Source organism: Paractinoplanes globisporus DSM 43857, assembly GCF_000379645.1.
GTDB classification, from domain to species: domain Bacteria; phylum Actinomycetota; class Actinomycetes; order Mycobacteriales; family Micromonosporaceae; genus Actinoplanes; species Actinoplanes globisporus.
Window position 1 is genome coordinate 1,369,898 of the sequence record NZ_KB903294.1, and the last position, 57,671, is coordinate 1,427,568.

42 protein-coding genes and 1 pseudogene (2 of these 43 running past the window's edge) are annotated in these 57,671 nt (G+C 71.5%); 16 read left to right on the top strand and 27 right to left on the bottom strand.

Annotated elements, in window-relative coordinates; all coding sequences use genetic code 11:
• Positions 1 to 876, bottom strand: partial view of an efflux RND transporter periplasmic adaptor subunit gene (locus A3CQ_RS0106010; RefSeq protein ID WP_157295357.1) — the 5' portion only. The gene continues 150 nt to the left of window position 1, outside the view; the window shows 876 of its 1,026 coding nt (coding positions 1–876); it begins with the start codon at positions 874 to 876; its stop codon lies beyond the left edge, outside the window.
• Between the two features lie 194 nt (positions 877 to 1,070).
• On the opposite strand from A3CQ_RS0106010, the gene A3CQ_RS0106015 reads away from it, so the two are divergent.
• Positions 1,071 to 2,219 carry an NAD(P)/FAD-dependent oxidoreductase gene (locus A3CQ_RS0106015; protein ID WP_026205374.1) on the top strand — a complete coding sequence of 383 codons (1,149 nt, stop codon included), beginning with the start codon at positions 1,071 to 1,073 and terminating at the stop codon, positions 2,217 to 2,219.
• 1 nt (position 2,220) lies between these two features.
• Here A3CQ_RS0106015 and A3CQ_RS0106020 read toward each other — a convergent pair whose 3' ends face one another.
• Complete coding sequence (locus tag A3CQ_RS0106020; protein WP_020510021.1) at positions 2,221 to 3,060, bottom strand: hypothetical protein; 840 nt, start codon at positions 3,058 to 3,060, stop codon at positions 2,221 to 2,223.
• A gap of 91 nt (positions 3,061 to 3,151) precedes the next feature.
• On the opposite strand from A3CQ_RS0106020, the gene A3CQ_RS0106025 reads away from it, so the two are divergent.
• Together A3CQ_RS0106025 and A3CQ_RS58795 are read left to right on the top strand one after the other, a co-directional pair.
• The gene (locus tag A3CQ_RS0106025; protein WP_020510022.1) at positions 3,152 to 5,521 is read left to right on the top strand and encodes an ATP-binding cassette domain-containing protein; all 2,370 of its coding nucleotides are present in this window, start codon (positions 3,152 to 3,154) and stop codon (positions 5,519 to 5,521) included.
• 47 nt (positions 5,522 to 5,568) lie between these two features.
• Positions 5,569 to 5,868 (top strand): type II toxin-antitoxin system HicB family antitoxin, encoded by a 300-nt coding sequence (locus A3CQ_RS58795; RefSeq protein WP_157295359.1) that lies wholly within the window; start codon positions 5,569 to 5,571, stop codon positions 5,866 to 5,868.
• Here A3CQ_RS58795 and A3CQ_RS0106030 read toward each other — a convergent pair.
• The 8 genes from A3CQ_RS0106030 to A3CQ_RS0106070 form a co-directional block, all read right to left on the bottom strand.
• On the bottom strand, positions 5,845 to 6,117 hold the full coding sequence (locus A3CQ_RS0106030; RefSeq protein ID WP_020510023.1) for a hypothetical protein: 273 nt from the start codon (positions 6,115 to 6,117) through the stop codon (positions 5,845 to 5,847). The genes A3CQ_RS58795 and A3CQ_RS0106030 overlap by 24 nt on opposite strands.
• Positions 6,118 to 6,755: 638 nt before the next feature.
• Entirely contained in the window at positions 6,756 to 7,226 is a 471-nt protein-coding gene (locus tag A3CQ_RS0106035; RefSeq protein ID WP_020510024.1) for an SUKH-4 family immunity protein, read from the bottom strand.
• Between the two features lie 9 nt (positions 7,227 to 7,235).
• Positions 7,236 to 13,349: a nucleic acid/nucleotide deaminase domain-containing protein gene (locus A3CQ_RS0106040; RefSeq protein ID WP_020510025.1), complete on the bottom strand. Its 6,114-nt coding sequence runs from the start codon at positions 13,347 to 13,349 to the stop codon at positions 7,236 to 7,238.
• A gap of 656 nt (positions 13,350 to 14,005) precedes the next feature.
• Positions 14,006 to 14,215 (bottom strand): hypothetical protein, encoded by a 210-nt coding sequence (locus A3CQ_RS0106050; RefSeq protein ID WP_020510027.1) that lies wholly within the window; start codon positions 14,213 to 14,215, stop codon positions 14,006 to 14,008.
• Positions 14,191 to 14,478: a hypothetical protein gene (locus A3CQ_RS0106055; protein WP_020510028.1), complete on the bottom strand. Its 288-nt coding sequence runs from the start codon at positions 14,476 to 14,478 to the stop codon at positions 14,191 to 14,193. The genes A3CQ_RS0106050 and A3CQ_RS0106055 overlap by 25 nt, the downstream gene beginning before the upstream one ends.
• 82 nt (positions 14,479 to 14,560) lie before the next feature.
• Complete coding sequence (locus A3CQ_RS0106060; protein WP_020510029.1) at positions 14,561 to 16,720, bottom strand: S8 family peptidase; 2,160 nt, start codon at positions 16,718 to 16,720, stop codon at positions 14,561 to 14,563.
• Between the two features lie 55 nt (positions 16,721 to 16,775).
• The gene (locus A3CQ_RS0106065; RefSeq protein WP_020510030.1) at positions 16,776 to 17,573 is read right to left on the bottom strand and encodes a hypothetical protein; all 798 of its coding nucleotides are present in this window, start codon (positions 17,571 to 17,573) and stop codon (positions 16,776 to 16,778) included.
• Positions 17,574 to 17,749: 176 nt separating this feature from the next.
• Positions 17,750 to 18,124, bottom strand: a complete 375-nt coding sequence (locus tag A3CQ_RS0106070) for a VOC family protein (RefSeq protein WP_026205376.1) — start codon at positions 18,122 to 18,124, stop codon at positions 17,750 to 17,752.
• A gap of 145 nt (positions 18,125 to 18,269) precedes the next feature.
• Here A3CQ_RS0106070 and A3CQ_RS0106075 point away from each other — a divergent pair, with 145 nt between their 5' ends.
• Entirely contained in the window at positions 18,270 to 19,223 is a 954-nt protein-coding gene (locus tag A3CQ_RS0106075) for an SIR2 family NAD-dependent protein deacylase (RefSeq protein ID WP_020510032.1), read from the top strand.
• On the top strand, positions 19,220 to 21,244 hold the full coding sequence (locus tag A3CQ_RS0106080) for an nSTAND1 domain-containing NTPase (RefSeq protein ID WP_026205377.1): 2,025 nt from the start codon (positions 19,220 to 19,222) through the stop codon (positions 21,242 to 21,244). Before A3CQ_RS0106075 ends, A3CQ_RS0106080 begins: the two co-directional genes overlap by 4 nt.
• A 43-nt stretch (positions 21,245 to 21,287) precedes the next feature.
• Here the strand turns inward: A3CQ_RS0106080 and A3CQ_RS0106085 are convergent, their stop codons facing one another.
• Both A3CQ_RS0106085 and A3CQ_RS0106090 read right to left on the bottom strand, forming a co-directional pair.
• Entirely contained in the window at positions 21,288 to 23,621 is a 2,334-nt protein-coding gene (locus A3CQ_RS0106085; RefSeq protein ID WP_084698933.1) for a carboxypeptidase regulatory-like domain-containing protein, read from the bottom strand.
• 56 nt (positions 23,622 to 23,677) lie between these two features.
• Positions 23,678 to 26,302, bottom strand: a complete 2,625-nt coding sequence (locus A3CQ_RS0106090; RefSeq protein ID WP_040431358.1) for an MGH1-like glycoside hydrolase domain-containing protein — start codon at positions 26,300 to 26,302, stop codon at positions 23,678 to 23,680.
• A 91-nt stretch (positions 26,303 to 26,393) separates the two neighbouring features.
• On the opposite strand from A3CQ_RS0106090, the gene A3CQ_RS0106095 reads away from it, so the two are divergent.
• Entirely contained in the window at positions 26,394 to 28,298 is a 1,905-nt protein-coding gene (locus tag A3CQ_RS0106095) for an amylo-alpha-1,6-glucosidase (RefSeq protein WP_020510035.1), read from the top strand.
• On the opposite strand, the gene A3CQ_RS57130 is transcribed toward A3CQ_RS0106095, so the two are convergent.
• From A3CQ_RS57130 to A3CQ_RS0106120, 5 genes are all read right to left on the bottom strand, one after another.
• The gene (locus A3CQ_RS57130; RefSeq protein WP_051115142.1) at positions 28,278 to 31,067 is read right to left on the bottom strand and encodes a hsp70 family protein; all 2,790 of its coding nucleotides are present in this window, start codon (positions 31,065 to 31,067) and stop codon (positions 28,278 to 28,280) included. The two genes, A3CQ_RS0106095 and A3CQ_RS57130, sit on opposite strands and share 21 nt — an antisense overlap.
• Positions 31,068 to 31,107: 40 nt before the next feature.
• The gene (locus A3CQ_RS0106105; protein ID WP_026205380.1) at positions 31,108 to 32,328 is read right to left on the bottom strand and encodes an RNA polymerase sigma factor; all 1,221 of its coding nucleotides are present in this window, start codon (positions 32,326 to 32,328) and stop codon (positions 31,108 to 31,110) included.
• Positions 32,325 to 32,675: a YciI family protein gene (locus A3CQ_RS0106110; RefSeq protein ID WP_020510037.1), complete on the bottom strand. Its 351-nt coding sequence runs from the start codon at positions 32,673 to 32,675 to the stop codon at positions 32,325 to 32,327. Before A3CQ_RS0106110 ends, A3CQ_RS0106105 begins: the two co-directional genes overlap by 4 nt.
• Before the next feature lie 101 nt (positions 32,676 to 32,776).
• The gene (locus tag A3CQ_RS0106115) at positions 32,777 to 33,451 is read right to left on the bottom strand and encodes a response regulator transcription factor (protein ID WP_020510038.1); all 675 of its coding nucleotides are present in this window, start codon (positions 33,449 to 33,451) and stop codon (positions 32,777 to 32,779) included.
• Complete coding sequence (locus A3CQ_RS0106120; protein WP_020510039.1) at positions 33,448 to 34,770, bottom strand: sensor histidine kinase; 1,323 nt, start codon at positions 34,768 to 34,770, stop codon at positions 33,448 to 33,450. The genes A3CQ_RS0106115 and A3CQ_RS0106120 overlap by 4 nt, the downstream gene beginning before the upstream one ends.
• Positions 34,771 to 34,990: 220 nt before the next feature.
• Between A3CQ_RS0106120 and A3CQ_RS0106125 the strand changes: the two genes are divergently transcribed.
• A complete protein-coding gene (locus A3CQ_RS0106125) occupies positions 34,991 to 35,446 on the top strand; it encodes a DUF1707 SHOCT-like domain-containing protein (RefSeq protein WP_020510040.1) in 456 nt (151 codons plus the stop codon).
• 95 nt (positions 35,447 to 35,541) lie between these two features.
• Positions 35,542 to 36,369 carry a metal-dependent hydrolase gene (locus A3CQ_RS0106130; protein WP_020510041.1) on the top strand — a complete coding sequence of 276 codons (828 nt, stop codon included), beginning with the start codon at positions 35,542 to 35,544 and terminating at the stop codon, positions 36,367 to 36,369.
• Positions 36,370 to 36,446: 77 nt separating this feature from the next.
• Here the strand turns inward: A3CQ_RS0106130 and A3CQ_RS0106135 are convergent, their stop codons facing one another.
• Genes A3CQ_RS0106135 through A3CQ_RS0106150 form a run of 4 tightly spaced genes read right to left on the bottom strand, consistent with a single transcriptional unit; the run spans position 36,447 to position 40,198 of the window.
• A complete protein-coding gene (locus tag A3CQ_RS0106135) occupies positions 36,447 to 37,217 on the bottom strand; it encodes an ABC transporter permease (RefSeq protein ID WP_020510042.1) in 771 nt (256 codons plus the stop codon).
• Complete coding sequence (locus tag A3CQ_RS0106140) at positions 37,214 to 38,122, bottom strand: ATP-binding cassette domain-containing protein (protein WP_020510043.1); 909 nt, start codon at positions 38,120 to 38,122, stop codon at positions 37,214 to 37,216. The genes A3CQ_RS0106135 and A3CQ_RS0106140 overlap by 4 nt, the downstream gene beginning before the upstream one ends.
• Before the next feature lie 34 nt (positions 38,123 to 38,156).
• Positions 38,157 to 39,494: a sensor histidine kinase gene (locus A3CQ_RS0106145; protein ID WP_020510044.1), complete on the bottom strand. Its 1,338-nt coding sequence runs from the start codon at positions 39,492 to 39,494 to the stop codon at positions 38,157 to 38,159.
• Positions 39,495 to 39,520: 26 nt separating this feature from the next.
• Entirely contained in the window at positions 39,521 to 40,198 is a 678-nt protein-coding gene (locus tag A3CQ_RS0106150) for a response regulator transcription factor (protein ID WP_020510045.1), read from the bottom strand.
• Between the two features lie 105 nt (positions 40,199 to 40,303).
• Between A3CQ_RS0106150 and A3CQ_RS0106155 the strand changes: the two genes are divergently transcribed.
• Positions 40,304 to 41,977 (top strand): bifunctional 3'-5' exonuclease/DNA polymerase, encoded by a 1,674-nt coding sequence (locus A3CQ_RS0106155; protein WP_020510046.1) that lies wholly within the window; start codon positions 40,304 to 40,306, stop codon positions 41,975 to 41,977.
• Positions 41,978 to 42,095: 118 nt separating this feature from the next.
• Positions 42,096 to 45,731 (top strand): methionine synthase, encoded by a 3,636-nt coding sequence (gene metH / locus A3CQ_RS0106160; RefSeq protein WP_020510047.1) that lies wholly within the window; start codon positions 42,096 to 42,098, stop codon positions 45,729 to 45,731.
• A 32-nt stretch (positions 45,732 to 45,763) separates the two neighbouring features.
• Here metH and A3CQ_RS60555 read toward each other — a convergent pair.
• Both A3CQ_RS60555 and A3CQ_RS0106175 read right to left on the bottom strand, forming a co-directional pair.
• Positions 45,764 to 46,538: pseudogene (locus A3CQ_RS60555) on the bottom strand (IS5 family transposase); the annotation flags it as partial.
• Between the two features lie 38 nt (positions 46,539 to 46,576).
• On the bottom strand, positions 46,577 to 47,107 hold the full coding sequence (locus A3CQ_RS0106175) for an RBBP9/YdeN family alpha/beta hydrolase (RefSeq protein ID WP_020510050.1): 531 nt from the start codon (positions 47,105 to 47,107) through the stop codon (positions 46,577 to 46,579).
• Between the two features lie 120 nt (positions 47,108 to 47,227).
• On the opposite strand from A3CQ_RS0106175, the gene A3CQ_RS51700 reads away from it, so the two are divergent.
• Positions 47,228 to 49,480 (top strand): ATP-binding protein, encoded by a 2,253-nt coding sequence (locus tag A3CQ_RS51700; RefSeq protein ID WP_020510051.1) that lies wholly within the window; start codon positions 47,228 to 47,230, stop codon positions 49,478 to 49,480.
• Between the two features lie 171 nt (positions 49,481 to 49,651).
• On the opposite strand, the gene mgrA is transcribed toward A3CQ_RS51700, so the two are convergent.
• Both mgrA and A3CQ_RS0106190 read right to left on the bottom strand, forming a co-directional pair.
• Entirely contained in the window at positions 49,652 to 50,641 is a 990-nt protein-coding gene (gene mgrA / locus A3CQ_RS0106185) for an L-glyceraldehyde 3-phosphate reductase (RefSeq protein WP_020510052.1), read from the bottom strand.
• A gap of 48 nt (positions 50,642 to 50,689) precedes the next feature.
• A complete protein-coding gene (locus tag A3CQ_RS0106190; RefSeq protein WP_020510053.1) occupies positions 50,690 to 51,535 on the bottom strand; it encodes an aldo/keto reductase in 846 nt (281 codons plus the stop codon).
• A gap of 99 nt (positions 51,536 to 51,634) precedes the next feature.
• On the opposite strand from A3CQ_RS0106190, the gene A3CQ_RS0106195 reads away from it, so the two are divergent.
• Positions 51,635 to 52,525, top strand: a complete 891-nt coding sequence (locus tag A3CQ_RS0106195) for a LysR family transcriptional regulator (protein ID WP_020510054.1) — start codon at positions 51,635 to 51,637, stop codon at positions 52,523 to 52,525.
• Entirely contained in the window at positions 52,522 to 53,388 is an 867-nt protein-coding gene (locus A3CQ_RS0106200) for an NAD(P)-dependent oxidoreductase (RefSeq protein ID WP_020510055.1), read from the top strand. Before A3CQ_RS0106195 ends, A3CQ_RS0106200 begins: the two co-directional genes overlap by 4 nt.
• Here the strand turns inward: A3CQ_RS0106200 and A3CQ_RS0106205 are convergent.
• Both A3CQ_RS0106205 and A3CQ_RS0106210 read right to left on the bottom strand, forming a co-directional pair.
• The gene (locus A3CQ_RS0106205) at positions 53,385 to 54,047 is read right to left on the bottom strand and encodes a response regulator (RefSeq protein ID WP_020510056.1); all 663 of its coding nucleotides are present in this window, start codon (positions 54,045 to 54,047) and stop codon (positions 53,385 to 53,387) included. The two genes, A3CQ_RS0106200 and A3CQ_RS0106205, sit on opposite strands and share 4 nt — an antisense overlap.
• Positions 54,041 to 55,171: a sensor histidine kinase gene (locus A3CQ_RS0106210; protein ID WP_020510057.1), complete on the bottom strand. Its 1,131-nt coding sequence runs from the start codon at positions 55,169 to 55,171 to the stop codon at positions 54,041 to 54,043. The genes A3CQ_RS0106205 and A3CQ_RS0106210 overlap by 7 nt, the downstream gene beginning before the upstream one ends.
• A 118-nt stretch (positions 55,172 to 55,289) precedes the next feature.
• Between A3CQ_RS0106210 and A3CQ_RS0106215 the strand changes: the two genes are divergently transcribed.
• The 3 genes in view from A3CQ_RS0106215 to A3CQ_RS0106225 are tightly spaced (each overlapping or abutting the next) and all read left to right on the top strand, a layout consistent with a single transcriptional unit that may run on beyond the window.
• The gene (locus tag A3CQ_RS0106215; protein WP_020510058.1) at positions 55,290 to 56,210 is read left to right on the top strand and encodes an ABC transporter ATP-binding protein; all 921 of its coding nucleotides are present in this window, start codon (positions 55,290 to 55,292) and stop codon (positions 56,208 to 56,210) included.
• The gene (locus A3CQ_RS0106220) at positions 56,207 to 57,586 is read left to right on the top strand and encodes an ABC transporter permease subunit (protein ID WP_026205386.1); all 1,380 of its coding nucleotides are present in this window, start codon (positions 56,207 to 56,209) and stop codon (positions 57,584 to 57,586) included. Before A3CQ_RS0106215 ends, A3CQ_RS0106220 begins: the two co-directional genes overlap by 4 nt.
• On the top strand, positions 57,583 to 57,671 hold the start of the coding sequence (locus A3CQ_RS0106225; protein ID WP_020510060.1) for a hypothetical protein. The gene runs 697 nt beyond the window's last position; only the first 89 of its 786 coding nucleotides appear in the window; it begins with the start codon at positions 57,583 to 57,585; its stop codon lies beyond the right edge, outside the window. The genes A3CQ_RS0106220 and A3CQ_RS0106225 overlap by 4 nt, the downstream gene beginning before the upstream one ends.

Genomic DNA, 57,671 nt, shown 5'->3' on the forward strand with positions numbered 1-57,671 from the left:
CTTGCGCGTGCGATCCGGTCCGACCACGTCCACCTTGCCGTGCCCCTGCACACCGGCGACCGCCTCGACCGGCAGCACCAGCACGTGCGAGGCCTTGGCCGTGACCACGTCGAGCGTCACCGCGGCGCCGTTGATCAGCTTGATCTCCTCGGGCGGCGTGCACACCAGGCGCATCCCGGTCGCGTCGGAACCCGACGAGCCCGAAGAGTCCGACGAACCGCCGCCGAGCGACGGGTCTTTGACCACGGCTTGAGGCGGCACCGCCCCGGACAGCTGCGGCGTCGGATCGGCCGACGGCGGAGGCGGCTCCGGGATCGTCCCGGCCGGGAGCGCCGCGATCGTGCCGAGCGCCGTGCACGGGAACGGCCCCGGCCCGTTCTTGATCTGCCCGCGGACGGTCTGCACGGAGCCGGAGACCCGGTACGCCTGGGCGCTGTCGATCTCGGCGACGATGCCGTACCCGGAGTGCTTGGCCGAGACCACCGGCATGCCGGCCGTGACGTCCGCCCGGTCCTCCATCAGCCGCCCGGCGAACGTCGAGTCCTTGGGGATCTCCACCCGGCGGGGCACGCCGTCGTTCCACACCGACGCCACCCACATCGGGCGGGTGGCCGGCGTCTTCGACGGTTGCTTGTTCAGGTAGCGGATCTCGCCACCGACGGGGGCCACGATCCCGAACACCGGGTCGATCTCCACCTTGCCGCTGAGGCTGATCTGGTTGGTCAGGTCCTGCCGCGCCGGCTTCACCGTGGTCAGCACGGTGCCGCGCGCCTCGAGCTCCGGGGTCTGCGACTTCTCGGCCGCCGACGTACACCCGCCCACCAGCACCCCGGCCACCGCCACCACGCCCACGCGGGCAAGGCTGCGTCTCTGCAACGGATCCTCCTGGCGTCTCGGGAGCCAGCGATGATCGCCGATCGGCCCCGCGGCCCGAGAGGTTACCTCGATCACGCAAGCCCCGTCGCGCATCCACCGCTGGGTCGAGATGCGGTCACCGTCCGTGTGAGGCGACACCCTCCCTTCCGGCAATCGTTCATCGGCGCAGGCCAGGGCGGGCGTACGCTCCTGCGGTGACGACGCGCGTGGTGGTGCTGGGTGCGGGTTTCGGCGGGCTCGAGCTGGCGACGGAGGTGGCCGGCCGGTGCGGCACCGGCGTCGAGCTGACCCTCATCGACCAGGCCGAGGGCTTCGTCTTCGGGTTCTCGAAACTGGACGTCATGTTCGGCCGGCGACGGCCCGAGCAGGTGCTGCACCGGTACGCGGCGATGGTCAGCCCGAGCGTCCGGTTCATCAACGCAGCCGTCACCTCGATCGACCCGGCGGCCCGGCACGTCGAGACGACCCGCGGCCCGTTCGACGCCGACATCCTCGTGGTGGCGCTCGGCGCCGACCTGCACCCCGAGGCGACGCCCGGCCTGGTCGAGGGCGGCAACGAGTTCTACACCGTCGCCGGCGCGGTCCGGGCCCGTGACGTCCTCGACAAGTTCGAGGGTGGCAAGGTCGTCGTCGCGGTCACCTCGACCCCGTTCAAGTGCCCGCCCGCCCCGAGCGAGACCGCCCTGCTCGTACACGAATTCCTGCTGGATCGCGGCCTGCGCGACCGCTCGGAGATCTCCCTGGTCATGCCCCTCGGCACGCCGATCCCGCCGTCGCCCAAGGCCTCGGAGGCGGTGCTGGCGGCGTTCAAGGAGCGCGGCATCACCTGGCACCCGGAGCGGCTGGTGCGCGAGCTCGACCCCGACCGTCGCGTCGCCCTGCTCGGCGACGGCAGCGAGCTCCCCTACGACCTGTTCCTCGGCGTGCCGCAACACCGGGCCCCGCAAGTGGTCGCCGATTCCGGCCTCGCGGTCGACGGCTGGGTCCCGGTCAACTCCCTGACCCTCGAAACCTCATTCCCCCAGGTGTACGCGGTGGGCGACGTGACCAGCGTCGGGACGCCGAAGGCCGGGGTCTTCGCCGAGGGTCAGGCGGCCGTGGCCGCGGCCCGCATCATCGCCACGATCAAGGGACAGGACCCCGAGGCCCTGTACGACGGCCACGGCATCTGCTATCTGGAGTTCGGCCACGACGAGGTCGCGAGGGTCGGGGTCACGTTCCTCGCCGGCAAGCCCCCGGTCGGCGACCTCGAGGGCCCGTCACCGGAGCTGGCCGCCGACAAGACCGCCTTCGGCATCGACCGGATCCGCCGCTGGTTCGGTCACGAGTGGACGCTGGACTGAGTCACGTGCCTCGGTGGTGCTTCTTGACGTATGTGTAGCCCGGCTCGAGTGACCCGCCGTCGACCTGCTCGTGCAGGGTGACCTGCTTCTCCGAGGCGTGCGCGCCCGGCGGCAGCTTGCGGACGAAGCCGTTGACCAGGTGATCCCGCCGCTCGCCGGACTCCTCGTCGTCGGGGTCGATCCAGTCGATCAGCGGCGCGTAGAACAGCATCTCGCCCGGCTTCTGGCCGTCGACCGCCGGGTACGACGGATAGCCGGTGGAGTCGACGCTGCCGTCGACCCGGGTCAGGTACCCCTCCCGGATCAGCTGGTCGACGGCGTTGCGCAGCAGGAACGCGTTGCGGGCGCCCCGGCCCATCCCGATCCGCGCGGCGAGCCCGGCCTCCGGAAGCACGGCGCTGCCGTCATCGAAGACGCGGCCGAGCCGGCGCACCGCGTGCAGCACCTTTCCGCGGTTCGACGGTCCGGGATCACACTCCCGGGTGACGACCTTCGCGTCGTACTCGTGGAAGTAGTTGATCCCGTCGACGCTGACCGGCTCGTCCAACGCCGTGGTGCGCACGATGATCTCGTCGCGGCCGGCCTGCCAGGCGACCGTGACCAGCGCGCCCGGGCGCAGGTCGGCCGGCCAGACGAGGCCGGTGAACTGCCACTCGACGTCCTCGCGCAGGACGGCCTCGAAGACCTGCCGGGTGGCGGTGACACCGCGCTCCCGATGCTCCAGCACGACCGGAATGCCCTCTTTACCCCGAAGAGCGCCCACGCACTCCTCCGGGGCGGCACAGACCCCGTCGTCCAGATCGGCCCGCCAGAGGGCGAACCGGCGCGTCGCCGTCTTCATGAGGCCCCCTCCGGTCAGCAGGAATGGAGAAGCACCCGACAGACTACGACTGGTTAGGTTAGATCGAGCCGAGCGCCCGACCAGAGGAGAGATGATGCCCAAGGCCGCGCAGCACGCCGCCGACAGCCACGACCTGATCCGCGTGACCGGCGCGCGGGTCAACAACCTCAAGGACGTCAGCGTCGAGATCCCCAAGCGCCGTCTCACGGTGTTCACCGGCGTCTCCGGCTCGGGCAAGAGCTCGCTGGTCTTCGGCACGATCGCGTCCGAGTCGCAACGGCTGATCAACGAGACGTACAGCGCGTTCCTCCAGGGCTTCATGCAAACGCTGGCGCGCCCCGAGGTCGACGTGCTCGACGGCCTGACCACCGCGATCCTCGTCGACCAGGAGCGGATGGGCGGCGACGTCCGCTCGACCGTCGGCACCGCCACCGACGCCAACGCGATGCTGCGCATCCTCTTCTCGCGCCTCGGCCGACCGCACATCGGCTCGCCCCAGGCGTACTCGTTCAATGTCCCCTCGGTCAGCGGCGCCGGCGCGGTCACCTTCGAGAAGGCCGGGCAGAAACAGAAGGAACGGCGCAGCTTCAGCATCCTCGGCGGCATGTGCCCGCGCTGCGAGGGACGCGGCTCGGTCAACGACATCAATCTCGCGGCGCTCTACGACGAGGACAAGTCGATCAACGAGGGCGCCATCAAGATCCCCGGGTACTCGATGGACGGCTGGCACGGCCGCATCTTCCGCGGCGTCGGCTACTTCGACCCCGACAAGCCGATCAAGAAATACACCAAGCGGGAACTGAACGACCTTCTCTACAAGGAAGCAACCAAGGTCAAAATCGAGGGCATCAATCTGACGTACGCGGGACTGGTCCCGTCGATCCAGAGGTCGATGCTCTCGAAGGACATCGACGGGCTGCAGCCCCACGTCCGCGCCTTCGTCGAGCGGGTCGCCACCTTCACGACCTGTCCCGAGTGCGGCGGCACCCGGCTGGCCCCGGAGGCCCGCTCCTCGAAGATCAACGGCCGGAACATCGCCGACTGCTGCGCCATGCAGATCAGCGACCTCGCCGACTGGGTCCGCGGCCTCGACGAGCCGTCCGTCGCGCCGCTGCTCACCGCCCTGCGCAAGACGCTCGACTCGTTCGTCGAGATCGGCCTCGGCTACCTGTCGCTGGAGCGCCCGTCGGGCACGCTCTCCGGCGGCGAGGCCCAGCGCACCAAGATGATCCGGCACCTCGGCTCGGCGCTCACCGACGTCACGTACGTCTTCGACGAGCCCACGATCGGCCTGCACCCGCACGACATCCAGCGCATGAACGACCTGCTGCTCCAGCTGCGCGACAAGGGCAACACGGTCCTGGTCGTCGAGCACAAGCCGGAGGCGATCGCGATCGCCGACCACGTGATCGACCTGGGCCCGGGCGCCGGCCGCGCGGGCGGCGAGGTCGTCTTCGAGGGCACGGTCGAGGGCCTGCGCGCCAGCGGCACCCTGACCGGCCGCCACCTCGACGACCGCGCGGTCCTGAAGGCCGACCTCCGAAAGGCACAAGGAGCCTTGGAGGTACGGGGTGCCGACACCCACAATCTGCAGAACGTCGACGTCGACATCCCGCTCGGCGTACTGGTGGTCGTCACGGGCGTAGCCGGCTCCGGCAAGAGCTCCCTGATCCGCGGCTCGGTCTCCGTCCAGGACGGCGTGGTCTCGGTGGACCAGGGCGCCATCCGCGGCTCGAGGCGCAGCAGCCCCGCCACGTACACCGGCCTGCTCGACCCGATCCGCAAGGCCTTCGCCAAGGTGAACAACGTCAAGCCGGCCCTGTTCAGCGCGAACTCCGAGGGCGCCTGCCCCAACTGCAACGGCGCCGGCGTCATCTACACCGACCTGGGCATCCTGGCCAGCGTCGCGACCACCTGCGAGGTCTGCGAGGGCAAACGCTTCGACGCGTCCGTCCTCGAATACAAGCTGGCCGGCAAGGACATCAGCGAGGTCCTGGCCATGCCGGTCAGCGAGGCCGCACCGTTCTTCGCCGAGGGCGACGCCCGCACCCCCGCCGCCCACGCCATCCTCAGCCGCCTGGCCGACGTCGGGCTCGGCTATCTGAGCCTGGGCCAGCCCCTGACCACCCTCTCCGGCGGCGAGCGCCAGCGCCTCAAGCTGGCCACCCACCTGGGCGAGAAGGGCGGCATCTACGTCCTCGACGAGCCCACCACCGGCCTCCACCTGGCCGACGTGGAAAACCTGCTCGCCCTGCTGGATCGCATCGTCGACAGCGGCAAGTCCGTAATCGTCATCGAACACCACCAGGCCGTCATGGCCCACGCCGACTGGATCATCGACCTGGGCCCCGGCGCCGGCCACGACGGCGGCCGCATAGTCTTCGAAGGCACCCCCGCCGACCTGATAGCCGACCGCTCCACCCTGACCGGCAAACACCTCGCCGAGTACGTGGGCGCGTAGTCCCCGGCCGTCGCGTCACGGTCGCGGGGGTGGCAGAGCCCCGCACCGTGACCGTCGTCGTCGAGCGCGACGACGATGGCGTGTGGTGCGCTCGCGCCCGCTCGCGTCCTGGCCCCGGCGCCCACGGCGAAGGCTCCACCGAGGAGGAAGCGCTGGCCGACCTCCGCGATGCCCTCACCGGCCAGATCGAAGACGAGCCCGGACGCGCGGCGGCGTCGACCTGCGACCTGCCGCAAATCCGGGCAGAGATGTCCGAAGCCGTCCACACGCTCGCCTGGGTCTCAGCACCGCGGACATCCGCGCGCTCGGCGTTTTCTGATGGTCTAGCGCTTGGCGTGACGTCGTAGTGAGTTCCAGCGGAGGATGCGCCAAATGGGATACCAGCCGCCTATGAACAGGAAGAAGATCGCCGCGACTGGCTCAACGAACAACATGAGCAAGAAAATACCGAGCATGATCGCCCAGCCCAGCGGGAAGTTCGGGGCTACGCCCGCACGCTTGTAGCGGTCGTAATTGTCGAGGTCGCTCTCGCCGTTGACGAGATCGGCGTTCGTGCTGACGGAGAACGGTCCGGGCAGGTTGACGAACAGTCGCATCAGGTTCTCCTTGGGTCGTGATGACCCACTGGATGGTGTGGCCCTGGGCGTGAAGATCGTTGATGCTGCGGGCAGCATCGACCTGCGCGATCCTGTTGACGTACTCACCCGGGGGTCTACTGGTGTTCTGAGGATCAAAGCAGCAGGGAGTAGCACCGGGTGCCCGTCCGGTGCAACGCGGTTAGGGCCGAGCGCTTCGTGTCCTCACAAGCAAGCATCGGCCTACCGTTGCCACAAGATCGGCACGCCTCAGGACGCGCGGCGAGCAACTGATCGCGTGGGCGGACGGCTGGAGCGCGTCGCGCGGCATGCGTGCGCCGGTGGATACCGATGGCGGTATGCGGATCGATTTGGGCCGTCAGGACGACGCAAGTCGCCACGTGCTGTCGGCGTTCGACCCCGAGTCGATTTCGCGTCTGGGTGAAGTGCTGACAACCCGCGGCACGGGATACGTCTTTTGCACCGCGGGCACCCGGGGTGGGGGGTGCGTACCGGTCTGCTGTCCGCGACCGAACAAGCGCCTTCCTGTACTGGCACCTCGGATGGGACCCGATCGGCGAGGGTGCGGGTGCGGTCCGCGAGCGTTGAAGGAGGCCCGGCGGCGCCGGCCTGAGGTGGGCCGGCGCCGGGGCGGTGGGTCAGTCGTCGTCGGTGTAGTCGCCGTTGGCCACGTCGAAGAGGACGTCGCCCCAGAAGCCGGGGTCCTCGTCGAGTGCGGTCGGGTCGATGTTCTCGATCTGGAGGCGGATGCGGTCGGCGACATCCTCGGGGTCGTCGGCGACCGCGGTGGTCTCCGACTCGAAGACGCGCAGGAGATCGTCGAACTGGCGGGGGGAGGCGCTCACGTGGCTCAGCGACATGTCGATGCGGTTGAGGTAGAGCACCTCGCCCGTGTCCGTGTCGACGACGTAGGCGTCGTCGGTTTCCGGGTCGCCGGTGCCGATCGGCAGGACCCGGCGGCCGTCGACCTCCTCCGGTGAAGTTGAGGACTTCGGGGGCGCCGTAAAGAGGACGTGGTCGGACGGCAGGCCGACGTCGAGCAGGAACTCGCGTGCGTCCGGCTTGCGGACGGCCGCCACGTACTCGGCCGAGTAGGTGTGGTGGGACACCGGCGGACCCTACCAAATTCCGTTGAGGGCGTCGGCGAACAAACTGTCGATCGCGGTCTTCTTCGCCTTCCGGGCCGCGGCCCCCTCCGCGGAGGTCGTCCAGCTCCACGAGTACGAGGTGGGTATGCCGGCGTCGCCCAGCATCTTCCGGCACTTGTTCGTGCCGGTGCAGGGCTGGAACTCGGAGTACATCTCCTTGATCGAGTCGCCGAACTGCCGCATCAGCTTGCGCTCGGCGTGATTTCCCAAACCTTTCGACGAGTACGCGACGGCGATGCGCTCGACCCCGTTGTCGTCGACGTAGCGGGCGGCCGCGAAGTTGTTGCCCTTCTTGTTCAGCCGCAGCCGCTCCTGCATCACCGACCGGCTGAGGTCGCTGTCGCCGTAGTCGACCTGGCAGTTGTGCACCAGGACGGGGGTGTCACCGGCGACCACGTAGTACGTGTGGGCTTCGCTGACGGTCAGGTTGTAGACGGTCGCTACCTCGGCGCGTGACGCTCGGGAGACGACCGTGACCCGGTGGCCGGTGGCGTCGCGGAGGGTTTCCCCGGGTTTGAGGGAAGCGGCCGTGACCCAGTCGTTCCGGTCGAGGCTGTAGAACTTGTGCCCGGCGGTGGCGGTGACGACCGACGGCGGGCCGCCGCCACCGGCCCCGGCGCCGGCCAGGGTCAGGTCGATCAGGTCCTTGTCGCCGTGGCCGACGACGGTGGCGGTCACCTGCTCGGGCTCGGTCTGCCCGGTGGCCGGGTCGGTGGCGGTGACGGTGTCGCCGGGGTGCAGCTTCTCGATCGGCTTGGTGCTGCCGTCGGCGAGCAGCACCTCGGTGCCGGCGGCGAAGGAGTTGGCGGCCAGCCGGGCCTTGTTGCCCTGGGCGACCTTGCAACTCTCCCCGGTGGACGTCTCCTTCTTCTTGGCGCGTTTGGCGTTGTCCGCCGCCTTCTGCGAGGTGGCCTTCGCCTTCCCGCCGGCGTCCTTGGCACCCTTGGCCGCCTTGGCCGCCTCGTCGGCGTACTTCTTGCTGCTGGCCGCCTCGTCGGCGGTGCGGGTCGCCTTCTTGATCCAGCGCGGGATCGCGACGAGCGCGTTCTTCGCCGATTTCAGGCGGCTGTACGCGTCGATGAGCCGCCGGCCGACCCCGATCGCCTTGATCGCGACCTTGGCGGCCTTGAACATCTTGCCCCAGGGCACCGCCTGCAGCGCCGTGGAGATGCAGGCGACGATGTCGCCCTCGGTGATGCACGCCTTGGCGTCGTTGAACCCGACCAGATCGAGGATCAGGTTGACGATCTCGTCGCCGATCTGCTTCACGAAGCCGTCGGCCTCATCGACGATCTTCTTCGAGTTCAGCCAGTCCGGGTTCTCGGACTGCTGCTCGCCGTCGCCGCCGGCCGGCGTGTTCGCGTCGGTCGTGGCGGCGCAGGCGGCCGGGTTGTTGGCGCACGTCGAGTAGTAGGAGACGTAGGCGTCGGTCATGCCGGTCTTGCCGTCGTCCGGGTCGCCGCCGCTCGGGTCGGTGAGCACGGTCGGGCGGCCGTTGGTGTACGAGTACGTCGACACCGCCTGGTCGGTGGCCGGCTGGGCGACCGGGTCGGCCGAGGCGAACCGGCCGGTGGACGGGTCGTAGCTGCGGGCGCCCATCGCGTACCGGTCGCCCTGGCTGGTGTCCTGGTACGTGCCCGCGTACTGCAGCGGGTTGGCCGGCGCGTCGGAGGCGCCCTGCTTGGTGCCCCGGCTGACCCCGAACGCGTCGTAGTCGTAACTCCACTCCGGAGCGCCGGCCGGGGAGACGACGGCGGAGACGCCACCGAGCCAGTCCCGCAGGTAGGAGTGCGCGCCCAGGGTGTCGGCGCCGGGCACGAGCAGTGCCAGCGGTTGGCCGGACGGGTCGTACAGGTAGTCCCGCCCGATCGTGCCGGTGGCGTCGGTCTGCCGCTCCTGGGCGAGCAGCGGCCGGTCGGCGTTGATGTCCCAGGTCCAGGTCTGGGTGGTCGACCCGGAGACCGCCGAGATTCGGTTACCCGCTCCGTCGTACGCGTAATTGGTGGTGGTGCCGTTGGTTGTCGCCGAGGTCATCGTGTGGTCGAGCGCGTACGCGAAGGAGTCCGACCCGGCCCGCGTCTGGTTGCCCTCGAGGTCGTACGCGAACGAGCGCGTGCTGGTCCGGCTGCCGGTCACGCTCTCCTGCGTCAGCTGGTCCGCGCCGTCGTACGTGTAATTGGTGGTGGTGTTGTCGCCCGGCGCCCGCCGGGTCATCTTCGTGCGGTTGCCGACCAGGTCGTAGGTGTAGTCGGTCCGCTCGGCGACCTCGCCCGAGCAGGCCTGCGCGCCGAAGCACTCGGCGGTCAGCCGGTTCGCGGCGTCGTACGTGTACGCCGTCGCCTCGGTCACCGTCGGCTGGCCCGGCTCGCCCGTGGTCTGCACGATCTTGGTGGGATTGCCGACCTTGTCGAGGCTCAGGTCGAACGCCGACAGCGTGGTGTCGCCCTTGGTGGCGGCGATCCGGGTCATCCGGCCGGCCCGGTCGTAGTCCCGGCTCTCGGTGATGCCGGTCGACGCCGGGTAGGTGATCCCGGTCAGGTTGTCGGCGACGTCGTAGGAGAACTTGTACTCGGCGCTGGTGTCCCCGCGCGACGCGGTGAGCGTCTTGATCCGGTCGCCGTCGTCGTAGGTGGCGCCGATGTGGGTGCCGTCCGGGTAGGTGCGCCCGGTGACCCGGTCGTCGCGGTCGTAGTCGTACTTGAAGGTGTCGTCGCCGCGGGTCGCCGACGTGAGCCGATCGGTGTCGTCGTACTTGAACGACTGCACCCCGGCCGGGTCGGCCGCGCTGACCAGCCGGTTCTTCGCGTCGTAGCCGTAGGTGTAGGTGACACCGCCCGCGCCGAGCTGCTTACTCGTCAGCCGGCCCAGATTGTCGTACGCGTAGAAGATCGAGCGCGCCGGGCGATTCGGGTCGGGGCGGCCGGGCTCGACGATCCGGGCCGTGACCTCCTGGATCAGGTTGGAGTCGGGGTCGTAGACGTACTCGCGGCGCCGGCCGAGCGGGTCGGTGGTGACCGTGGTTCGCCCGGCCCGGTCGTACTCGTTGGAGGCGACCCGGCCGAGCGGGTCGGTCCGCTTGATCACCTGACCGTCGGCGTCGTACGTGTAGGTCAGCGACTGCCCGCCCGGGGCGTCGGCGCCGGTCACCTTCACCAGCCGGTCCGCGTCGTCGTACCCGAACCTGGTGGTGTTGCCGTTGGCGTCGGTCTGCGCGGTGGGCCGGTTGAGCGCATCGTAGGCGACCCGGCCCACGCTGCCGAGCGCGTCGGTCACGGTGGCCGGGTTGCCGGCCTGGTCGTACGTGTACCGCGTGGTGAAGTCGTCCGGGTTCGCGCCGGAGACGTTGCCGCGGGGCTCGGTGACCGCCGCGACCCGGCCGTCGTCGTCGTAGCTCGTGGTGACCACGCCGCCGGTCGGGGTGGTCTCCTTGATCGGGTTGCCGGCGTCGTCGTACTCGATGCCGGCCGCGCCCGCCTCCGGCCCGGAGCTGCCGGTACGCCGGTTGGCCTCGTCGTACGTGTTGGTCAGCTTCTCGCCGCGCTCGTTGGTCATCTCGACGACGTTGCCGTTGTTGTCGTAGCTGACCGTGGTGCCCTTCTTGAACTGGTCCTGCTGCCCGGTGGGCCGGTCCAGGGCGTCGAACGCGGTGTCCACCTCGACCCGCTGACCGTCCGAGCCGTACGGCCGGTCGGCGCGGATCAGGTTGCCGTTGAAGTCGTAGTGGAAGACGGCGGTGAACAGGTCCTTGCTGGCGGCGTCGGCGTTGCCGCGCGGCGACGTCTCGGTCGCGACCCGCCCGTTGACGTCGTACGTCCAGCTGGTGGTGTTGCCCTCGCCGTCGGCGACCGACGCGCGCCGGCCGCCCGGCGTGTAGGTCGAGGTCGTGACGTTGCCGATCGGGTCCTTCACCACGGTCCGGCGGCTGGCGTTGTCGTACGTGTAGTGGCTGGAGTTGCTCAGCGGGTCGGTCGCGACCACCACGTTGCCGAGCTCGTCGTAGGTCGTGCGGTACGGCTGCGCCTTGCCCGGCTCCCAGACCTCGGTGATCTGGCTCTGCGCGTCGTAGACGTACTTGGTGCGGTAGGCGTCCTTGTTGCCGCCGGAGACCGTGCCGCGAGGGTCGACGACCGACGCGAGCCGGCCGGTGACGTCGTACGTCATCTCGGTGCGCCGCCCGGTCGGCGCGATCTCGGCCGTGCGGTCGCCGTTGGCGTCGTACTCGTACCGGGTGACCTTGCCGCGCGGGTCGGTGCGCGTGATCACCTGGCCCTTGGCGTCGTACTCGTACTTGTAGCCGGTGCTCTGCTTCGGGTCGCGCTGGGCGACCATCTCGTTGAACTCGTTGTACTCGTACTTCCAGGTGTTGCCCCGGCCGTCCTGGTACGCGGTCAGGTTGCTGCGGTCGTCAAAGGTGCTGTTCTGGGTGAACGAGAACGGCTCCGGCGCGGTCCGCGAGACCGGGTTTCCGGCGTCGTCGAAGCGGGTCTCCTCCTGGTTGCCCTTCGGGTCGATCACCAGGCTCTTGTTGAGCTTGCCGGTGTAGCGGTGGTTGACCGTGTCGTTGCCGGCGTTCTGGCTGTAGAGCAGGACGTTGTTCTTGTAGCCGTCGACGACCGCGACGCCGTCCGGGTCGGTGGTGCGAGCGACCTGCTGCACGGCGTCCCAGGCGAAGGTGGTCTTCGCGCCCTCGGGGTCGAGCTGCTGGGCGACCCGGCCGCCGGCGTCGTACGTGTTGCGGATCAGCTGGTGACCGCGGGCGTCGGTGATCTGCGCGAGCCGGCCGCCGGCGTCGTAGGCGTACGAGGTCACGTAGCCACGCGGGTCCTGCGTCTTGAGCAGCCGCCCGTCCTGGTAGTCGAACTGGGTCGAGCGGCCGTCGGGCAGCGTGATCTTCGTGATCAGCCGCAGGTCGGCGCGGGACTCGAAGCGCACCACCCGGCCGCCCGCGTCGGTGATCGTGCTGAGCAGCCCGCCGGAGGTGTACGCGAGCGTCACGCCGAGACCACGCGCGTTCTTGATCGACAGAAGCCGGCCGGCGGAGTCGAAGCGCAGCACCCGGCGGTCCGGCGGCACGAGCTGCCAGCCACCGTCCACCTTGGTCAGCCGGGCCCGCACGCCGGTCGGCGGGTCGAACGAGCCGTCGGCGTTCGCGAGGTAGACCGCCTCGGAGCCGTCCTCGGCGCGCACCCGCACCGCGCCGTTGTCGGCGGCGATCACCCGAATGTCGTACGAGGAGCTCCAGCCGGCGCCGAACATGCCGGTCGCGGTGTTGCCGGACGAGTAGTACCGGGCGTGGTTGAACGGGATGCCGTACGACGGCATCGCGAAGTCCTGCTCGACCCGCAGGTAGGCGCCGGTCGCGGTGTTCACGGTCGCGCCGCGCAGCGCCTGGGCGATCACGGTCGGGCCGAGCACCGTCGCGCAGCCGCACCCGGCCGCCTGCCCGGCCGGCAGCGCCGGGACGTCGTCGGTCTTGCGCGGATGGGCGGGCTCCGAGGGCTTGCTGGTCTGCTCGGTGCCGTCCGGCGCGATCTCGGTGACCGTGACCGTGTACGTCCGGGCGGGGTCGAGCACCCAGCCGTCGGCGGCGCCGAAGCTGCGGCACAGCAGGGCCGGGCTGTAGCAGCGGCTCAGGTCCTTCTGCGCGAGCTCGGCCGAGCGCTGCTCGGCGTGCGTCTCGGTGTCGGTGACCGTGGCGAACCAGCGCCCCCAGGAGTCCGGGTTGCCCTCGTCGACCTCGGCGTCCCAGTAGACGACCAGCGAGGTGTCCCCGAGCAGGAAGCCGGGCCGCGCGATGGGCTGGAAGGGCAGCTCAGCCGCCGCCTTTTGCAAGGCCTTCGCGGGCACCTTCGCCGGGCCGGCCGCCGCGACCGAGGGCGGCACCGGCGGCGCGGTCTGACCGGCAGCGAGGCCGTGGTTGGGCGTTGCGGTGGCCGGCAGCGGGCTGTTCACCGGGCCGGCGCCGTGAACTGCGACCGGGGTCGCCGCGGCGGCCGGTGACGGCGGCGTGGCGACGAGATAGGCCGCGACTATCGCCAGGATCAGAGCATGGCAGAGCAGCTTGAATCGACCAGACAAGCGCACGAGACAATCCCCCCGTGGATGTGGCGTTGCAGTCCGCGAAGGACGCTGCCGCATAGACAAAGATCGAAACAACCCCGCAAATGAGGGATTGACTTTTGACGATGGGAGCGCTCCCACGCGTTACCTCTGGTAGCGGTAGCCGACCGGCAGCAGCGAGACGTCCCAGCGATGCGAAATGGCGCCCCACAAGCCGCGCGCAGCGAGGAGTGTGACCAACATCGCTACCGCCCCGAGAATGACCAGATCCCACGGGCCATAGCCGGCTAGGAATTGTTGCAGAGCGAAGAAAAGAAGTGCGCCACCGCGGCGACTCGGTGGCCAGCAGGTGCGGGACCTCGGCGACCACCCAGGTGGCGACCGCGAGATAGCCGGCGGTCAGGCGGAGCACCAGCAGCGAGACGGCGGCCGCGGCCAGCACGACGCCGAGGGCGGGGTCAATGCCAGCCGCCGCGTACAGATGAAGGGCGTAGGCGCCGACGCCCAGATAGGAATGCTGACCGAAGGAGGTGAGGCCGGCGAACAGGTTCCACAGATTGGCGAGCGCGACGAACAGGAAAAGGTCGATGTGCGCGGTCTCGGCCCGTGCGTAGAAATGCGGAATGGCGGCCGGCACGACCGCCGTCACCGCGCCCGGCTCCACCGGCTGATGACCGGGCTCATCGGAATATCCCTTGCGGGCGCACGGCCAGCACGAGCAGGAACAGCAGATGAACGGCGAGGACCGCGTAATGCGAGTTCCATTCGCCGACCAGCTGCTGGGTGAGGCCGAGCGCGATGCCGCCGGCCAGCGTGCCCCCGAGCGAGCCGAGGCCGCCGATCACGACCGCCTCGAACGCGAAGATCAGCAGGGCGAAGACCGGGCGCACCCGCCCGCCGACGGCCAGGTAGCCGCAACCGGCTCCCCACCCGCCCGAGCCGCCGAGATCTTCAACGAGATGATCCCCTCCGACGCCACGCCACCCCCGACGAGTTTGGCCTCGGCCACGGCGATGCGGAGCATGTCCTCTGCCGCCTCAGCGAACTCGGATCCCACCAGCAGCCCGAAGGGACCCGCCGCGGCGAAGAAGCCGAAGTAACCAGCGGTCTCGACGGCATCGAGGAGGGTCCGATCGACCTCCAGGCGGCTCACACCTGTTGACGTTATGACGTTTCGCGTCCCGCAACTGCACGTCCACGGCCCGAGAGCCTCCGATTCGGTCCATGTCCGGCGGTCATGAGACCCCGGCCTTTTCCCGGAGGAAGGCGAGCAGGGCCGCGCCGTCGAGTTTGGTGGCTCGGTCGTTGGTTCGGGCGTCGGATACGGCGTACTGGATCTCCTCGCCGTGGGTCTGCACGGCCACGACGGTGAAGACGACCGGGTTGAGGCCGGCGAAATCGGCCCAGTCGTCGGTGGGGGCGGCGCCGGTGGTGATCGTCCGGTCGTCGGTGGTGGTCCAGCCGCCGGCGGTGACCTCGATGGCGCAGCGGTGGTCGCCGGGCGGGAGGCCGGACAGGTCGAAGGTGTGCACAGTGGACGGCGCGGCGCTGGTGATGGTCCGCAGGACGGCCGTCGTGGCGATGTCGGTCTTCACCGTCACCACTCCCCCGTCCGCCTGGACGGCGGTGATCGTGGGGAAGACGGCCTCCCGGGCCAGGGCCACGGCCCGCGCCACATCGAGGTGGGCGTGCGGGCGGGTCGAGCGGCGCAGCACCTGGCCCACCTGGTCGGCGGTCAGCAGCGGTGCGGCCTGCAGCACCAGCGCCGCCGCGCCGGCCACGTGCGGGGCGGCCATCGACGTACCCATCAGGGAAGCGTGCTGGATGCCGTCGGAGCGCCACCCGGCGTGGGCCGACGTCACGAACTCCCCTGGGGCGGCCAGGTCGGGCTTGTCGCGGCCGTCGCGGGTCGGGCCGAGCGAGCTGAAGGCCGAGAGCGTCCCGATCGTGGCCGGCGACGACGACTTGGTGATGTAGGAACCGACGGTCAGGACCCATCGGGCCGTGCCGGGGATGGTGACCGTGCGAGCGGGATCGCGGTCGCCGGGCGCGAATCGGCTCTGTTCGGGGGCGCCCGGGTCCAGCCGTGGCGCCCGCTCGATCCACGCGTCGAAACGGCCGTCGACAATGGCGCCGGCGCGCAGCGAAATGGTCCATCGGCCGGGCTCGATCTGGCCGAGGTTTCCGCGGCGGAGAATCAGCGACGCGCGTCGATCGCCGGTGCCGTCGGCGTCCTCGTCGACGTCGATGCGCACCCGATTCCCGGCGTCGGTCTCGGCGGAAAGGGACGCTCCGGGGCGTACGCGGGAAATTGCGGAACCGGTCGGTGGGCGCAAGCTGATCTCGATGTCGTCGCGGCCGGCGAACCAGATTTCGATGATGTCGTCGAAACGGTTGCCGGGGGCGACATCGAACGCGAGGAAATGGTCCTCGCCGGGCGAAAGAAGACCGCCGGAGTGCACGCCCCACTGCTGTTCGTTTCCGGCCGACTTGACGACGACGAATCCGGGCCCGCGGCTGATCTCGTCGATGCGGCGTTCGAGCAGCGACTCGCCGGCGTGGCCGCCGATGTTGGTGCCCTGGCTGATGTTGACCACGACCGGGCGGCCGCCGGCGCGACGACGGACGAAGTCGAGCGCCGCCACCACGTGCGCGGAGGTGCCGAGCGACGCGCCGTCGGCGTCGAGCGCGACCACGATCAGGTCGGCGTCGGGGGCGATTCCGGTGAACTGCCCGGTGCCGCGCTCGTCGCCGGCGAGGATCCCCGCGACGTGCGTGCCGTGGCCGGTGTCCTCGTGCGGCACCACCGTCAGCGGATCGTCGGCGGCCAGCGCGCGGTCGATGTCGGAGGCGCGGTACTCCCGGCCGAACGGCACGTCGCCGCCGGGTTCGGGGTCGGCGCCCTGGTCCCAGAGCGCGATGATCCGGGTGCCACCGCCGGCCCGGCGGAAGCACGGATGCGTGTAGTCGATTCCGGTGTCGAGCACGGCGACGACCACCCCGGCGCCGGCGATCGGTGGTTGCGCCGTGTGCGCCGCTTCCGCTCCGCATTCCGTACGCGACCAGTTGAGCTCGGGAAACAGTGGCCGTGCCGCCTCGACGCGGGCCACGGCGTCGTGCTCGGCCAGCGCCGGCAGCGCGGTCACCGGCAGCCGTACCGGCCGCACCTTGCCGCCGGGGCCGACCTCGGCGCCGGGCAGCGCGGCCGCGAGGTCGTCGAGGCTCCCGTCCGCGGACTCCTCGACGAGGACCTCGATGGTCGCCCCGTCCGGCCGCCCGCGCCAGCCGACGCGCTCGCCGAGCGGGGCCTCGGCCGCCTGTGCGAACTCCATCCCGGACCGGCCGGCCATCTCCTCCATCAGCAGGCGCAGTCGCGGATCCACCTTGGCCGTCATCTGATCTCCTCCGCGCGGGCACCGGCGCTGGTCGGCGCCGGTGCCCTCTCGTCGATCACGAATAGATCATCACGCGTACCGGAATGTCGCGCACGAAGCTCGGGACCAGGCCCGGAACCACGACCGGACCGCCCACGTACGGGATGTACGGGAAGACGAAGGGCGGTTCGGTGTCGAGCTGCAGCCACACCGACGCGTAGCCGGCGAACGGCGGCAGACCCGACGCCACGCTGCGGACGTCGATGGTCAGCGTGATGTCCAGCAGTTTCGGCGAGCCGTCGGGCGGCGCCGGAACCGACGGGATGTGCAGCACGTGGAAGTCGAGGAACCCGGCTCCGAACGTGCCGGTCGCCGGCCCCAGGTCGGGCCCGTTCGCGACGTCGTTGATGTTGACGGTCTGGCCACGGACCATGTACTGCTGCCCGGCCATCACCTCGGCCGCCGACGGGTTGCCCGCCTGGAAGCCGAGTGGCAACGGGTTGCGCCAGATCGCGGCGATGAGGAACGCGGGCTCGCCGGTCCGCAGAATCCGGTTGGGCCGGAACGGTCCGGCGCCGATCGGCTGGAACGGCCCCACCGCGATCAGGTCGAAGAACTGGTACGGCAGTCCGCCGAAGTTCGCGGTGGGTTCCGCGGCTTCGGTGGTCGCGTTGCCGTTGTGGCCGTTACGACCGTTGAGCGTCGACGGCGCGCGCGACTGCTGAACCTGCTGGACCTGGCTGCGGTAGAGCGTGTCGCCCTGCTCCAGTTTCTGTTTCAGATCGGCCACGATCTGATTGATCTCGTCGGTCTTTTCCTTGAGTTCCTCGGGAATCATGAGTTCCTCGGAGGATTTTTTCGTCGGTGCGGTCATCCTGACCTCCAAAACCGGGTTGAAGTCGGAGACCCACTGCAGTGCGTCAGCGACAGACTGCGCCGCCGGGCACACAGATCACTACCGGATTACCTGTCTAATCAAGAATTGACAGCCAGAATTCGATCTGTTACGCGAATACCTCGGACTTATTTGCCCCGCGGAAATGATCGCGTTTACTGCTGATCGAGCGAGAGCGTATTTCCGTCCGGGTCGCGGAACCAGGCCACCCGGGCGCCGCCCGGTGCCGCCCAGACCCCTCGGTCGTCCTGCTCCATGCCCGGGAAGCGGACGAAGCCCACGCCGCGGGCCGCGAGCGCGTCGACCTCCGCGTCGATGTCGCCGACCCGCCAGCCCAGGATCGTGAACGGCTGCACGGCCAGCGACGAGCCCACGTCGACGATGCGGATGAGTCCGGCCGGCGACTCGACCACCACGGCGAACCCGTCGACGGAGGCAATCGGCAGGCCGAGCACCGACTCGTAGAACTCGCGGGACCGGCCGAGGTCGGTGGACGGGACGAAGGCGACGACGCGCGCGGAGGCCAGCATGTTCGCCACGCTGCCGTGTCCACCGGGCGGTCGTCAAATAGCCGCCAGACCGATTTGTCGCGACCGGCCGCTCGGGTAACGTCCACATTTTCCGCGCATCGGGGGCGCGGTCTGCGACGCCCACTCCGCAGGGAGGATGCGCGGTTTGGACACCATCGATTCCTTTGGGTTCGAGCAGGTTGCCCGCTGGCTGGCCGATGGCAAGGTCATTCCTTTTCTCGGGGCCGGCGCTTCGCGGGTGGGCGTCGAGGCCGACCCGTTGCCGGACGGCCGGGGCCTGGCGTTCGAGCTGCAGAAACGCATGGCGCGTCCCTATCCGGGTGACCAGGCGGACAACCTCGCCAAGGTCGCGCAGTACTACGAGGAGTGGGCCTGGGACCGCCCGGCGCTCTACGAGTATCTCCACGAGAGGTTCTACGAGACCCAGCTCCACGCCGAGCCCGGTCGCGTGGCCCGAATGCTGGCCGCGATGCCGCCGGCCACCCGGTGCCGCTTCATCGTCACCACGAACTACGACGTCCACGTCGAGACCGCGTTCGCGCGGGCCGGCCGGCCGCTGTGCGTGATCATCCAGAACATGCGGGACCCGGAGCACGGCCCGGCCCGGCTCAACGTCGTCTATCCGGACGGCACCAGCGGGTTCGCGCAGGCCAAGACCTTCCGCCTGCAGAACCCGAAGTTCCCCGACGGCACGACGTTCCTGTTCAAGATGCACGGTTCCGCGCATCAGGCGCCGGGCGCCCAGGGCGACGACCTCATCATCACCGAGAACGACTACGTCGACTTCCTGGTCAACACCGGCGGGCCCGTCTCGCCGCTGTTCCCGCCGGCCGCGCTCCTCGCGCACTTCCGGACGTCGCGGTTCCTCTTCCTCGGCTACTCCCTGACCGACTGGAACTTCCGGGCCTTCCTCCGCCTGCTGGTCCTGCAGAACGCGATCTCCAAGATGGATCAATACCGCCACCTGGCCATCCAGCTGAAGCCCGACGCCCTCGACGTCCAGCTGTGGCAGAAACGCAACATCACCGTGTACGACGGGGATCTCGTCAAGTTCTGCGATCGACTCGCCGCGGAGTGGGAGCCGGAGGACCCGACGTGAAGAATCCCTTCGTGGGCCTGCGCCCCTTCCAGGCGGGCGACAAGGACGTCTTCTTCGGCCGCGACCAGGACGTGGCCATCCTGCAGAACCTGATCCTCGCCGTACCCGTCCTGGTGGTCTACGCCCCGAGCGGCACCGGCAAGTCCTCGCTGCTCAACGCCGGCCTCCTGCCCGAGGTCGCCAAGGACGACGAGTACGTGCCGATCGTCGTCGCCGGCTCCCAGCAGGACGTGACCGAGGTGGCGACGCAGGCGCTGACCGCCACCGGCTGGGAGCCTCCGGTCGTGGGCGGCCTCGCCGACCTGCTCGAACACCACCACAAGGACACCGAACGACGGGCCATCCTGGTGCTCGACCAGTTCGAGGAGCGCCTCAAGCACGAGAAAGAGCTCGAGCTGCTGTACGCCCAACTGGCGCGCCTGGCGAACACGCGAAGCAGCGCGGCGACGGTGGTGATCAGCATCCGCGAGGACTACCTCGCGGGCCTGGCGGACCTGATGGAGCGGGTCAGCGGACTTCTCGACGCCAGCTACCGCATCGCCGGCCTGACCCGGGACGACCTGATCGAGGCGGTCCGCGGCCCGATCGCGACCGTGGGCGCGGACATCACCATCGACGACGGCCTGATCGAGGAGGTCCTCGACGACCTGGAACGGGAGACGCGATCGGACGCGACCACCCGGTCGGGCCGCATCGAGGCCGGCTACTTCCAGATCGTCTGGTCGCGCCTGTGGGAGAGGGACATCGGCGGAGGCGGCCGGCGGATCACCCGCGAGAGCTATCTGGCCGAGGACCGCGCGGCCGGCATCCTCAAGTCATTCGTCAGCGCCACCCTCGACGAGTTGCTTCCCCTCGAGGCGCAGGTCCTGTGGGCCGCTCTGCGGTACATGGTGCTTCCGACCGGGGCAAAGGTGCCACTGACGGTCGACGACATCATCGGCCTGCTCCAGTCCCGGGACTTCAGGGATTGGGGCGCCAGCATCTTCAGCGAGCAGTACGACCCCTATGGCCGGTCGGACCTGGACCAGGCGGCGGTGGGGCCGCAGCTCCAGTCCATGCTGGATTTCCTGACCCGGACCGCTTCGCCGCTGTTCCGGCGGGCCGTCCGCGGGGAGCGCACGGAATACGAATTGGTCCACGATCTTCTCGGCCTCATTCTGCTGGACTGGAGGCAGCGTTTCGTGATGGCCACGGACACGACCGCATTCGATCTGCGGACGGAAATCCTCGGGGAGCAGGTCCATGGCGCTCTCGCGCCCGGCCGTGCGGCATTGGCGTCCGCCCACAAGAACATCCGATCCGCCATCGACCTCCTCGGCGGCGAGGCCGGGTCCGCGGACGGGGCCCCGTCGACCGCCCGTGTTGAGAAGGCGCGCGGGCACATGCGGGACGCGCTCGTCGTCATGGCGGGCAACCATCGGCTCGAGAATGATTCCTGGGACCTGATAGGTTCTTACAACCGGCGTCTGAAGACATTGATGTTGGCCCATCCCGATCGGCGGGCCCGTTGCGCCGCACAGATCAGCGCCTTCGAGACGTATGCACTTCGCGACTATCTGAGCCGGTACTCCGACAGCACGACCTGGTACACGAACGTGGTCGTCTGGTGCCTCGGCGGTCTCGCCGCGGTCGGCGGACTCTTCGTGGCGCGGTTTGCGATCGACCTGGTGTGGAGCGTGCCGTCGGTTCAATACGCCCCGCTGACGTTCGCGGTCGTTGTCATCGGAGCCGCATTTCTCCAGGTTGTCGTTTACATGGAGGAAGCCCGGCAAAATATCGATCTGCGTGCGGCGCGGAAGGCGCTCTGGCCCAGCTCGTCATATTCCAACAATGCGTTCCGGTGGGTGACGCGAATCCTGGTCGCCTGGCCCGTTGTCTATCTTGTGCTGGCGCTCGCCTGCTACTCGGGCGCGGCACTTTTCGGCGTCTTCGACTGGGCTCCGACCGCCGGCTTCAATCTGACCGCGTTGATAGCGAGCCTCGTGCTCGGTGGCATGTACTTCCTGGAGTCCGACATGTGATCGGGGTCCCGGGCCTGCAACGAGCGGGCCCGGGACCGCCGTACTAGCCGATCTTCAGGTTGAGGGTCTTCGTGCCGGTGGCCGGGACCGGGACCTTGGTGGCGGTGTCGATGCCGGACGCGTTCTTGTACCAGCCGTCGTGGTTGGTGTCGCCCACGGACCAGTAATAGCCGATCTTCACCTGCTGCGAGCCGATCACGGGCATCAGGTACGTCCCGCCGGGGCCGGCGGCCGACACGTCGAACGAGCCCATCTGGTCGCCGGTCGCCGCGTTGTAGGCGTGGATCCGCCACTGCGACCCGGCGGGAGCGGTGACCTTGCCCTTGAGCGCCGCCCCCGCCACCGGGGTGAAGTTGTACGTCCCGGACGCCGGGGCGGCCTGGAAGCGGTTGCCCACGTGCCCGGACCACTGCCGCGGGTATCCCTTGCCGCCGAACAGCAGCGGCCACCCGTACGGGCCGAGTTGGTCGATGGTGTAGCGGCCGTTGGCGTCGGTCTCGGAGTCCCAGGCCGGACCGGCGTCGCCCCACGCGCTCCACGCCACGTCCATGCCGGACAGCGGCGCGCCCGCGGCGTCGGTGACCACGCCGGTGATGGTGGCCGCCTTGTCGAGCAGCGCCGCCGGTGCCGTCACCGTCTTGCCCGGCTTGACCTGGATGCGGGCCGCCGCCTTCTGGTCGCCGGTGCCGCCGGCCGCGCCGACCCACTGGTCGCCGTAGCCGGTCGGCGCGATCGCGTACAGCTCGTACGTCCCCGCGGCGATGTGCTGCGACGTGGCCTTGCCGGTCGCGTCGGTGCAGTCGCCGTAGCCGTCGGGAAGGCCGCCGTGGCCGAGCACGACCAGGGCCGCGCAGGTGCGGTCGACCGGCGCGCCGGTCGCGTGGTCGGCGGCCGAGAACGCCACCTTCCCGCCGAGCGTGAGCTTGACCCGCACCGTGGTGGTCTGTCCCGGCGTCAGCGTGACCGGCAGGTAGGCGCTGGACAGGTAGTAGCTGTCCTCGCCCGGTGAGACCTGCATCTTGAAGGAGCCGCCCGGCAGGTCGGAGACCGTGACCTGGTTGCCGGTGGTGGCGCAGCCCGTGCCGTCGCCGGGCGTGGTGACCCACACGCAGTAGTTGGTCACCGGGGCGCCGGTGCCCGCGTCGATCGCCTTGACCACCAGCGTGGCGCCGGGCAGCCAGCTGTCGTCGACCGCGACGTCGGCGCCGGCCGCGACGGAGATCAGGTCGGCGTCGGTCTCGGTGCCTTTCCCGTACGCCCACTGGGTGCGCTGGTAGTCGGGCGTGGTGAAGGAGACCTTGTAGTCGCCGGGGAAGAGCCCGGGGACGCTCCACGTGCCGTCGGCCGCGGTCTCGCCGGACAGCTGGAACCAGTTGTCGTTGCTCGCGAGCGACACGCTCACCTGCATGCCGGCGGTGGGCGCGCCGGTGAGCTTGCCGTGCACGGCGGCCGGCGCCGGCTGGGTGTCGTCCACCGTGGTCGTCTGGCCGGTCGCCACCGAGAACCGGGTCGCCTTGGCCGGGTCGAGCGTCCCCGGGACGTACACGTCGGGGCCGCCGTCGCTGGAGTAGGAGACCGTGTACCCGTCGCCGGCCAGCGCCTCGCCGAACGAGTAGACACCCTCGTCGAAGGTGCCGGCGAAGCCCACCGACTCACCGCCGCGGTGCAGGGTGACCTGGGCGTTGGCCAGCGGCGATCCGTCGGTCCTGGTGATCGTGCCGCCGATCGAGCCGACCGGCAGTTTGTGGTCGTCGACCGTGGTGGTCTGGCCGGCGGTCACCTGGTACGTGGTGGCCGCCTCCTCGGAGGTGGCCTGGACGGCCCACTGCTGGGCGGCGTCCCACTGGAACCTGACCTTGTACGTGCCGGGGAAGAGGTCGAGCGCGTACGCGCCCTGGTCGTCGGTGAAGCTGCTGCTCGTGCCGGGCACGCTGACGCTCGCGTAGGCCGGCGCGCCGGCGGCGTCAGTGAAGTGGCCGGCGATCGTGCCGGTGGCCGGCTGGTGCTCGTCGACGGTGAGCGTGGCGCCGGCGGCCAGGGTGTACGTGGTGGCGTCGCCCTGGTCGAAGACGCCGGGCGCCCAGTGCTGCAGGCCGGCGTTGTCGAACTGGAGCTGGACGCCGCCGGCGGCCACACCGCGCAGGGTGTACCGCCCGGTGGACGTGGTCGTGGTGTCGGTCAGCCACTCCCCGTCGCCGGAGTAGGCGGTGACGGTCGCGCCGGTGATCGGCGTGCCCGTGCTGGTGGTGAAGGCGCCCTGGACAGTACCGGTGCCGGCGGCGAGGGCGGGCGTGGCAAACACTCCCGCGATCAGCAGTCCGACGGCCACGGCCGAGCCCAGACGAGCCGGTTTCAGGCCCATCATTCTTTCCCCCATGTGTCGTGCGTGGAGGAATCGTAGACCTGATCGCAAGATTTAGATGTACCGGTTTGTCAGCGCCGCACGGTCAGAATCAGGTCGACCACCAGCGCCGTCCAGCCCGTCTGGTGCCAGGCGCCGAGGCCGGCTCCGTTGTCGCCGTGGAAGTACTCCGGAAAGACGATCAGGTCCTTCCAGTCCGGATGCTGCTGGAGCACCTCGTTGGCGCCGTAGATCGGTCGGTGCCCGTTCTCGTCCGGCACGAACAGCGAGATCAGCCGCAGCGACAGGTCGTCGGCGATCGCCGAGAGCGGCACCTTCTTCTGCGAGCCGGTCGGGTACTCGGCGAGCAGGTCGTCGCCGAAGAACGCCGCGTACTCGCGCAGCGCCTCGATCAACAGGTAGTTGACCGGCATCCAGACCGGGCCACGCCAGTTCGAGTTGCCGCCGAACAGTCCGCTGGTGCTCTCCGCCGGCTCGTAACCGACGGTGAAGTCCGAGCCGCCCAGCGAGACCGTGAAGGGTTTCTCCAGGTGGGCGCGGGACAAGGTCCTGATCCCGTACGCCGAGAGAAACTCCTCCGGATCGAGCATGCGCGCGAGAATGCGCAGCAGCTGGTCCTGACCCACCATCGAGAGAAGGCGCTGCTGGCGGCCCTCGGCCGACAGCCGGCGGGCGCTGATCACGTCGGCGTACTCCTGCGAGTACCGCAGCCAGCGCAGCCGGTTGGCCAGCTCGGGCAGCCGGTTGAGGGTGGCCGCGGTGAGCCGGGTGGTGGCGGCCATCGGCAGCAGCCCGACGATCGAGCGCACCTTCAGCGGCAGCTTGTGGCCGTCCGGCAGACGCAGCTGGTCGTAGAAGAAGCTGTCCTCCTCGTCCCACAGCCCCTGCTGGTAGGCGGCCTCCGCGATGTACGCGAAGTGCTCGAAGAACTTGGTCGCCATGTCCACGTAGGTGCGGTCGTTGAGCGCCAGGCAGATCGCCATGTCGAGCAGGTTGAGGGCGTACATCGCCATCCAGCCGGTGCCGTCCGACTGCTCGAGCACCCCGGCCACCGGCAGCGCCGCCGACCGGTCGAACGGCCCCACGTTGTCCAGCCCGAGGAAGCCGCCCTCGAAGACGTTGTTGCCGCCGATGTCCTTGCGGTTGACCCACCAGGTGAAGTTCAGCAGCAGCTTGTGCATCACCCGGCCGAGGAAGTCGAAGTCGCGGCCGCCGTCGATCTCGAAGACGCGCAACGCGGCCCAGGCGTGCACCGGCGGGTTCACATCGCCGAATGCCCACTCGTACGCCGGAATCTGCCCGTTGGGGTGCATGTACCACTCACGCAGCAGGAGCAACAGCTGCTGCTTGGCGAAGCCGGGGTCGACCCGCGCGATCGACACGCAGTGGAACGCCAGGTCCCACGCCGCGTACCAGGGGTACTCCCAGGGGTCCGGCATCGAGATGACGTCGAAGCTGTTCATGTGCCACCAGGCGTTGTTGCGCCCGTAGCGGCGGCCCGGCGGGGGCGGCGCCGAGCCGGGGTCGCCGGTCAGCCACTGCTTCACGTCGAAGTGGTAGAACTGCTTGCCCCACATCAGCCCGGCGATGCCCTGGCGGGCCACGGCCGCCTCCTCGGGCGTCGCCGTCGCCGGGATGACGTCGGCGAAGAACTCGTCGGCCTCCCGCGCGCGGTGGTGCATCACCGACTCCCAGCCGGCGCCGAGGTCGGGCCTCTCCTCGAACGGCTCGTCGGCCTGGGTCAGCCGCAGCCGGATCGTGCGGCTCTCCCCCGGCCCGAGCGTGAGCACGTAATGCAGCGATCCCTTGGTGCCGACGCCGGCCGGGTTGACGGTGGGCGCGCCGGCGATCAGGTGGTCGTTGATGCCGTCCTTGGGGTACATGGTCGTGCCGGGCTGGCCCCACAGGCGCTGGGCGTTGGTCTCGTTGTCGCAGACCAGCGTCGGCGGGCCCTCGGAGCCCTCCAGCACGATGTGGCCGAGCGTGCGGTGCCGGCCGGCGAGACGGCCCGGCGTCCCGGTCAGCTCCGGCCGGGGCCGGTTGGCCTGGCCCCACGACCACGTGTTGCGGAACCAGAGCGTGGGCAGCACGTGCAGGGTGGCCGGGGACGGCCCGCGGTTGGCGATCGTGACCGACATGCACATGTCCTGCGGCGTGGCCTTGGCGTAGTCGACCGTGACGGCCCAGTACCGGTCCTCGTCGAAGACGCCGGTGTCGATCAGCTCGTACTCGGTCTCCTCCCGGGACCGCTGCCCGTTGACCCGCACCAGCTGGTCGTACGGGAACTCGCGCTGGGGGTAGTGGTACCGCCACCGCATCCACGAGTGGGTGGGCGTGGAGTCCTGGTACCACCAGTACTCCTTGGCGTCCTCGCCGTGGTTGCCGCCGTCGCCGCCCAGGCCGAACATCCGCTCCTTGAGGATCGGGTCCTCGCCGTTCCACAGCGCCAGCGCGAAGCAGAACGTCTGGCGGTCGTCGCAGATGCCGGCCATCCCGTCGTCGTTCCACCGGTACGCTCGGGACCGCGCATGATCGTGCGGGAAGTAGTCCCACGCCGTGCCGTGCTCGCTGTAGTCCTCGCGAACCGTGCCCCAGGCGCGCTCGGCGAGATAGGGGCCCCACGAGCGCCACGGCAGCTCACCGGAGTCGGCCTGCGCCAGGCGTAAGCGCTCCGCCACGCCGTGTCTCACCCCCATACCTCGATCATCGTCACCGATACGGCCACACTGAGATTGTCACCGTCCCGACCGATTGTGCCCGACAACCGGAGGTCATCTAGTGGCTACAGTGCGTCGCCTCGCGTTCGGCCCCCAGGTGTGCGGCAGTGTCGACGAGGGCTCCGCCCGCGAATGGCTGGTTCCCGACGGGTGCGGGGGCTACGCGATGGGCACGGTCAGCGGTCTGCGCACCCGCCGCTACCACGGCCTGCTGATCGTCGCCGGGAACACTCCCGCCACCCGGCATCTCGGGCTCGCCGCCCTCGACCCGATCGTGACCCTCCCGTCGGGTGCGTCGGTGCGGCTGGCCACGCACGAATGGTCGGACGGGACGATCGCCCCGCGCGGGCACGAACTGCTCGCCGGGTTCGAGCTCGTCGACGGCCTGCCGCGCTGGCGCTGGCGGATCGGCGACGTCGTGATCGAGCGGGAGATCGCGATGGTGCACGGCCGGCCGGCGGTCGCCGTCGTGCATCGGCTGCTCACCGGCGGCCCGGTCAGCCTCTCCCTCGAGACGCTGGTGACCTGGCGGGACATCCACGGCGAGCGCACGGCGGGCGGCCCGGCGCCGGACATCACGGCCGACGAGAGCGGGTGCGTGGTCGAGGGCGCGTACCGGGTGCGCGGCCCGGACTTCCGCACGGCGGGTGCATGGTGGCGCGGGGTGCGGCACCGCGCGGAGGCGGCACGAGGCCTTCAACCACTCGAGGACCTGTGGTACGCGGGGAGCTTCCACGCCGAACTACGACAGCCCGGGGCGACCGCCGAGGTCTCGGCCTGGGCGGGCGAGCTGGACGACCCGCCGCCCGGGGCGGCCGAGGTGGTGGCGGCGGCGCGGCTGCGCAACCGGGCGGTGGTGGCGGCCGCGCAGCCCGCCGACGACGCCCAGGCGACCCTGGCGCTGGCCGCCGACTCGTTCGTGGTGCGCACCCGGGCCGGCGTGGACGTGGTGGCCGGGTACCCGTGGTTCGGCGCCTGGTCGCGGGACACGATGCTCAGCTACGAGGGTCTGTTCCTCACCACGAACCGCTCCGCCGAGGGCCGCGAGCTGCTCACGGCGTACGCGGCGACGCTCTCCGAGGGGATGCTCGCGAACACGGCCGACACCGGCAGCGTCGAGTACAACACCGCGGACGGCACGCTGTGGTTCCTGCACGCGGTCGGGCGGCACGTGGCCACGACCGGCGACTTCGACCTCGCCGCCGAGCTGCTGCCGGCCCTGCTCGACGTGGTCGACCACCATCTCAAGGGCACCCGGTACGGCATCGTGGCCGACCCGCTCGACGGCCTGCTGCGGCAGGGCGTCCCCGGCGAGGCGCTGACCTGGATGGACGCGCGCGTGGACGGGGTGCCGGTGACCCCGCGGATGGGCAAGCCGGTCGAGGTGAACGCGCTCTGGGTGAACGGCCTGGCCACCGTGATCAAGCTGGCCTGGCAGGCGCGGACCGGCGCGGGTGCGGCGGTGCGGGCCCATCCCGAGGCGCTCGCGGGCTTCGCGCGGCGCTTCACCGCGCCGACCGGGTGGCTCTACGACGTGGTCGACGGCCCGGACGGCGACGACGCCACGCTCCGGCCCAACCAGCTGCTGGCGTGGTCGCTGCCGTACGCGCCGCTGCGCCCCGAGCCGGCCACGCTGCAGGCGATCGGCTCGGCGCTGATGACCCCGCTCGGCCTGCGCAGCCTCGCCCCCCACGAGCCGGGTTACCAGGGAGTGCACCGGGGTGGCTCGGCCGCGCGCGACACCGCGTACCACACCGGCACGGTCTGGCCGTGGCTCACCGGGCCGTTCGTGGCCGCCTGGCGCCGGCTCGGCGTCTCGGCCGACCAGACGATCTCCGATGCCGACGACCACCTCGGCGAGTACGGCCTCGGCTCGGTCTCGGAGACCGCGGACGGCGACGCCCCGCACGAGGCGACCGGCTGCCCGTTCCAGGCGTGGTCGGTCGCCGAGACCCTACGCGCCCGACGGCTGTGACGTCGGCTCCGTGGTCGGCGGCGTGGTGGTCGCCGTCGTGGACGCCGAGGGCGACGCCGTCCGGCTCGGCCTGGTGGATCGGTAGTAGGTCGGCTTGGTCGTGTGCCGCGTCTCGCGGTTCTCGGCGGTCGGTTCGGTAGCGGGCTCGGTGGTGGGCTCCACGCTCGGCGTCGGCGGCACGACCGCTCCGGCCGGCGGTCGCAGCGCGTAGAGGACGCCGCTGTCACCGACCGCGAACAGGCCGGCCCCGTCGCTTCCCGGCGCGATCGAGAACTTGTCACCCGTGGTGTTGCGCCAGCGCACCTCGCCGCTGCCCGCGTCCAGGCCCGCGAGGCTCCCGTCCGGGTAGGCCACATCGACCTCGCCGGCGGCCGCGATGAGACGAACCGACCCGCCGCTTCCCGGCTTACGCCAGAGCTGTTTCGCCGTCGCCGGATCCCAGGCGCCGACCGAGCCGTCCGATCCGGCCGTGTAGAGCACCCCGTCGCCGCCGGCGATCCCCTCGATGGTGACCGTGTCCGCGATCCCGTCCAGCTCCGCGCCGTCCTCGCTCTGCACGCACCGCACGGTTCCGTTGTCGACCGCCACGCACGCCGCGTGGCCCGTACCGACCGGCCCGTCGGTGACCTGCCCGGCCGTGGCCGTCCAGAGCTTCTCGCCGTCCGGGCTCACGCCGTAGAGCTTCCCGTCGCCCGAGGCGACGACCACGACTCCGCCGATCACTGTGGGTGGCCGGCTTATCTCACCCTGCGTGCGCAGGCGCCAGCGCCGATCCCCATTTCCGATGCCGTACGCGGTGAGCACACCGTCCTGGCCTCCCGCGTAGGCGAGGACTCCCGCGGTCAGCGGACGCGCCCCGATCTGACCGCCGACGTCCTTGCGCCACCGCACCTTGCCCTGGGCCGGGTCGATCCCGATCAGGTGACCGTCGTCGGTGGCCGCCACCACGACGCCCCCGGCGATGTGCGTGGCCGCCCGCGTGCCGGCCCCGAGTGCGACCTTCCACTCGAGCGTGCCGTCCGCGCGCCGGTAGGAACGCAGCGTCCCGTCCTGCCCGCTCACGACGATCCGCTCGGCGCTGACCGCGGGCGGCTCGACGGCGGCGACTCCCGTGTTGGCCCGCCACAGCAACTCGGCCTCGTCGACCGCCGGCCCCGCGGAGACCGACGTCTGATTCCCCGCGGCCACCGGCTCGCCGCCACCCTTGGCCCGGTCCCGTGGCCAGGCCGCGACCGCCGTGATCGCCCCGATGACCAGCAGCACCGCCGCAAACCCACCGATCACCGCCACCCGCTTGGACCGCAGCCACGACCCCCCACCCGACCCCGCCGGCGCACCCCCGAACGGCGGCACACCGGCCGCCCCGCTGCGCAGCGGCGTCGCCGCCCCAAACGGCCCTGCGGCACCTCCGCCCGGCACCCCTGCCACAGCCCCACCGGGCGCCCCTGCCGCAGCTCCCCCGGGCGGCCCCGCGGCGGACCCGGTGGGCGGCATCGCGGCGGCGCCGCTCGGCGGTTGCGCGGGCGCTCCCCCCGGTGCCGGCACGCGCAGCGGGCCGGCGTTCTGCCCGGGCACGGCGGCCGCCCCGACAACCGTGGCCGGTGGAAGGGGTGCGCGGGGAATGTCTTGGCGATCGGCCGGGCCGGCCGGGGCGGGATCGCGCGGGGTGGGCATCAGGACGACCGGGGCCGCGGCGTCCTGGGCCGCCGCCGGGCCGCTGAGCCGGGCCGCGCCCAGCGCGATCCCCAGCTCGGGCTGCTCGTCGATCACGACCGGACGCTCGAACGCCCTCGACACCATCAGGCCGACCAGCGGGATGCGGGACGAGCCGCCGGCCAGCACCACGCAGCGCAGCTCCTCGGCCGGCACCGAGGCCGAGCGCAGTGCCCGGCGCACGGCCGCGACCGTCTCCTCCAGGGCCGGGGAGATCATCGCCTCGAAGGTGTCCCGCTTGATCCGGACCCGGGTGTGCAGCCGGGGCAGCGCCACCCCGATCTCCGCCTCGATGTCGAACGACAGGCTCTCCTTGGCCTCGACGCACTCGCGCCGCAGCCGGGACAGGGCCTCGGTGACGGCCGGGTCGTCGAGGTCGAGCCCGGCGAGCTGGTCGCCGAGCGTCGCGCGGACGTGCTCGAGCACCGCCTCGTCGAAGTCGATCCCGCCGAGCTGTTCGACACCCTGCGGCTCGCCGAGCACCTCGAACCCGTCGGCCGTCTTGCGCAGCACGGCCGCGTCGAATGTCCCGCCGCCCAGGTCGTACACGGCGATGGTCTCGCCCACCGCGACCCGGGCCGTCCCCGCGTAGCGGATCGCCGCGGCCTCCGGCTCGGTCCGCAGCGTCACCTGCGGCAGGTCGGCCAGGCGCGCGGCCTCGAGCAGCCGCTCGCGTTTGTACGGACCCCAGTTCGCCGGATGCGTGAGCACGATGCGGCGCGGCGGCCCGCCCTGCCCCTCGGCCACCGTGGCCACCACCCGCCGCAGCAGCGCGGCCGTGAGCTCGTGCGCGGCCATCGGGGTCTCGCCGAGCCGCATCGGCACGGGGTCGCCGATCCGCCGCTTGAACTCCCGGGCGAGCCGGGTCGGGTCGGTCTCGCCCCGCCGCTGCGCCGCCTCGCCGACCAGCACCTCGCCGTCGTCCCGCAAATACACCAGCGAGGGGATCTCCGGCGTGCGCCCGCCGAGGCGGACAGTCTCGATCGCGCCGTCCACATTGATCGCGGCGGCGCTGTAGGTGGTCCCTAGGTCGATACCGAGGCCGTACTCCAGCACCCCCCGGATCCTACGGAGTCACTGCGAACGCGAGACCTCCTCAGCTTTGCTCGGCACGGCGGCGATTCAGGTGGTCACGCTCGGGATCGGTGCGGACCAGAGCGAGCGCGGCATCGAAGGCAGCCACTGCCTCGGCCCGGCGGCCGAGCCGGCTCAGGAGCTCGGCGCGGACGGTCGGGAGCAGATGGCTGTCGCGCAGCGCGGCGTCGAGGCCGTCGAGCAGCGCCAGGCCGGCCTCGGGTGAGCCCGACTCGGCCACCGCCACGGCCCGGTTGAGGCGGATCATCGGCGACGGGTCGCGGCGCTCGAGCTCGGCGTACAGCCGGGCGATCCGCGTCCAGTCGGTCGGCGGCGGCTTGGCGTGCTCGGCCGCGATCAGCGCCTGAAGGTGGTACTCGCCAGGCATCGGGACGGCCTCGAGCAGGCCGAGCAGCGACACGCCGCGGGCGATCTCGTCGTGCCGCCAGAGGGTGCGGTCCTGGTCGGGCAGCAGCACCAGCTCGCCGGCCGGGCCGAGCCGGGCGTCGCGCCGGGCGTGCTGCAGCAGCATCAGCGCGAGCAGGGCCGCGGTGCGCGGCTCCGCCGGCAGCAGCTCACCGACCACGTACGCCAGGCGGATGGCCTCGCTCGCGAGCCGGGGCCGGATCAGCTCGGGCCCGGTGGTGGCGCGGTACCCCTCCGTGAAGATCAGGTAGATCACCTTGAGCACCACGTCGAGGCGGTCCGGCAGGTCCTCGGCCGACGGCGCGCGCAGCGGGATGCCGGCCACCGCCATCTTGGCCTTGGCCCGGGTCAGCCGGGCCGCCATGGTCGGCTCGCTCACCAGGAACAGCCGGGCGATCTCGGCGGTGCTCAGCCCGGCCACGAACCGCAGCATGAGCGCGGCCCGGGCGTCGGCCCGCAGCGCCGGGTGGCAGCAGGCGAACAGCAGCCGCAGCCGCTCGTCCGGCACGTCCGCGTCCTCCCCGGGCTCGGCCTGGTCGGCGGCCGGAACCGGGTCGGCGATCAACAGCGGCAGCCGGCGCGCGTCCGCCTCCTCCTTGCGCATCCGGTCGAGCGCCCGCCGGTAGGCCGTGGTCCACAGCCAGGCGGCCGGTCGGTCGGGCACGCCCTGCTCGGGCCAGACCCGGGCGGCGGCCACGAAGGCGTCCTGCAGGCTGTCCTCCGCCACGTCGAAACGGCGCAGCCGGGTGACGAGCAGGGCGAGCAGGCGTGACCACTCGTCACGGTACGCCTGCTCGACGGCCTGCTCCGCGCTCAGCTGTCCGCCTCCGGGTGCATGACGATCGGACGGACCTCGACGATCGGCTCGGGCAGCTGCCGGGCGAAGCCGATCGCGGTGTCCAGGTCGGCCGCCTCGATCACGTAGTACCCACCCAGCTGCTCGGCCGTCTCGGCGAACGGGCCGTCGGTGACCCCGACCCGGTCGACGTTGCGCACGGTGGTCGCCGACGACGAGCCGGCCAGTTCCTCGCCGCCGAGCAGGGCATTGTGCTCGCGCAACATGGCCGAGAACTTGGCGTGGGCCTCCATGTTGGCCTCGCGGTCCCGCTCGTCACGGGCCTCCCAGGCCTTCTCGTCGCCGTAGATCAGCAGTACGTACTGCATCGTTGACTCCCCTCCCGGGCGCCGCCCGTTGCGGCGCCGGCGAAGTGATGACGCGGCGCCTCCACCTCATTCGACAATCCGGAACAAGAATTTTCCGAGTCTCAGGTGAGCCAGCCCGGGCGGATAAGCCCGGCCTCGTACGCGTAGACGACCAGCTGGGCCCGGTCCCGCGCACCCAGCTTGATCATCGTGCGGCTCACGTGCGTCTTCGCCGTGGCCGGGCTGATCACCAGCCGGGCGGCGATCTCGTCGTTGGACAGGCCCTCGGCCACCAGCACGAGAACCTCCCGTTCCCGGTCGGTGAGCGGGTCGATCTGGGCCGGCGGCGCGACCGGGCGGCCCGCCGTGCCCTTGCCGGCGAACTCGCCGATCACCCGCCGGGTCACGCTCGGCGACAGCAGGGCGTCCCCGGCCGCGACCGCGCGCACGCCGCGCAGCAGCTCGACCGGCTCGGTGTCCTTGACCAGGAAGCCCGACGCTCCCCCGCGCAGCGCCTCGAAGACGTACTCGTCGAGCTCGAACGTCGTCAGGATGACCACCTTGGTCGCGGCCAGCGTGGGGTCGGCGGCGATCCGCTTGGTCGCCTCGAGCCCGTCCACGCCGGGCATGCGGATGTCCATGAGCACGACATCGGGGTGGGTCTGCTGGGCCTGCTTGACCGCCTCGAGCCCGTCGGCGGCCTCGGCCACGACCCGGATGTCGGGCTCGGCGTTGAGCAGGGCCCGAAAGCCGGCCCGCACCAGCGCCTGGTCGTCCGCCAGCAACACCGAGATCATCCGGCTCTCCCGCCGTCGAGGTCATGGTCGTAGTCGTAGCCGCGACCGTAGTCACCGCGCCGCGAGTCGGGGCCGCCACTGTCGCCGGGGCCACGGCCCGGGCCGGGCGGGTCGTCGGGGGTCGGCAGCAGCACCGAGACCAGGAAGCCGCCGTCGACCGGGCCGGCCTCGACGCTGCCGCCCAGGGTCTGCGCTCGTTCCCGCATGCCGGCGATGCCGGTGCCCTCGCCCGAGCGGGCGTCGGCGTCCTCGGCGGCCGGGCCCTCGTTGCGGATCGCCAGGTGCAGCGCGGTCGGCAGATAGTCGATCGCGATCGAGGCCGTGGCGCCCGGGCCGGCGTGCTTGCGCACGTTGGTGAGCGCCTCCTGCACGATCCGGTACGCCGCGCGGTCGACCTCGGCCGGCAGCGGCCGCGCGTCGCCGGTCACCTTGGTGGTGATCGGCAGGCCGGCGTCGGCCGTCAGGTCGTCGAGGCGGCTCAGCCCGACGGCCGGCTGGCGCGGGGCGGCCTCGTTTTCCGCGCGCATCACGTCGAGCACCGCGCGCACCTCGCGCAGCGCCTCGGCGCTCGCCGTCTTGATCGCCGTGAGGGCCTCACGCGCCTGCTCGGGGCGGCTGTCCATGAGGTGGAGGCCGACGCCGGCCTGCACGTTGATCAGCGAGAGGTGGTGGCCGAGCACGTCGTGCAGCTCACGGGCCATGCGCAGCCGTTCCTCGGAGGCCTGGCGGCGCTCCTGCTCCTCGTGGGCCTTGGCCCGCTCGGCCCGCACCTTCATCATCTCGGCCATGTGCTCGCCGCGGACCTTGGCCGCGCCGCCCAGGAAGATCAGTACCGCGAAGCCGACCGCGAGCAGCACGGCCGAGGGCAGGTCGGCCCGGGCGCCGGTCGGGACGCCGAGCTGCTCGGCGAAGACCCAGCAGACGGCGAGGTAGGCCGCGAAGCCGATGGCGGCGACGACCACCGCCAGCCGGGCGCGCCCGCGCTTGGCCAGGTTGAACAGGGCTATGCCGGGGGCGACCGCGATCGTCCAGCGCGGGGCCGAGAAGGTGGCGAACCCGAGCGAGGCCGCGGCGGCGACGGCGAACGCGGCGACCGGGTAGCGCCAGCGGAACAGCAGGGCGGCCGGGCCGGCCAGCAGCAGCGCGTAGACCAGCGGGGTCATCGCGCGGTAGACGCCGCCCTCGGCGGCCGTGTTGTTGGCCCCGACGACCTGGAAGAAGCCGGCCACCACCGCGGTGCCGACGCCGACGCGCGGACGGTACCGGCCGGTGCGGCGATCCTGCCGCCACGGTGGCCCCCACGGTCGCGTGTCTTCCATGCGGCCGAAACTACGGGATCAGCGGTTTCTCAGCATCGGAGCACGGTCTGATTCACGAATCGCTCATCTACGACCCTGGTCGTAGGTGACGGCCTGCCGGGCGTACGGGAAAGAGGACAGAACCACCGAAAAGCCGCAGCCGGAAATGCGACCCCGGTCCGACGCCCGCAGGGCGAGGAAGGGCGACTCTGGGATACACGACGCCCACGAGGAGAAGCAGATGACCGAGAACTGGACCGGGCCGGCCCGGATGCGCACGTCCGACCAGGAACGCGAGCAGATCGCCGAGATCCTGCGGGCCGCGATGGCCGAGGGCCGGCTCAACCTGGAGGAGGGCGAGGAGCGGCTGGCCGCCACCTACGCCGCCAAGTACCGCGACGAGCTGGGGCCGCTGACGGCGGACCTCCCCGACGGTGGCCGGCGCGCCCTCGCCGAGACACCGCAGGCGCGTCTCGCGACACGCCGACACCTGCGCCGGCACGCCAGTTTCGTGGCGCTCGCCGCCCTGTTCCTGACCGGCCTGTGGGTCCTCTCCGGGGCGCACTTCTTCTGGCCGGCCATCCCACTGGTGTTCCTGGTCATGGGTCTGGTGCGGCACGCACGCTGGCGCCGCTACGGCGCGTACTACCACGCGCAGTACCGCGTGGCGCCGTGGAACGCCCCCGGACACAGGTGAGTCACGACACTCCATAGTGGACGTGGCGGTTGTTGATCACCCCTCCCCGCTCTGCGACAGTGACCGGGTTTGCGGTCCGGGGAGGGGCAACACACATGATGGGTCCGTCGCACGCCCTGTCCGGGGCGGCAGCCTGGCTGGCCGGCAGCTGGGCACTGGACACGTTCGCCGACTACCACCAGTCACCGCTCGCCGTGGCGGTCGGGGCCACGGTCTGCGCGGGCGGCGCACTGCTGCCCGACCTCGATCTGTCCGGAAAGGTCACCCGCAACCAGGGCGGCGCCACGGTGGCCCGCACGTTCGGCGTGTTCTCGCTGTTCGTGGCCGAGGTGATCGAGAAGTTCTCCCTCGGCATCTACACGGCGACGCGGCTGAGCAGGGACCCGGACCGCAACAACGGTCACCGCACCTTCACCCACACGCTGCCGTTCGCCGCATTGATCGGCTGGGGCACGACGGCCCTGTGCACACACTTCGGCAAGTGGGCGGTCGTCGGGATCATCTTCCTCATGGCCGGGCTCGCGCTGCGCGGCCTCTTCGACGAATGGGCCGAGCGGGCCGGCTGGGTCATCGTCACCCTCTGCTCGGCGGCGATCGCCGTCTTCACGGCGGCCCGGCTGCCGGGTGATCGGGGCTATCCGATGCTCGGCTTCGCGGTCGGGGTCGGCTGCCTCGTGCATCTGATGGGCGACATCATCACCTCGGCCGGGGTGCCGATCCTGTGGCCCCTTCCCACCGGGCGGCGGATGTGGCGGATGGTGGGCGTCCCCAACGGCATAGCGGTCAAGGTCGGCGGCAAGATGGAGACGATCGTGCTCCGGACGGCCTTTACCGTGGTGGCTTTGCTGGCGATCGCCGCCATGTTCGCCCCGAACCTGCTGCACCGCATCGATCTCAACGCCTGGGCCGACAGCGACCGCTGATCGGCTGCCCGGCGAGACACCGGGCCATGGCACCCGCTAGGAGGGCCGCACCCAGGTGCGGCCCCGGCGATCGGCGGTCAGATGTCTCGGCGGCCGAACACCGCGAACGACGCGGCCAGGACGATCGCGCCGAAGGCGGCGAGCACCGCGAAACCCGCCCACGGCCCGAGCACCGCCGGGTCGGGCGTCGTCGTCACGACGCGTATGCCGGCCATGGACGGCCACCACTTGGCGATCCACCGCGCGAGACCCGACGGCAGCGCCGCCGAGAAGATGGGAAAGAGCAGCATCACGACGATCACGATGGTCAGGGCGCCGGCCGTGGAACGGATCATCGCGCCGACCGCCAGGCCGAAGAGGGCTATGGCCGTCAGGTAGAGGCCGGTGCCCAGGAGCGCCCGCACCACGCCGCCGTCGCCGAGAGAGGCACTGGCCAGGCCCTGGCCGGAGATGATCGCCTGACCGAGCAGGAATGCCGCCAGACCGCCCGCCCACCCGATGACCAGGGCCACCGCGGTGACCGTGGCCGCCTTCGCCGCCAGCAGCCGCCCGCGCACAGGCACCGCCGCGAGGCTGGGCCGGATGCTGCCGCTCGCGAACTCGCTGCTCACCGCGAGCACGCCGAGCACCCCGACCGCGATCTGGGCAAAGAGGAGGCCGGACAGGCTGGCCGCCGTCGGATCGAAGGCGGCCCGATCCGCAGCGGTCCCCTCGACCGCCAGCTCATGGGCACGGCCGAAACTGAACAGCGCCCCCAGCCCGGCCATCAGCACCAGCACGGTCCCCGCGGTCCACAACACCGACCGCAGCGACCGGAACTTCACCCATTCCGCACGCACGACGCTCATCGGGACGCACCCCCGCTGAACTCGACGCTCTCCGCGGTCATCGCCATGAAGACCTCTTCGAGCGAGCTCCGGCGCGGTGCCAGCTCGGTGAGAACGGTTCCGCTGGCCAGTGCGAGCTTCCCCACCGCGTACGCGTCAATCCCGGTCACCAGAAGCTCACCCGACACGTGCTCGGCGACAGTGGCACCCGCCGCGCGCAGGGTGTCGGCGAAGCCGGCGCCGGCCGCCCGCACCAGCACCTCCGACGACGACCGCTCGGCCAGGAAGCCGGCCAGCGAGGTGTCCGCGATCAACCGGCCCTTGCCGATCACCACGAGATGGTCGGCGGTCTGCTCCATCTCGCTCATCAGATGGCTGGAGACGACGACGGTCCGGCCCTCGGCGGCCAGGTCGCGCATGAGCGTGCGCACCCACGCGATGCCGCTCGGGTCCAGCCCGTTCACCGGCTCGTCGAAGAGCAGGACCGGGGGATCCCCGAGCAGCGCCCCGGCGATGCCCAGCCGCTGGCTCATGCCGAGCGAGTACGTCCCGGCCGCCTTCGACGCCACCGCCGCGAGCCCGACCAGCTCGAGCACCTCGCCGACCCGCCGGCGCGGCAGTCCGTTGCTGAGCGCGAGGGCCAGCAGGTGGTTGCGTCCCGATCGCGACGCGTGCACGGCCCGGGCGTCGAGCAGCGCCCCGACCTCCCGCATCGGCACCGGCAGGTCGCGGTAGCGGCGGCCGTCGACGTGAGCGGTGCCGGCGGTGGGCCGCTGCAGGCCGAGCGTCATGAGCATGGTGGTGGTCTTGCCGGCGCCGTTGGGACCGAGGAACCCGGTGACCACACCGGGGCGGAACGTGCAGGTGAGATCGTCGACCGCGGTGGCGTCGCCGAAGCGTTTGGTGAGTCCGCGCAGTTCAATCATGCCGAGAGCGTCGCCCGCCTCCCTGCGAGGGTCGTCAGAGCTTCTGAGAGTCCTCTAGGAGCGGGAGACATATCCGAAATGTCGTCCCGGGCGCGGCGGGAAAGACCTCGACCCGGCCACCGTGGGCCTCCACCAGCGAGCGCACGATGGCCAGCCCGAGCCCGGCGCCGCTCGTCCCGTTCCGGCTACGCGAGTCGTCGCCGCGATGGAAGCGCTCGAAGAGCCGTTCGCGCTGCTCGGGCGGGATGCCGGGACCGGCGTCGGCGACCTCCAGGATCGCGAAGTCGCCGTCGTTGCCCACCCCGATCCGCGCGGGCGCGCCGGGCGGGGTGTGTGCGTGCACGTTGCCGACCAGGTTGACCACCACCTGCCGCAGCCGCGCCTCGTCCCCCAGCGTCGGCGCCGGTTCTCCGTCGCCGTCGCCGCCGGGGCCGGTTATCCGCACGGGCCGCTCCGCGTCGAGAGCACGCAGGTCGGCCAGCGCCGACGCGGCGAGCGTCCGCAGGTCCATCGGTTCCGGGGCGAGCACCGGCGCCTGCACGTCGAGCCGCGCGAGCAGCAACAGGTCCTCGACCAGCGCGGCGAGCCGCCCGGCCTCGGTGTCGATCCGGCTGAGCGTTCGCTCGACGCCGACGGCCCCCATGAGCGCGAGCTCGGTCGACCCCTTGATGCCGAAGAGCGGGGTGCGCAGTTCGTGGCTGACGTCCGCGACGAACTGGGCGCGGGCCGCGAAGGCGCGCTCGAGCTGGGCGAGCATGCCGTTGAGGGCGTCGGTGAGCCGGGCGACCTCGGAGCCGGGCCGGCCCCCGGCCGGGATGCGGTGGGTGATATCACCGGCGGCGATCGCGGCGGCGGTGTCCTCGATCGTGCGCAGGGGCCGCAGTCCCGCCCGGACGAGGAACCAGCCGGCCGTCCCCAACGCCGCGATCAACAACAGGCCGGTCACCGCGCAGACCAGTTGCAGCCGCCGCACCGTCCCGTCGACCGCGTCGAGCGACCCGGCGACCGCGACCGAGCCGCCGCCCGGACGCGCCACGACCACGGCCCGCCAGTCCCCGGCCGTGAACGGACGCCGCACATTTCCGGAAATATCGGGCACGGCCGCGGACGTGTGCACCGAGCTGACCGGAACTCCCCGGGCGTCGAAGTAGACGATCGCCATGGCGGTGACCAGATCGAGGCCGCCGCCTTCCCGTCGCGTCACGTCGGAGCCGGCCGGGCCGAGCACCGAAGGGTCGAGGCGGGCCATGAGCTGCGCGAGCGGCGTCAGCTGCCGGTCGACCCGCTCGACCAGGTGCTGCCGCAGCGCGCCGAGCACGATCGCGTCGCTCGCCACGATCCCCGCCACCAGCAGCACCGTCGTGATCAGCACCAGCCGGGAGCGGAGCGAGCGCGGCCTCATCGCCGGGGCGCCCGCAGCACGTAGCCGACGCCGTGCACGGTGTGGATCAGCTTGGGCTCGGTGGTGTCGACCTTTCGCCGCAGGTAGCTGATGTACGTGTCGACGATGCTGGTGTCACCGGCGAAGTCGTACCGCCAGACCTCCTCGAGGATCCGCGGTTTCGGCACGGTGTGACCCGCGTTGGCCATCAGGCAGTGCAGCAGCCGGAACTCGGTCGGCGACAGCCGCACCGCCTTGCCGGATCGGGTCACCGCCTGGTCGAGCGGGTCGAGCGTCAGATCACCGACGGAGAGCCCGCCGTCGAAGACTCCCCCGGCCCGCCGCAGCACCGCCTGGATCCGGGCGACCAGCTCGGGCAGGTGGAACGGCTTGGTCACGTAGTCGTCCCCGCCCAGGGTCAGGCCGTTGACCTTGTCTTCCGGCGCGTCGCGGGCGCTCAGGAACAGCACCGGCACGTGCCGCCGCCCCTCGCGCAGCCGCCGCACCACCTCGAAGCCGTCGATGCCCGGCAACATCACGTCGAGCAGGATCAGATCGGGCTGCTCCGCCGCGGCCCGGCTCACCGCCTCGTCACCGGTCGCCGCGGTGGTCACCTCGAAGCCGGCGAACCGCAACGCGTCGGCCAGCAGGCCGCGCACCGTGTCCTCGTCGTCGACCACCAGCAGCCGGGCCATGGGAACGAGGCTAGTCACGGGGGCTTGAGATGCCGCTGAGAGTCTTCACAGGCCTTCTGGGAGGGCTCACCGGAAAATGTCGTACCCCGGCCGGAGAATGGTCCCGTGCTGGTAGCGGTGTCGCCCGACGGGCGGCTTCAGGATCTGCGGGCCGACGGGTCGCCCGCCGGTCCGCCGCGCCCCGCCCCCGATCTGGCGGCCGCGATCGCCGAGCGCGAGGCCGCCGACCAGCCCCGCTGGGTGTGGCCGGCCACCGCCGAGATCTATCCGGTGCTGCTGCGGGCCGGGGTGCGGGTGGCCCGCTGTCACGATCTCGAGCTGACCGAGGCGCTGCTGCAGGGTCACGCCGGTTGGTGGGGCGCGCCGCGTTCCCTGGCCGCGGCGCGGGCACGGCTGCGTGGCCTGCCGGTGCCGGCCGATGCGCCGCCGCGGCAGCCGGAACCGCCGGGCTTCGCCCAGGGCGCGTTGTTCGAGACCGGTTCCGCTCCGCCGGCCGCCGCCGGCTTCGACGTGCTCGAGGCCATCCACGAGGTGTACGCGGACCAGCTGTCCCGTATGAGCGGCGCCGAGCATCCCGGGCGGTTCCGGCTGCTGGTCGCGGCCGAGTCGGCCGGCGCCCTGGTCGGGGCCGAGATGGGTCACGCCGGCCTGCCCTGGCGCGCCGACGTGCACGACGAGCTGCTGCGCGAGCTGCTCGGCCCGCCCCAGCCGGTCGGGCCACCGCGCCGGCTCGCCGAGCTGACCGCCGAGATCAACGACGCGCTCGGCCTGCGCGGCCTGCACCCCGACTCCCCGGCCGAGGTGGTCCGGGCGTTCGCGCGCAACGGCGTCGACATTCCGAACACGCGGGCCTGGGTCCTCAAGCGGGTCGACCATCCCGCCGTGCGCCCCCTTCTGGAATACAAAGAGCTCTACCGCATCTGGACGGCGCACGGCTGGGCGTGGTGCGACGCCTGGGTGCGCGACGGCCGGTTCCGCCCCGAGTTCGTGCCCGGCGGCGTGGTCTCCGGCCGCTGGGCGACCCGCGGCGGCGGCGCCCTGCAGGTGCCCAAGGTGGTGCGCCGCGCGGTCATCGCCGACCCCGGCTGGCGGTTCGTGGTGGCCGACGCCGGCCAGCTCGAGCCGCGCGTGCTCGCCGCGGTCTCCGGCGACCGTCGCCTGGCCGCCGCGGCCGCCGCCGGCGACCTCTACGCGGCGCTGGCCACCGACTCGTTCGACGGCGACCGGGCCAAGGCCAAGGTCGCGCTGCTCGGCGCGATGTACGGGCAGACCGGCGGCGCCGCGATCCCGGCCCTGGCCGTGCTCCGCAAGCACTACCCGGTGGCGTTCGAGTTCGTCGAGGCCGCCGCCCGCACCGGCGAGGCCGGCGGCCTGGTCCGCTCCTGGCTGGGCCGCACCTGCCCGCCGGCCGCGGCGGCCTGGCGCGATGCCGGGCTCGACCCGCCCGACGAGGCCGGTTCGGCCGAGAGTCCGCAGGGCGGCGCGTCCGGCCGGGCCCGGGGCCGCTTCACCCGCAACTTCGTCGTCCAGGCGACCGCCGCCGAGTGGGCCCTGGTGCTGCTGGCCACCCTGCGCACCGCCCTTGAGGGCAGTAAGGCCGAGCTTGTCCTGTTCGTCCACGACGAGGTGGTGGTGCATTGCCCCGAGGAGGAAACGGCCGCAGTGTCCGAGGCCGTGCGCGCCGCCGCTACTCAGGCCGGGCGCCTGCTCTTCGGCCAGACGTCGGTGAGATTCCCCCTCGACGTCTCAGTAATTGGCGCGTACGCCGATGCGAAGTGAGAGTGGGGTACCTTAAATGGTCCGAAGCGAGAGGCGCTGCAACGGGGTGACACCCGCCACGCTCGCTCGGTGAATTCCGACCAAGGGCGCCTCCGTTGTATCCACGGAGGTGGTCGGTATGGAGAAGTCTTCTCGTCTTGATGAGCTCAAGCGCCTGCTGAGCGAGCGCATCCTCGTGCTCGACGGCGCGTGGGGCACGATGCTGCAGGGCGCCGGGCTCAAGCCCGAGGACTACCGCGGCGACCTGATTCCCGCCGACCACGAGCAGGACGTGACGGGCGACCCCGACCTGGTCATCCTGACCCGGCCCGACGTGATCCTCGACGTCCACCGGCAATACCTGGCCGCCGGCGCCGACATCACGACGACGAACACGTTCACGGCCACCAGCATCGCGCAGGCCGACTACGGCCTCGAGGCGTACGTCCGGCAGATGAACGTCCGCGGAGCGCAGCTGGCCCGCCAGGCGGCCGACGAGGCCGAGGCGGCGGACGGGAAGCCCCGGTTCGTCGCGGGCTCGGTCGGCCCGCTCAACGTGACGCTCTCGCTGTCGCCCAAGGTCGACGACCCGGCTTTCCGCGCGGTCACGTTCGACCAGGTCAAGGCGGCCTACGCCGAGCAGATCGCGGCCCTGGCCGAGGGCGGCGTCGACCTGCTGCTGGTCGAGACGATCTTCGACACGCTGAACGCGAAGGCCGCCATCGCCGCCGCCCACGAGGTCGCGCCGGGCCTGCCGCTGTGGATCTCGGTGACGATCGTCGACCTGTCCGGCCGCACGCTCTCCGGGCAGACCGTCGAGGCGTTCTGGCGCTCGATCGAGCGGGCCCACCCGCTGGTCGTCGGCGTGAACTGCTCGCTGGGCGCCACCCAGATGAGGCCGCACGTGGTCGAGCTGGCCCGCCTCGCCGACGTCTTCGTGGCCTCCCACCCGAACGCGGGCCTGCCCAACGCGTTCGGCGGCTACGACGAGCCCCCGGCCGAGACCGCGGCGCTGGTCGGCGAGTTCGCGGCGGCCGGCCTGGTCAACATCGTCGGCGGCTGCTGCGGCACGACGCCGGCGCACATCGGGCAGATCGCCTCCACGGTCGCCGGCCTCACCCCGCGGGCGATCAACCCGCCCGCCCCCACCACCCGGTTCAGCGGCCTCGAGCCGTTCGAGATCGGCCCCGACACCGGCTTCGTGATGATCGGCGAGCGCACCAACGTCACCGGCTCGGCCCGGTTCCGCCGGCTCATCGAGGCCGACGACTACCAGGGCGCCGTCGGCGTGGCGCTCGACCAGGTGCGCGGCGGCGCCAACCTCCTGGACGTGAACATGGACGCCGACCTGCTCGACAGCGAGCAGGCGATGACCACGTTCCTCAACCTCATCGCCACCGAGCCCGAGGTCGCCCGCATCCCCGTGATGATCGACAGCTCCAAGTGGAGCGTGCTCGAGGCCGGCCTCAAGTGCGTGCAGGGCAAGGGCGTGGTCAACTCGATCAGCCTCAAGGAGGGCGAGGAGGTCTTCCTCGAGCACGCCCGTCGCATCCACGAGTTCGGCGCCGGCGTGGTCGTCATGGCCTTCGACGAGCAGGGCCAGGCCGACACCCGCGACCGGAAGGTCGCGATCTGCGGCCGCGCCTACGACCTGCTGGTCGGCGCCGGCTTCGCGCCCGACGACATCATCTTCGACCCCAACGTGCTGGCGGTCGCGACGGGCATCAGCGAGCACAACGGGTACGCGAAGGCGTTCATCGAGGCCCTCCCGCTGATCAAGGAGCGCTGCCCGGGCGTGCGCACCAGCGGCGGCATCTCCAACCTGTCGTTCTCGTTCCGCGGCAACGACGTGGTCCGCGAGGCCATGCACTCGGCGTTCCTGTTCCACGCGGTCAAGGCGGGCCTCGACATGGGCATCGTCAACGCCGGCCAGCTCGCGGTCTACCAGGACATCCCGGCCGACCTGCTGGAGCTCGTCGAGGACGTGCTCTTCGACCGCCGCGAGGACGCCACCGACCGCCTGGTCACGTTCGCGTCGACGGTCACCGGCAAGGGCAAACAGCGCGAGGTCGACCTGTCCTGGCGCGAGACGCCGGTCGCCGAGCGTCTCTCGTACGCCCTCGTGCATGGGATTGTCGATTTCATCGAGGAGGACACCGAGGAAGCCCGCCAGCTGCTCCCGCGGCCCCTCGAAGTGATCGAGGGCCCGCTCATGGACGGCATGAAGATCGTCGGCGACCTGTTCGGCTCGGGCAAGATGTTCCTGCCGCAGGTGGTCAAGAGCGCCCGGGTCATGAAGCGCTCGGTGGCCTACCTCGAGCCGTTCATGGAGGCCGAGAAGGAGCAGGCGCGTCTCGAGGGCCGCGTCGAGGCCGAGCGCGGCCAGGGCAAGGTCGTGCTGGCCACGGTCAAGGGCGACGTGCACGACATCGGCAAGAACATCGTCGGCGTGGTGCTGGGCTGCAACAACTACGAGGTGATCGACCTCGGCGTGATGGTGCCGGCCGCCCGGATCCTGGACACCGCGGTGGCCGAGGGCGCCGACGTCATCGGGCTCTCCGGCCTGATCACCCCGTCGCTCGACGAGATGGTCTCGGTCGGCGCCGAGATGGAGCGCCGCGGCCTCAAGCTGCCGCTGCTGATCGGCGGCGCCACCACGTCGAAACAGCACACCGCCGTCCGCATCGCCCCGGCCTACTCCTCGTCGACCGTGCACGTGCTGGACGCCTCCCGGGTCGTCGGCGTTGTCGCCGACCTGCTCGACCCCGACCGCGCCGAGAAACTCGACGCCACCAACCGGGTCGACCAGGAAAGACTGCGCGAGCAGCATGCCAACCGGCACGCCCAGCCGCTCCTGACCGTTTCCGCCGCCCGCGAGAACCGCGAGGTGGTCGACTTCAGCGAGCTGCCCACTCCGGCCTTCACCGGCGTACGCGTGGTGGAGCCCTCGATCGCCGAGCTGCGCGAGATGATCGACTGGACGTTCCTGTTCCTGGCCTGGGAGCTCAAGGGCAAGTTCCCGCAGATCCTCGAGCGGCCCGAGGCCCGCGAGCTGTGGGACGACGCGAACACCCTGCTCGACAAGATCATCGCCGACGGGTCGTTCCGGGCCCGCGGCCTGTACGGGTTCTGGGGCGCGCACGCCGAGGGCGACGACATCGTGCTCGACAACGGCACGACGTTCCCGATGCTGCGCCAGCAGACGCAGAAGCCGGCCGGGCGCGCCAACCGCAGCCTCGCCGACTACATCGCCCCGAAGGGCTCGGGCGACCACCTCGGCGGCTTCGCGGTGGCCATCCACGGCGCCGGCGAGCTGGCCGCGCGCTACGAGGCGGAGAACGACGACTACCGGGCCATCATGGTGAAGGCCCTGGCCGACCGCCTGGCCGAGGCGTTCGCCGAGCACATCCACCTGCAGGCCCGCCGCGAGTGGTTCGAGCCCGGGTCGCAGCCCGTGCTGGAAGACCTGCACGCCGAGCGGTTCCGCGGCATCCGCCCGGCGCTGGGGTACCCCGCGAGCCCCGACCACAGCGAGAAGAAGGACCTCTTCGAGCTGCTCGGCACCGACGCGATCGGCGTGGGGCTGACCGAGTCGTTCGCGATGATGCCGGCCGCCGCCGTGAGCGGCCTGATCTTCGCTCACCCCGACGCCAAGTACTTCACCGTCGGCCGCATCGGCAAGGACCAGGTCGTCGACTACGCGGACCGGCGCGGCATGCCGCTCGACGAGGTCGAGCGCTGGCTGCGCCCGAACCTCGCGTACGAGATCGACTAGGCCTTGTCCTGCCGATCACCTCAACCAGATCAGAGCGGCGATGAGCAGCGTTCCACGACGTTTCGCTGCCGGTAGATCTCACCGTCGAAGACGGGTGGACGCCCGCCGTGGCTGCTTTTCGCGGCCCGGCGGGCCACCTGATCCACGCGTTCGGGAATGGTGTGCGCGATACCGCGACGGCGTAACGCCGCCCGGGTGGGATCGTGGGCGTCGGCCTTGTCCGCGATCAGCATGTCCGGCTTCTTCCGGGGCCGTCCCGAGCCGCCGTCATGCACCCGGACCGCGTCCAGCAACGGCAGCAACTGCGGGTTGTCGCCCGCCTGACCGGCGGTGAGCAGCACCGACAGCGGCCGGCCGCGTCCATCGACCGCGAGATGGATCTTCGTGGTCAGGCTACCCCGCGAACGACCCAGCGCTTCACCGTCCTGCGCCGGTATCGCGACCCCACCGGCAGATCCCCTTTATTGCGTGCCCTAGCGGCGTGCTGGTCAGCACGCACGACGCTGGAATCCACGCTGATGACCCACTCGACCGGCTGGCCGTCGTCGTAGACCTAGGCCCGGGCGAGGATCGCCTCCCAGGTGCCGTCATCGGTCGACCGCCGCAACCGCTCATGGCAGGTCTTCCACGGCCCGTACCGCTCGGGCAGGTCCCGCCACGGCGCCCCGGTCCGCAGCTTCACAAAATCCCGTTGATCACCTGACGGTGATCCCGCCACCGCCCGGATCTACGGCCCGGCTCCGGCAACAACAGCTCGATCACCGCCCACGCCTTATCCGTCAACTCACCACGACCAACACCCGACACATCAACCAGAACTGATCAACAGATCGGCAGGACAAGGCCTAGCCGATGAGGCGATCCAGCAGGGGGAACTCGTCGTAGTCCTGGCCGTAGTCGCCGAAGTGGCCGTCGTTGCGGACGATCTGGGTGCCACCGAGCCGCTCGAACATGGTGCGCCCCTGGCCGGCGTCGCAGCCGTACGGGTCGCGAAGGGAATTGATGAAGTAGAACTCGCGGGCGTGGGACCGGATCGCGTCCCAGTCGTAGCTTTCCTGGAGCACCGGCTCCTCGGAGTCGTTGGGCCGCGTGCAGTACCCGGCGACCAGGAACGCCTGTTCGGCCGGCACGTGCTCGAGCAGCGCCAGCAGTAACGCGGCTCCGCCCGAGTGGCCCACCAGCACGGTGTGCTCGTCGAACGTATGCGCGGCGAGTACACCGGGCAGGAACTCGGCGATCGGCTCGACGTTGAGGCCCGGATAGTGCGGCACCTCGACCTCGAAACCACGCTCGGCCAGCCGTTTCGCGAGCCACGGATACCACGCCACCGACGGGTTCGCCCCCGTGCCGTGGAAGATGATCGCCCTGCGTCCCACTGTCGCTCCTTCCCGGAATGCCATCGCACAAGCGGGTGATGCCTAACCTATCGAAGCGCGCGATAGTGAAGGAGGCGGTACCAACCGCCACCAACCGTCGAGCCACGTGGAGCCCAGCCCATGGCCCCCGACACGGTCGGTCCACACGCGGATCTGCTCTCCCTGCTCGCGGTCCTCACCCACCGCGCGTTCCACCCACCCTCCGGCCCGCCGGCCACCCGCGGCGGGACGGCCCGCCGCGCCGGGATGAGCACCGGCCACCTCAGCGACGTGCTGAACGGGCGGAAGGTGCCGCGCCCCGAGACCGCCCGGCGGCTGGCCGAGGCGCTGGGCGCGACGCCCGAGGAGGCGACGCGGGCGTTCCACCTGGCCGAGAGCGCCCAGGACTCGATGGCGAACGCCCGGACGGCCCGCCGGATCCGCGCCCCGCGGATGCTCAAGCCGGCGCCGACCGGGTTCGTGGGCCGCCCCGGCGACCTGGCCGCCCTCTCCGCGGCCGCCGGTGTCGAGGGGCGCAAGGCCGCGACCCGCACCCTCACCGTGGTCAGCGGTCAGCCCGGCGTGGGCAAGACCTGGCTCCTGCTGCACTGGGCGCACGGACTGACCCGCAAATGGCCCGACGGCCAGCTCTACGCCGACCTGCGGGAGGTCGGGTCGATCGGCGAGGTGCTGCACCGCTTCCTGTTCGCGCTCGGCGTCCCGCCCCGCTCGATCCCCGAGGACGTCGGCGACCAGACGATCCAGTACCACGAGCTCACGGCCGGGCGCCGGCTGCTGGTCGCGCTCGACAACGTCACCGCCGACCAGGAGATCGGCCCGCTGCTGCCCGGCGACGGCCCGAGCACGGTGGTCGTGACGAGCCGGCACAAGCGGCCCGACCTGCTCTCCGCGCACAACGCCCGCATCCTGCACCTGGACGTGCTGACCGACGCCGAGTCGCACGAGCTGCTGGCCTCGCGCGTCGGCCGGGCGCGGGTGGACGCCGAGCCCGACGCCGTCCGTGACCTGATCCGCCGCTGCGGCGGCCTGCCGCTCGCACTGAGCGTGATCGCGGCGCGGGCCGCCGTCCACGCGACCTGGCCGCTCGCCCAGGTCGTCGAGCGGTTGTTCACCAGCGACACGTCGACGATCTTCTCGTCGAGCTACGCGGCCTTCGACCCGCCGGCCCGGCTCGCGTTCCGCACGCTCGGCCTCGGCGTCGGTGTCGACATCGAGCTGGAGGCCGCAGCGAGCCTGCTCGGCCGGCCCGAGCCGGAGACGCGCGTGGTGCTGACCGAGCTGGGCGACGCGGGCTTCCTAGAGGAGCCGGTGCGCGGCCGGTTCCGGATGCACGAGCTGATGCGGTCGTTCGCCGCCGAGCGGGCGGTCACCGAGGTGCCGGCGGGCGAGCGGGCGGCCGCCGAGCGCCGGCTGGCCGATTTCTACCTGGGCGGGGCGTACCAAGGGGAACGGCTGCTCAGCCCGGAACGGCCGCCGATCGCCCTGGCCGAGCCCGCGCCCGGCGTCGTGACCCGGCGGCACGCGAGCGCCGACGCCGCGCTGCGCTGGTTCGGCGACAACGACGGCAACCTGCCGGCCGTGCAGGAGCTGGCCGCCGAGCGCGGATGGCACACCGTCGTCTGGCAGCTGGCCTGGAGCCTCGACAACTACCAGTACCGGTGCGGCCTGGTCGCCCGGCACGACGAGACCTGGCAGCGCGGGCTGGCGGCGGCCGAGCGCGCGGGCGATCCCCGGCCGCTGGCGCTGGCCCGGCTCTGCCTCGGCAACATCCGGGCGCGGCAGGGCCGCCATCGGGAGGCGCTGGCGCTGCTGGAGCCGGCCCGCGTCCAGTTCGCGACCGTCGGCGACCGGCCCAACCTCGCGCAGGCCCACCGCGCGCTCGGGTTCGCCTGGGAGGGCCGGGACGCGGTGCGCCAGCTGCACCACACCGAGGAGGCGCTGCGGCTGTTCCGCGAGGTGGACAACCCGTCGTGGGTCGCGATCGGGCTGAACGCGCTCGGCGAGACGTACGTCGGCCTGGGCCGGCACCAGCGTGCGGAGTTGATCTGCGAGCAGGCCCTCGACCTGCATCGCCGCCTGCGGAACCGGTCGGGCGAGGCCGCGACGCTCGACAGCCTGGGCATCGTGGCCGAGGCGTCCGGCCGGCTCGTTCAGGCGGCCGAGCGCTACGCCGCGGCGGCCGCCGTCTACCGCGAGCTGCGCAACCTCTCCTCGGAGGCGAACACGCTGACCCGGCTCGGCCACGTGCTGCTGGCGCTGGCCGGGCGGGAGGAGGAGGGCCGGTCGAGCCTGCTCCGCGCCCTGGTGATGTACGCGGAGCAGGGCCGCGCCGCCGACGCCGACCGGGTTCTTGGGCTGCTCGCCGTTCGCTGACGTTCACCCGTCCCCCGCGCATAACCACAGGTCAGGGCACCACCCGCGGCCGATTGCTCGCCGCGCACCGGGAAGCCCGGTACGCGGCGGGCATCGTGTACTGATCCGGGGGGCACGCCGGCCGCGGGGGCGGCCGCGGCCGGCGCCTCCCGGGTTCCCCGCCGAGGTGGTTCAGACCGCGCTGGACCGGGCCCAGAGGTTGATGCCGGACTCCGTGGCGTACTTGTCGATCGCCGCCAGCTCCTCGCCGGAGAACGACGTGTTGGCCAGCGAGGCCACGTTGTTCTCCAGCTGGGCCACGCTGCTCGCGCCGAGGACGACCGAGGTCATCCGCGGGTCACGCAGGGTCCAGGCGATCGCCATCTGCGCCAGCGACTGCCCGCGCGCCGCCGCGATGTCGTTGAGCGCGCGGATCTTGTCGATGTTGTCCGCCGAGAGCAGGTCGGTCGAGAGCGACTTGTGCTCGCTGGCGCGGGAACCGGAAGGTACCCCGTTCAGGTAGCGGTCGGTCAGCATCCCCTGGGCCAGCGGCGAGAAGCCGATGCAGCCCGCGCCGGCCGACTCGAGCACGTCGAGCAGGCCGTCCTCGATCCAGCGGTTCAGCATCGAGTACGACGGCTGGTGGATCAGCAGCGGCGTGCCGAGGTCGCGCAGGATCGCCGCCGCCTCCTCGGTCTTGCCGGGCGAGTACGACGAGATGCCGACGTACAGCGCCTTGCCCGCCTTCACCGCCGCCGCGAGCGCGCCCATCGTCTCCTCGAGCGGCGTGTCAGGGTCGAGGCGGTGCGAGTAGAAGATGTCGACGTACTCGAGGCCCATCCGCTTGAGCGACTGGTCGAGTGAGGCGGTCAGGTACTTCCGCGAGCCCCACTCGCCGTACGGCCCGGGCCACATGTCGTACCCGGCCTTGGTCGAGATGACCAGCTCGTCGCGGTACGGGCGGAAGTCGTCGGCCAGGTGACGGCCGAAGTTGGTCTCGGCCGAGCCGTACGGCGGGCCGTAGTTGTTGGCCAGGTCGAAGTGGGTGATGCCGAGGTCGAAGGCGCGCCGCAGGATGTCCCGCTGCGTCTCGAACGGCTTGTCGTCGCCGAAGTTGTGCCAGAGCCCGAGCGACACGGCGGGCAGCTTGAGCCCGCTGCGGCCGGTGCGGCGGTACTCCATCGACGAATATCGGTCGGCGGAAGCGTCAAAACCAGACACGAGAGATCCTCAGGGAAGGAGGGCGAGATCGTCGGCGGTGAGCGAGAGCTCCGGCGCCGCCGCCGAGTCGATGATCGATTCGGGCCGGCTGGCGCCCGGGATCGGGATCACGACCGGCGACTTGGCCAGATGCCAGGCCAGGCAGACGCGCTGCGGGCTGACGCCGTGGCGATCGGCCACCGTGGCGAAGCTGCCGCCCAGACCGCCGGCCCGCCGGATGCCGCCCAGCGGCGACCAGGGCAGGAAGGCGATGCCCAGCTCGTCGCAGAGCGAGAGCTCGGGCGCCGAGGAGAGGAACGACGGCGAGAACTGGTTCTGCACCGAGACCAGCCGGCCGCCGAGGATCTCGCGCGCCTCGAGGATCTGCGCCGGGTTCGCGTTGGAGACGCCGGCCATCCGGATCTTGCCGGCGTCGAGCAGGTCGCGGATAGCGCCGATCGAGTCGGCCCACGGCACGTGCGGGTCGGGGCGGTGGTACTGGTACAGGCCGATGGCGTCGACGCCGAGCCGCTTCAGCGACGCCTCGCACGCCTGGAAGATGTGCGACGGCGAGCCGTCGACGGTCCAGCTGCCGTCGCCCGGGCGCAGGTGCCCGCCCTTCGTGGCGACCAGCACCGACGACGTGTCCCCGCCGTAGGAGGCGAGCGCCCGCGCGATCAGCGTCTCGTTGTGCCCGACCTCGTCGGCGTGGATGTGGTAGGCGTCGGCCGTGTCGATCAGAGTGATGCCGGCGTCGAGCGCGGCGTGGATCGTCCGGATCGAGCGCTCCTCGTCCGGCCGTCCCTCGATCGACATCGGCATGCCGCCGAGCCCGATCGCGCTGACCGAAATGTCGCCGATGCGACGGGTGTGCATGGAGCCTCCTCAGCAAAAAGTCAGTGAAAGCCTTCTAGCAAAGCTGCCCGGCGTCCAACAGAAGAAACCGCTCGGATTCAGCACCTAGACTGCTCAATCATGGAGTTGCGCCACCTCGAGTATTTCGTCGCCGTCGCCGAGGAGCGGCATTTCACCCGGGCGGCGGAAAGGATGCGGGTGGCCCAGTCCGGCCTGTCCGCGTCGATCCGCGCGCTGGAGAAGGACCTGGACGCCGACCTGTTCGTCCGCAACACCCGCCGGGTCGAGCTGACCGACGCCGGCCGCGCCCTGCTCACCGAGGCGCACCGCACGCTGGCCAGCGCCGCCGCGGCCCGCAACGCGGTCGCCGCCGTGCGCGGGCTGTTGCGCGGCAGTCTCACCGTCGGCTCGGAGCACTGCCTCGGCGTGATCGACCTGCCGCCGGTCGTGGCCACGTTCCGCCGGGCGCATCCGGGGGTGGAGGTCCGGCTGCGCTACGCGGGCTCGGGCCAGATCGTCGAGCAGATCCGGCTCGGACGCCTCGATGTGGGCTTCGTCGCCCTGCCGGGTCCGGCCCCCGAGGGCGTACGGCTGATGCCCCTGGCCGCCGAGGAGATGATGCTGCTCACTCACCCGGACCACCCGCTTGCCGATCTTGAAGTGGTCGACGTCGAGGCGCTGCGGTCCGAGGACTTCGTCGACTTCAGCGCGGACTGGGGCGCCCGCCGCGTCAACGACCTGGCCTTCGCCCGCGCCGACACCGAGCGGCGGATCAGCGTCGAGGTCAACGACGTGCACACGCTGCTCGACTTCGTGCACCAGGGGCTGGGGGTGGCGCTCGTGCCGGCCCCGGTGACCCGCAAGCCGCAGGCCGAGGGCCTGCACGCGGCCGCGCTCAAGGCCGACGACGCGTCCTGGCAGGTGTCGGTGGCACTGCCGGCCGCGACCCCGCCCGGCCCGGCGACCCGGGAGCTGTTGAATCTCGCGATTCCGGGAAAGATGGCGGTATGAGCGAGAAACTCTGGGTGACCGTCCTCGGCGCCGGGATCATGGGCGCCGCGATGGCCCGCAACATCGCGAAAGCCGGCCACCACGTGACGGTCTGGAACCGGTCGCCGGACAAGGCCGAGGCGACCGGCCTGCGCACCGCCGCGACGCCGGGGGAAGCGGTCCGCCGAGCCGACGTCGTGCTGACCATGCTCTTCGACGGCGGCACCGTGCGCGAGGTCATGGAGCGGGCCGCCGACGCCCTGCGGCCCGGCACGTACTGGATCCAGTCGACCACCTCCGCGCCCGCCGACGTCGCGAAACTCGCCGCGCTGGCCGCCGAGCGCGGCGTGGTCTTCTTCGACGCGCCGGTGCTGGGCACCCGCCAGCCGGCCGAGGCCGGGCAGCTGAGCGTGCTGGCCGCCGGCCCCGAGCAGTACCGCGCCGCCGTGCAGCCGATCTTCGACGCGGTCGGCTCCAGGACCACCTGGACCGGCGTCGACGCCGCCGACGCCAGCGCGACGAAGCTCAAGCTGGTCGCGAACACGTGGGTGCTCGCCGTGACGCACGGCGCGGCCGAGACGCTCGCGCTGGCCAAGGGGCTGGGCGTGGAACCGTCGGCGTTCTTCGACCTGATCGCGGGCGGCCCGCTCGACCTGGGCTACCTGCACGCCAAGGCGCAGCTGATCCTGGAGGACCGGCTTTCGCCGGCCAGCTTCGCCGTGGACACCGCCGAGAAGGACGCCCGGCTCATCGTCGACACCGGCCGCGACCATGGCGTACGCCTCGACGTGGCCGAGGCCGGAGCGGAGCGCTTCCGCCGCGCGTCGGCCGCCGGTCACGCCGACAAGGACATGGCGGCGTCCTACCTGGCCAGCTGGGACTAGCGCGACCCGGGCACGATCAGGCCGGACTCGTAGGCGACCACCACCGCCTGGGTGCGGTCGCGCAGCGCGAGCTTGCCGAGCACCCGGCTCACGTGCGTCTTGACCGTCTCCTCGCTGACCACCAGCCGGCCGGCGATCTCGCCGTTGGACATGCCCGCCGCGATCAGCCGCAGCACCGCGGTCTCCCGGGGCGTGAGCGTGTCCACCGGCGACGGTCGCTTGGCCGGCCGCGGGCGCAGCCGGGCGAACTCGGTGATCAGCCGCCGGGTCACCGCGGGCGCGAGCAGCGCCTCCCCCGCGGCGACCACCCGCACCGCGTCGAAAAGACGCTCCGCTGTCACGTCCTTGAGCAGGAACCCGCTGGCGCCGGCGCTCAGCGCGTCGTACACGTGCTCGTCGAGGTCGAACGTGGTGAGCATGATGACCCGCGGGTGCTCCCGGTCGCCGGCCGTGATCTGGCGGGTGGCCTCGATGCCGTCGAGCACCGGCATGCGCACGTCCATCAGCACCACGTCCGGCCGGGAGGCCCGGCACACCCGCACCGCCTGGGCGCCGTCGGCCGCGCTGCCCACCACTCGGAAGTCGGGCTGGGTGGCCAGCAGCGCCCCGAAGCCGGCCCGCACCACCTCCTGATCGTCGGCGACGACGACGGTCACCACGGCAGCACCGCCTCCACGACGAAACCCGCGTCGGACGGCCCGGTGCGCAGCGTGCCGCCGACCGTGGCCACCCGCTCGCGCATGCCGAGCAGCCCGTGCCCGGCGTCGCCGGGAATCGCACCCGGCCCGTTATCACGGATGCGCAGCCAGAGGCCGTCCGACCGATACTCGAGCTCGACGTCGACCGCCGCCCCCGCCGCGTGCCGCCGGGCGTTGGTCAGGGCCTCCTGCACGATCCGGTACGCCGTCAGCCCGCTCCCCGGGTCGAGCGGCACCACCCGCCCGCGCACAATCAGCCGGGTGCTCGCCCCGCTCGACTCCCGGGCCGTGTCGATCAGGTCGTTGAGCTGGTCGAGCCCGGGCTGCGGCTGCCGCGTCGGCTCGGCGCCCGCGTCGTCGCGCAGCACCCCGAGCAGCCGCCGCATCTCGGTCAGCGCCGCCCGGGCCGTGTCGCCGATCGCGAGCAGCCGTTTCGCGCCCTCGGCCGGCATCCCGTCGGTGGTCAGGCGGGCCGTCTCGGCCTGCACCGCGATCATCGAGATGTGGTGGGCGACCACGTCGTGCAGTTCCCGGGCGATCCGCGCCCGCTCGCCCCGGGCCACGTGCTCGAGCATCGAGTCGGCGGCGGCCCGGGTCGTCGCGTCCCGGGCGATCCGCTCGTGCCGGGCCCGTTGCGCAACGCCGACGGTGACCGCGCCCGCGACGGCCGCGAGGCAGAGCACCGCCGGCAGCCCGCCGCGCGGCGTCACCGCGTACACGAGGAAGGGTGCGACCAACGCGGCCGCGACCCACCGCCGGCATCGCCGCCCGGCCAGCCACATCACCGCGACCTGGGCCACGACACCGGCGACCGTCAGCCGGTACTCGCCGCCGAGCGTCAGCAGGGTGGCCGCGGAGATCAGCAGCGCGGCGGTCAGTGTCTGCCCCGGCGCCAGCGCGATCGGCGCCGTCGCGAGCAGGGCGAGCAGCAGCCCCACCGACAGATCGGTCCCCGGTTCCGGATGCAGCGAGGCCACCTCGACCATCGCCGCCATCCCGAGCAGGGCGCCGGCCCAGCGGGGCAGGCCGGGGTCGCGGGCCACCCGGACCGCCCGCGCCCGGAACACCATCGCCGGCGAGCTCACGGGTGTCATTCTCCCCGCCGGGAGCCGTGCACGGATCCCTCCCGAGAGCCACCCCGGTGCGGCCAGGACAGTCCTCGGGCGGGACGCGCCGCCGGGCCCAGCTTCGTAGTCTCGGCCCATGGAAACCTCCATCGACGTCCGCGACCTGCGGAAACGGTACGGATCAACGGTGGCCGTCGACGGCCTCTCGTTCGAGGTGCGGCCCGGCCTGGTGACCGGCTTCGTCGGCCCGAACGGCGCCGGAAAGTCGACCACGATGCGGGTGATCCTCGGCCTCGACGCGGCCGACGAGGGCAGCGCCCTGATCGGCGGGCGACCCTACCGCTCGCTGCGCGCGCCCCTGCGGGAGGTCGGCGCGCTGCTCGACGCCGCCTCCGTCCATCCCGGACGCCGCGCCCGCGACCATCTGCTGTGGATGGCCCACTACAGCGGCCTCCCCCGGCGCCGGGTCGGCGAGGTGCTCGACCTGGTCGGCCTGTCCTCGGTGGCCCGGCGCCGGGTCGGCGGCTTCTCGCTGGGCATGCGCCAGCGGCTGGGCATCGCCGCGGCGCTGCTCGGCGACCCGCCGGTGCTGATGTTCGACGAGCCGGTCAACGGCCTCGACCCGGAGGGCATCCGGTGGATCCGGGAGCTGCTGCGGTCGATGGCCGCCGAGGGGCGCGCGGTGCTGGTCTCCAGCCACCTGATGGGCGAGCTGGAGGACACCGCCGACCATCTCGTGGTGATCGGCCGGGGGCGGCTGATCGCCGACACGACCGTGCGCGAGCTGCTGGAGACGGCGTCGGCCGGCCGGGTGGTGCTGCGTACGGCCCGGCGGAGCGAGGCGATGAGCGTGCTGGCCAACGCGGGGGCCGAGGTGGCCGCGACCGAGCGGGACACGCTGACCGTGACCGGGCTGCCGGCCGAGCGGATCGCGACGCTGCTCGGCGAGAGCGGCCTGCCGGTCTCCGAGCTGGCCCAGCATCGGGCGTCGCTCGAGGAGGCGTACATGGAGCTCACCCGGGACTCCGTCGACTACCGGGTGGAGGTGGCGAAGTGAGCGCACTCAGGGGGGAATGGGCCAAGTTCCGTTCCGTGCGGACCACCGCGTTCTGCCTGGTGCTCGCGGCCGGGATGATGGTGCTGTTCTCGGCGCTGCTCGCGTTCGGCTCGACCATCGACGACCCGTGCCCGTGCAACGTCGACCAGGCCGAGTTCCTGCACCGGCCGCTCGCCGGCGACGGGACCATCGTCGCCCGGGTGGCGTCGCAGGAGGCGACCGGCCCGTGGGCCAAGGCGGGAATCATGATGAAGGAGTCTGCCGAGGAGGGCAGCCCCTACGCCGCATTGATGGTCACGCCCGGCCACGGCGTACACCTGCAGGCGAATTTCACCACGGACATCGCCGGCAGTTCCGGTCCCGCGCCGCGCTGGCTCAAGCTGACCCGGGCCGGCGCCACGATCACCGGCTTCGAGTCGTCGGACGGCACCACGTGGCAGCAGGTCGGCGCCGTTTCTCTTGCGCTGCCGAGGATGGTCCGGACCGGGCTCTTCGCGAACTCCCCCACCACCAAGACCCGCACGATCAGGCACGCCGGCAGCACCACGACCGGCCCCGAGTACCGCACCAGCACCGCCACCTTCGACCGGGTCGGCTTCGAGCCCGCGCAGCCCGGGAGCTGGACGGCCACCACGATCGGGGCGCCCCGCGCGGTCGACGACACCCTGGTCCAGGGCACCGCCACCGAGGCCGGCGGCGTCTTCACGGTGACCGGCGCCGGCGACGTCTTCCGCCTGGTCAACGGCGGCGACAACGACATGCTCCCGCAGATGCTGGGTGGGGTCCTGGTCGCGCTCATCGCGCTGGTCCCGCTGGGCGTCGTTTTCATCACTTCCGAGTACGCCCGGGGGACCATCCGCACGACCTTCACGGTGAGCCCGCGCCGGGGGCGGGTGCTGGCCGCCAAGGCGGTTGTTCTGGGCGCCGCCGCCTTCGCCGCCGGTCTGGTCGCGACCGTGGTGTCCTTCTACCTCACCTATCCGATCCTGCACGGCAACGGCTACAAGGCGCCGAGCTATCCGCAACCGTCACTGTGGACACCGCTCTCGCTGCGGGCCGTCCTCGGCACCGCGCTGGTCATGGCCATCGTGGCCGTGCTCAGCCTGGGCATCGGCACGCTGGTGCGGCGCACGGCGGCGGCGGTGACCGTGGTGATCGCGGTCGTGGTGCTGCCCCGGATCATCGGCGCCTTCCTCCCGGTGCCGGTCGAGCTCTGGATCAACCGGATCACGCCGCTGGCCGGGCTCTCCATCCAGCAGACCCGCGACCGGTTCGACTACGCGATCGGGCCGTGGCCGGGGCTGGCCGTGCTCTGTGCCTGGGCCGCCGCGGCGCTGGCCCTGGCCTGGTGGTCGCTGCGCCGGAGGGACGCGTGATCCGGGCCGCGCGCGGGGAGTGGACCAAGCTGCGGACGCTCGTCTCCACCGCCTGGCTGCTCCTCGCGCTGGCCGCGTTCACCGC

Excerpts from the sequence above, each read along its gene's own strand:
- A3CQ_RS51700 (WP_020510051.1), top strand. The coding sequence starts at position 47,228 with ATGGCCCCCGACACGGTCGGTCCACACGCGGATCTGCTCTCCCTGCTC.
- metH (WP_020510047.1), top strand. The coding sequence starts at position 42,096 with ATGGAGAAGTCTTCTCGTCTTGATGAGCTCAAGCGCCTGCTGAGCGAG.
- A3CQ_RS0106030 (WP_020510023.1), bottom strand. The coding sequence starts at position 6,117 with ATGCGACTGTTCGTCAACCTGCCCGGACCGTTCTCCGTCAGCACGAAC.
- A3CQ_RS0106070 (WP_026205376.1), bottom strand. The coding sequence starts at position 18,124 with ATGCTGGCCTCCGCGCGCGTCGTCGCCTTCGTCCCGTCCACCGACCTC.
- A3CQ_RS0106150 (WP_020510045.1), bottom strand. The coding sequence starts at position 40,198 with ATGGCCCGGCTGCTGGTGGTCGACGACGAGGACACGGTGCGCGGCCTG.
- A3CQ_RS0106020 (WP_020510021.1), bottom strand. The coding sequence starts at position 3,060 with ATGAAGACGGCGACGCGCCGGTTCGCCCTCTGGCGGGCCGATCTGGAC.
- A3CQ_RS0106120 (WP_020510039.1), bottom strand. The coding sequence starts at position 34,770 with ATGGAAGACACGCGACCGTGGGGGCCACCGTGGCGGCAGGATCGCCGC.
- mgrA (WP_020510052.1), bottom strand. The coding sequence starts at position 50,641 with ATGGAGTACCGCCGCACCGGCCGCAGCGGGCTCAAGCTGCCCGCCGTG.
- A3CQ_RS0106060 (WP_020510029.1), bottom strand. The coding sequence starts at position 16,720 with ATGACGGCCAAGGTGGATCCGCGACTGCGCCTGCTGATGGAGGAGATG.
- A3CQ_RS0106025 (WP_020510022.1), top strand. The coding sequence starts at position 3,152 with ATGATGCCCAAGGCCGCGCAGCACGCCGCCGACAGCCACGACCTGATC.
- A3CQ_RS0106085 (WP_084698933.1), bottom strand. The coding sequence starts at position 23,621 with ATGGGGGAAAGAATGATGGGCCTGAAACCGGCTCGTCTGGGCTCGGCC.
- A3CQ_RS0106140 (WP_020510043.1), bottom strand. The coding sequence starts at position 38,122 with ATGATTGAACTGCGCGGACTCACCAAACGCTTCGGCGACGCCACCGCG.
- A3CQ_RS0106190 (WP_020510053.1), bottom strand. The coding sequence starts at position 51,535 with ATGCACACCCGTCGCATCGGCGACATTTCGGTCAGCGCGATCGGGCTC.
- A3CQ_RS0106110 (WP_020510037.1), bottom strand. The coding sequence starts at position 32,675 with ATGCAGTACGTACTGCTGATCTACGGCGACGAGAAGGCCTGGGAGGCC.
- A3CQ_RS0106135 (WP_020510042.1), bottom strand. The coding sequence starts at position 37,217 with ATGAGCGTCGTGCGTGCGGAATGGGTGAAGTTCCGGTCGCTGCGGTCG.
- A3CQ_RS0106195 (WP_020510054.1), top strand. The coding sequence starts at position 51,635 with ATGGAGTTGCGCCACCTCGAGTATTTCGTCGCCGTCGCCGAGGAGCGG.
- A3CQ_RS0106065 (WP_020510030.1), bottom strand. The coding sequence starts at position 17,573 with ATGACCGCACCGACGAAAAAATCCTCCGAGGAACTCATGATTCCCGAG.
- A3CQ_RS0106130 (WP_020510041.1), top strand. The coding sequence starts at position 35,542 with ATGATGGGTCCGTCGCACGCCCTGTCCGGGGCGGCAGCCTGGCTGGCC.
- A3CQ_RS0106090 (WP_040431358.1), bottom strand. The coding sequence starts at position 26,302 with ATGGGGGTGAGACACGGCGTGGCGGAGCGCTTACGCCTGGCGCAGGCC.
- A3CQ_RS0106200 (WP_020510055.1), top strand. The coding sequence starts at position 52,522 with ATGAGCGAGAAACTCTGGGTGACCGTCCTCGGCGCCGGGATCATGGGC.
- A3CQ_RS0106215 (WP_020510058.1), top strand. The coding sequence starts at position 55,290 with ATGGAAACCTCCATCGACGTCCGCGACCTGCGGAAACGGTACGGATCA.
- A3CQ_RS0106125 (WP_020510040.1), top strand. The coding sequence starts at position 34,991 with ATGACCGAGAACTGGACCGGGCCGGCCCGGATGCGCACGTCCGACCAG.
- A3CQ_RS0106115 (WP_020510038.1), bottom strand. The coding sequence starts at position 33,451 with ATGATCTCGGTGTTGCTGGCGGACGACCAGGCGCTGGTGCGGGCCGGC.